The sequence below is a fragment of the Pseudoalteromonas sp. S4492 genome, from assembly GCF_005886115.1.
GTDB classification, from domain to species: domain Bacteria; phylum Pseudomonadota; class Gammaproteobacteria; order Enterobacterales; family Alteromonadaceae; genus Pseudoalteromonas; species Pseudoalteromonas gelatinilytica.
Genome location: NZ_PNCP01000007.1, coordinates 1 through 57,671, shown reverse-complemented (window position 1 = coordinate 57,671; position 57,671 = coordinate 1). Strand labels below are relative to the sequence as shown.

General features: G+C 40.9%; 55 protein-coding genes (1 of these 55 running past the window's edge). 36 read left to right on the top strand and 19 right to left on the bottom strand.

Annotated elements, in window-relative coordinates:
• Nucleotides 1-428, bottom strand: partial view of a class II 3-deoxy-7-phosphoheptulonate synthase gene (locus CWC28_RS03300; RefSeq protein ID WP_054563102.1) — the beginning only. It extends 922 nt beyond the left edge of the window; the window shows 428 of its 1,350 coding nt (coding positions 1-428); the start codon lies at nucleotides 426-428; its stop codon lies beyond the left edge, outside the window.
• Between the two features lie 435 nt (nucleotides 429-863).
• Here CWC28_RS03300 and CWC28_RS03295 point away from each other — a divergent pair, with 435 nt between their 5' ends.
• Nucleotides 864-1,739, top strand: coding sequence for a DNA replication terminus site-binding protein (locus CWC28_RS03295; RefSeq protein WP_063703762.1), 876 nt, complete (start codon nucleotides 864-866; stop codon nucleotides 1,737-1,739).
• Between the two features lie 58 nt (nucleotides 1,740-1,797).
• On the opposite strand, the gene CWC28_RS03290 is transcribed toward CWC28_RS03295, so the two are convergent.
• On the bottom strand, nucleotides 1,798-3,012 hold the full coding sequence (locus CWC28_RS03290) for a hypothetical protein (RefSeq protein ID WP_063703764.1): 1,215 nt from the start codon (nucleotides 3,010-3,012) through the stop codon (nucleotides 1,798-1,800).
• 770 nt (nucleotides 3,013-3,782) lie between these two features.
• On the opposite strand from CWC28_RS03290, the gene CWC28_RS03285 reads away from it, so the two are divergent.
• From CWC28_RS03285 to CWC28_RS03270, 4 genes are all read left to right on the top strand, one after another.
• Complete coding sequence (locus CWC28_RS03285; RefSeq protein ID WP_063703766.1) at nucleotides 3,783-5,021, top strand: AAA family ATPase; 1,239 nt, start codon at nucleotides 3,783-3,785, stop codon at nucleotides 5,019-5,021.
• Between the two features lie 14 nt (nucleotides 5,022-5,035).
• Entirely contained in the window at nucleotides 5,036-5,998 is a 963-nt protein-coding gene (locus CWC28_RS03280) for a transcriptional regulator (RefSeq protein ID WP_105173357.1), read from the top strand.
• Nucleotides 5,999-6,413: 415 nt separating this feature from the next.
• On the top strand, nucleotides 6,414-9,557 hold the full coding sequence (locus tag CWC28_RS03275) for a DEAD/DEAH box helicase (RefSeq protein ID WP_063703771.1): 3,144 nt from the start codon (nucleotides 6,414-6,416) through the stop codon (nucleotides 9,555-9,557).
• A 229-nt stretch (nucleotides 9,558-9,786) separates the two neighbouring features.
• A complete protein-coding gene (locus CWC28_RS03270; RefSeq protein ID WP_105173356.1) occupies nucleotides 9,787-11,253 on the top strand; it encodes a DNA recombination protein RmuC in 1,467 nt (488 codons plus the stop codon).
• Between the two features lie 80 nt (nucleotides 11,254-11,333).
• Here the strand turns inward: CWC28_RS03270 and CWC28_RS03265 are convergent, their stop codons facing one another.
• The gene (locus tag CWC28_RS03265; RefSeq protein ID WP_063703775.1) at nucleotides 11,334-12,038 is read right to left on the bottom strand and encodes a Clp protease/crotonase-like domain-containing protein; all 705 of its coding nucleotides are present in this window, start codon (nucleotides 12,036-12,038) and stop codon (nucleotides 11,334-11,336) included.
• A 126-nt stretch (nucleotides 12,039-12,164) separates the two neighbouring features.
• Between CWC28_RS03265 and CWC28_RS03260 the strand changes: the two genes are divergently transcribed.
• A complete protein-coding gene (locus CWC28_RS03260; protein ID WP_138624727.1) occupies nucleotides 12,165-12,740 on the top strand; it encodes a DJ-1/PfpI family protein in 576 nt (191 codons plus the stop codon).
• Here CWC28_RS03260 and CWC28_RS03255 read toward each other — a convergent pair.
• Nucleotides 12,735-13,616 (bottom strand): LysR family transcriptional regulator, encoded by an 882-nt coding sequence (locus CWC28_RS03255; RefSeq protein ID WP_063703779.1) that lies wholly within the window; start codon nucleotides 13,614-13,616, stop codon nucleotides 12,735-12,737. The genes CWC28_RS03260 and CWC28_RS03255 overlap by 6 nt on opposite strands.
• A 100-nt stretch (nucleotides 13,617-13,716) precedes the next feature.
• On the opposite strand from CWC28_RS03255, the gene CWC28_RS03250 reads away from it, so the two are divergent.
• From CWC28_RS03250 to CWC28_RS03220, 7 genes are all read left to right on the top strand, one after another.
• Nucleotides 13,717-14,205, top strand: coding sequence for a DUF2938 domain-containing protein (locus CWC28_RS03250; protein WP_063703782.1), 489 nt, complete (start codon nucleotides 13,717-13,719; stop codon nucleotides 14,203-14,205).
• A 9-nt stretch (nucleotides 14,206-14,214) separates the two neighbouring features.
• Nucleotides 14,215-14,847 (top strand): thiopurine S-methyltransferase, encoded by a 633-nt coding sequence (gene tmpT, locus CWC28_RS03245; protein WP_138624726.1) that lies wholly within the window; start codon nucleotides 14,215-14,217, stop codon nucleotides 14,845-14,847.
• 112 nt (nucleotides 14,848-14,959) lie between these two features.
• The gene (locus CWC28_RS03240; protein WP_063703787.1) at nucleotides 14,960-15,760 is read left to right on the top strand and encodes a DODA-type extradiol aromatic ring-opening family dioxygenase; all 801 of its coding nucleotides are present in this window, start codon (nucleotides 14,960-14,962) and stop codon (nucleotides 15,758-15,760) included.
• Nucleotides 15,761-15,854: 94 nt separating this feature from the next.
• The gene (locus CWC28_RS03235; RefSeq protein WP_138624725.1) at nucleotides 15,855-18,185 is read left to right on the top strand and encodes a S9 family peptidase; all 2,331 of its coding nucleotides are present in this window, start codon (nucleotides 15,855-15,857) and stop codon (nucleotides 18,183-18,185) included.
• A gap of 293 nt (nucleotides 18,186-18,478) precedes the next feature.
• Complete coding sequence (locus CWC28_RS03230; RefSeq protein ID WP_063703793.1) at nucleotides 18,479-19,702, top strand: DUF3500 domain-containing protein; 1,224 nt, start codon at nucleotides 18,479-18,481, stop codon at nucleotides 19,700-19,702.
• A 96-nt stretch (nucleotides 19,703-19,798) separates the two neighbouring features.
• On the top strand, nucleotides 19,799-20,056 hold the full coding sequence (locus CWC28_RS03225; protein ID WP_138624724.1) for a hypothetical protein: 258 nt from the start codon (nucleotides 19,799-19,801) through the stop codon (nucleotides 20,054-20,056).
• A 39-nt stretch (nucleotides 20,057-20,095) separates the two neighbouring features.
• Complete coding sequence (locus CWC28_RS03220) at nucleotides 20,096-20,851, top strand: HupE/UreJ family protein (protein WP_138624723.1); 756 nt, start codon at nucleotides 20,096-20,098, stop codon at nucleotides 20,849-20,851.
• A 41-nt stretch (nucleotides 20,852-20,892) separates the two neighbouring features.
• On the opposite strand, the gene CWC28_RS03215 is transcribed toward CWC28_RS03220, so the two are convergent.
• Complete coding sequence (locus CWC28_RS03215; protein WP_105173352.1) at nucleotides 20,893-21,903, bottom strand: alpha/beta hydrolase family protein; 1,011 nt, start codon at nucleotides 21,901-21,903, stop codon at nucleotides 20,893-20,895.
• A 133-nt stretch (nucleotides 21,904-22,036) separates the two neighbouring features.
• Between CWC28_RS03215 and CWC28_RS03210 the strand changes: the two genes are divergently transcribed.
• Nucleotides 22,037-22,543, top strand: coding sequence for a hypothetical protein (locus CWC28_RS03210; protein WP_063703800.1), 507 nt, complete (start codon nucleotides 22,037-22,039; stop codon nucleotides 22,541-22,543).
• Nucleotides 22,544-22,622: 79 nt separating this feature from the next.
• Here CWC28_RS03210 and CWC28_RS03205 read toward each other — a convergent pair whose 3' ends face one another.
• Nucleotides 22,623-23,081 (bottom strand): GyrI-like domain-containing protein, encoded by a 459-nt coding sequence (locus CWC28_RS03205; protein ID WP_063703802.1) that lies wholly within the window; start codon nucleotides 23,079-23,081, stop codon nucleotides 22,623-22,625.
• 192 nt (nucleotides 23,082-23,273) lie between these two features.
• On the opposite strand from CWC28_RS03205, the gene CWC28_RS03200 reads away from it, so the two are divergent.
• The 6 genes from CWC28_RS03200 to CWC28_RS03175 all read left to right on the top strand — a co-directional run bounded on the left by CWC28_RS03200 (nucleotide 23,274) and on the right by CWC28_RS03175 (nucleotide 27,974).
• Entirely contained in the window at nucleotides 23,274-23,900 is a 627-nt protein-coding gene (locus CWC28_RS03200) for a fused MFS/spermidine synthase (protein ID WP_063703804.1), read from the top strand.
• A complete protein-coding gene (locus CWC28_RS03195; RefSeq protein ID WP_063703807.1) occupies nucleotides 23,885-24,775 on the top strand; it encodes a spermidine synthase in 891 nt (296 codons plus the stop codon). Before CWC28_RS03200 ends, CWC28_RS03195 begins: the two co-directional genes overlap by 16 nt.
• Nucleotides 24,772-25,248, top strand: a complete 477-nt coding sequence (locus CWC28_RS03190; protein WP_138624722.1) for a TlpA disulfide reductase family protein — start codon at nucleotides 24,772-24,774, stop codon at nucleotides 25,246-25,248. Before CWC28_RS03195 ends, CWC28_RS03190 begins: the two co-directional genes overlap by 4 nt.
• A 135-nt stretch (nucleotides 25,249-25,383) precedes the next feature.
• Nucleotides 25,384-25,860 (top strand): MarR family winged helix-turn-helix transcriptional regulator, encoded by a 477-nt coding sequence (locus CWC28_RS03185; protein ID WP_058584360.1) that lies wholly within the window; start codon nucleotides 25,384-25,386, stop codon nucleotides 25,858-25,860.
• 4 nt (nucleotides 25,861-25,864) lie between these two features.
• Nucleotides 25,865-26,926 carry an HlyD family secretion protein gene (locus tag CWC28_RS03180; protein ID WP_138624721.1) on the top strand — a complete coding sequence of 354 codons (1,062 nt, stop codon included), beginning with the start codon at nucleotides 25,865-25,867 and terminating at the stop codon, nucleotides 26,924-26,926.
• A 13-nt stretch (nucleotides 26,927-26,939) separates the two neighbouring features.
• A complete protein-coding gene (locus CWC28_RS03175; protein ID WP_063703814.1) occupies nucleotides 26,940-27,974 on the top strand; it encodes a DUF2955 domain-containing protein in 1,035 nt (344 codons plus the stop codon).
• A 25-nt stretch (nucleotides 27,975-27,999) separates the two neighbouring features.
• Here the strand turns inward: CWC28_RS03175 and CWC28_RS03170 are convergent, their stop codons facing one another.
• On the bottom strand, nucleotides 28,000-28,317 hold the full coding sequence (locus tag CWC28_RS03170) for a hypothetical protein (protein ID WP_063703816.1): 318 nt from the start codon (nucleotides 28,315-28,317) through the stop codon (nucleotides 28,000-28,002).
• A gap of 135 nt (nucleotides 28,318-28,452) precedes the next feature.
• Nucleotides 28,453-28,866 (bottom strand): alternative ribosome rescue aminoacyl-tRNA hydrolase ArfB, encoded by a 414-nt coding sequence (arfB, locus tag CWC28_RS03165; protein WP_063703818.1) that lies wholly within the window; start codon nucleotides 28,864-28,866, stop codon nucleotides 28,453-28,455.
• A gap of 112 nt (nucleotides 28,867-28,978) precedes the next feature.
• Here arfB and CWC28_RS03160 point away from each other — a divergent pair, with 112 nt between their 5' ends.
• Nucleotides 28,979-29,536, top strand: a complete 558-nt coding sequence (locus tag CWC28_RS03160; RefSeq protein WP_063703820.1) for a hypothetical protein — start codon at nucleotides 28,979-28,981, stop codon at nucleotides 29,534-29,536.
• 48 nt (nucleotides 29,537-29,584) lie between these two features.
• Here the strand turns inward: CWC28_RS03160 and CWC28_RS03155 are convergent, their stop codons facing one another.
• Genes CWC28_RS03155 through CWC28_RS03140 form a run of 4 tightly spaced genes read right to left on the bottom strand, consistent with a single transcriptional unit; the run spans nucleotide 29,585 to nucleotide 31,988 of the window.
• The gene (locus CWC28_RS03155) at nucleotides 29,585-30,319 is read right to left on the bottom strand and encodes a phytanoyl-CoA dioxygenase family protein (protein ID WP_063703822.1); all 735 of its coding nucleotides are present in this window, start codon (nucleotides 30,317-30,319) and stop codon (nucleotides 29,585-29,587) included.
• A 3-nt stretch (nucleotides 30,320-30,322) separates the two neighbouring features.
• Nucleotides 30,323-30,904, bottom strand: a complete 582-nt coding sequence (locus CWC28_RS03150; RefSeq protein WP_105173350.1) for a uracil-DNA glycosylase family protein — start codon at nucleotides 30,902-30,904, stop codon at nucleotides 30,323-30,325.
• A gap of 19 nt (nucleotides 30,905-30,923) precedes the next feature.
• Nucleotides 30,924-31,286: a VOC family protein gene (locus CWC28_RS03145; RefSeq protein WP_062565443.1), complete on the bottom strand. Its 363-nt coding sequence runs from the start codon at nucleotides 31,284-31,286 to the stop codon at nucleotides 30,924-30,926.
• 9 nt (nucleotides 31,287-31,295) lie between these two features.
• The gene (locus tag CWC28_RS03140; protein WP_105173349.1) at nucleotides 31,296-31,988 is read right to left on the bottom strand and encodes an aspartate/glutamate racemase family protein; all 693 of its coding nucleotides are present in this window, start codon (nucleotides 31,986-31,988) and stop codon (nucleotides 31,296-31,298) included.
• 201 nt (nucleotides 31,989-32,189) lie between these two features.
• Between CWC28_RS03140 and CWC28_RS03135 the strand changes: the two genes are divergently transcribed.
• The 3 genes from CWC28_RS03135 to CWC28_RS03125 are packed head-to-tail and all read left to right on the top strand — an operon-like array spanning nucleotide 32,190 to nucleotide 34,464.
• Nucleotides 32,190-32,534 (top strand): hypothetical protein, encoded by a 345-nt coding sequence (locus CWC28_RS03135; protein ID WP_206769705.1) that lies wholly within the window; start codon nucleotides 32,190-32,192, stop codon nucleotides 32,532-32,534.
• Nucleotides 32,531-34,132: a PepSY-associated TM helix domain-containing protein gene (locus CWC28_RS03130; protein ID WP_138624720.1), complete on the top strand. Its 1,602-nt coding sequence runs from the start codon at nucleotides 32,531-32,533 to the stop codon at nucleotides 34,130-34,132. The genes CWC28_RS03135 and CWC28_RS03130 overlap by 4 nt, the downstream gene beginning before the upstream one ends.
• Nucleotides 34,129-34,464: a DUF3325 domain-containing protein gene (locus CWC28_RS03125; protein ID WP_063703831.1), complete on the top strand. Its 336-nt coding sequence runs from the start codon at nucleotides 34,129-34,131 to the stop codon at nucleotides 34,462-34,464. Before CWC28_RS03130 ends, CWC28_RS03125 begins: the two co-directional genes overlap by 4 nt.
• Nucleotides 34,465-34,676: 212 nt before the next feature.
• On the opposite strand, the gene CWC28_RS03120 is transcribed toward CWC28_RS03125, so the two are convergent.
• Nucleotides 34,677-35,210, bottom strand: coding sequence for a lipocalin family protein (locus tag CWC28_RS03120; protein WP_249324943.1), 534 nt, complete (start codon nucleotides 35,208-35,210; stop codon nucleotides 34,677-34,679).
• Between the two features lie 104 nt (nucleotides 35,211-35,314).
• Between CWC28_RS03120 and CWC28_RS03115 the strand changes: the two genes are divergently transcribed.
• From CWC28_RS03115 to CWC28_RS03085, 7 genes are all read left to right on the top strand, one after another.
• Nucleotides 35,315-35,764 carry a YaiI/YqxD family protein gene (locus CWC28_RS03115; protein ID WP_054563136.1) on the top strand — a complete coding sequence of 150 codons (450 nt, stop codon included), beginning with the start codon at nucleotides 35,315-35,317 and terminating at the stop codon, nucleotides 35,762-35,764.
• Entirely contained in the window at nucleotides 35,761-36,303 is a 543-nt protein-coding gene (locus tag CWC28_RS03110; protein ID WP_063703835.1) for a DUF6942 family protein, read from the top strand. The genes CWC28_RS03115 and CWC28_RS03110 overlap by 4 nt, the downstream gene beginning before the upstream one ends.
• Before the next feature lie 70 nt (nucleotides 36,304-36,373).
• A complete protein-coding gene (locus tag CWC28_RS03105) occupies nucleotides 36,374-36,742 on the top strand; it encodes a response regulator (protein ID WP_063703837.1) in 369 nt (122 codons plus the stop codon).
• Between the two features lie 26 nt (nucleotides 36,743-36,768).
• A complete protein-coding gene (locus CWC28_RS03100; RefSeq protein WP_063703839.1) occupies nucleotides 36,769-37,581 on the top strand; it encodes a substrate-binding periplasmic protein in 813 nt (270 codons plus the stop codon).
• A gap of 141 nt (nucleotides 37,582-37,722) precedes the next feature.
• Nucleotides 37,723-39,420, top strand: coding sequence for a gamma-glutamyltransferase (ggt, locus tag CWC28_RS03095; RefSeq protein WP_082874040.1), 1,698 nt, complete (start codon nucleotides 37,723-37,725; stop codon nucleotides 39,418-39,420).
• A gap of 582 nt (nucleotides 39,421-40,002) precedes the next feature.
• Nucleotides 40,003-40,347 (top strand): hypothetical protein, encoded by a 345-nt coding sequence (locus tag CWC28_RS03090; protein ID WP_105180584.1) that lies wholly within the window; start codon nucleotides 40,003-40,005, stop codon nucleotides 40,345-40,347.
• 112 nt (nucleotides 40,348-40,459) lie between these two features.
• On the top strand, nucleotides 40,460-40,801 hold the full coding sequence (locus tag CWC28_RS03085; protein WP_105180585.1) for a DUF7957 family protein: 342 nt from the start codon (nucleotides 40,460-40,462) through the stop codon (nucleotides 40,799-40,801).
• Between the two features lie 829 nt (nucleotides 40,802-41,630).
• On the opposite strand, the gene CWC28_RS03080 is transcribed toward CWC28_RS03085, so the two are convergent.
• The 5 genes from CWC28_RS03080 to CWC28_RS03060 form a co-directional block, all read right to left on the bottom strand.
• On the bottom strand, nucleotides 41,631-42,293 hold the full coding sequence (locus CWC28_RS03080; protein WP_119852767.1) for a class I SAM-dependent methyltransferase: 663 nt from the start codon (nucleotides 42,291-42,293) through the stop codon (nucleotides 41,631-41,633).
• Nucleotides 42,294-42,302: 9 nt separating this feature from the next.
• Nucleotides 42,303-45,956, bottom strand: a complete 3,654-nt coding sequence (locus CWC28_RS03075; protein WP_138624719.1) for an SbcC/MukB-like Walker B domain-containing protein — start codon at nucleotides 45,954-45,956, stop codon at nucleotides 42,303-42,305.
• Entirely contained in the window at nucleotides 45,953-47,185 is a 1,233-nt protein-coding gene (locus CWC28_RS03070) for an exonuclease SbcCD subunit D C-terminal domain-containing protein (RefSeq protein ID WP_138624718.1), read from the bottom strand. The genes CWC28_RS03075 and CWC28_RS03070 overlap by 4 nt, the downstream gene beginning before the upstream one ends.
• 69 nt (nucleotides 47,186-47,254) lie before the next feature.
• On the bottom strand, nucleotides 47,255-47,491 hold the full coding sequence (locus CWC28_RS03065) for a hypothetical protein (protein ID WP_054553375.1): 237 nt from the start codon (nucleotides 47,489-47,491) through the stop codon (nucleotides 47,255-47,257).
• A 133-nt stretch (nucleotides 47,492-47,624) separates the two neighbouring features.
• Nucleotides 47,625-47,861, bottom strand: coding sequence for a hypothetical protein (locus CWC28_RS03060; RefSeq protein ID WP_063703853.1), 237 nt, complete (start codon nucleotides 47,859-47,861; stop codon nucleotides 47,625-47,627).
• 271 nt (nucleotides 47,862-48,132) lie between these two features.
• Between CWC28_RS03060 and CWC28_RS03055 the strand changes: the two genes are divergently transcribed.
• From CWC28_RS03055 to CWC28_RS03040, 4 genes are all read left to right on the top strand, one after another.
• Nucleotides 48,133-50,571 carry a M1 family metallopeptidase gene (locus CWC28_RS03055; protein WP_063703856.1) on the top strand — a complete coding sequence of 813 codons (2,439 nt, stop codon included), beginning with the start codon at nucleotides 48,133-48,135 and terminating at the stop codon, nucleotides 50,569-50,571.
• Nucleotides 50,571-51,074 (top strand): DUF6702 family protein, encoded by a 504-nt coding sequence (locus CWC28_RS03050; protein ID WP_063703858.1) that lies wholly within the window; start codon nucleotides 50,571-50,573, stop codon nucleotides 51,072-51,074. Before CWC28_RS03055 ends, CWC28_RS03050 begins: the two co-directional genes overlap by 1 nt.
• 124 nt (nucleotides 51,075-51,198) lie before the next feature.
• Nucleotides 51,199-51,816 (top strand): HAD family hydrolase, encoded by a 618-nt coding sequence (locus tag CWC28_RS03045; protein ID WP_063703861.1) that lies wholly within the window; start codon nucleotides 51,199-51,201, stop codon nucleotides 51,814-51,816.
• Nucleotides 51,817-51,948: 132 nt separating this feature from the next.
• Nucleotides 51,949-52,674, top strand: coding sequence for a YebC/PmpR family DNA-binding transcriptional regulator (locus CWC28_RS03040; protein WP_063703863.1), 726 nt, complete (start codon nucleotides 51,949-51,951; stop codon nucleotides 52,672-52,674).
• A gap of 200 nt (nucleotides 52,675-52,874) precedes the next feature.
• Here the strand turns inward: CWC28_RS03040 and CWC28_RS03035 are convergent, their stop codons facing one another.
• Nucleotides 52,875-55,049, bottom strand: a complete 2,175-nt coding sequence (locus CWC28_RS03035) for a malate synthase G (protein ID WP_063703866.1) — start codon at nucleotides 55,047-55,049, stop codon at nucleotides 52,875-52,877.
• 230 nt (nucleotides 55,050-55,279) lie between these two features.
• Here CWC28_RS03035 and CWC28_RS03030 point away from each other — a divergent pair, with 230 nt between their 5' ends.
• Entirely contained in the window at nucleotides 55,280-56,881 is a 1,602-nt protein-coding gene (locus CWC28_RS03030) for an isocitrate lyase (protein WP_105180592.1), read from the top strand.
• Nucleotides 56,882-57,671 lie beyond the last annotated feature (790 nt).

Here is a 57,671-nt window from a genome sequence, read left to right as displayed (position 1 = left end):
TCAGTAAATTCAAAGTTATTGATGATATCACCACGGTACGAAGGCAGAGATACACCGTCAATTGTTTCATAATCTGATGAACGTGGCTTTGCATACTGACCAGCCATACGCGCAATTTTAACGACAGGGCATTTACCGCCATAAGTTAAAACAACGGCCATTTGTAAAAGCGTTTTAAATGTATCGCGGATATTTGCAGCATTAAAGTCACTGAATGACTCTGCACAATCACCACCCTGTAATAAAAAGGCTCTGCCTTCACATACAGCTTCTAATTGTTTGTATAAGCTACGCGTCTCTTCAGCAAATACTAAAGGTGGTGCGCTTTTTAATTGCCCTTCAACTGATTTTAGGGCTTCTTGATCTGGGTACTCTGGCTGCTGAAGTATCGGCAGTTTTCTCCAGCTGTCTGGGTTCCACGATTGCATGTTCTTTCCTCATTCCTAACATAGACCGTTAACGAAAACTAACTTATTGCACGTACTAAGTTCAAGGACAATATTCAGCTATTTATGATTATTTCGTTATTTGATAAACAGTTTCGATATTAACAATTAGAGCTCCAATTTTTTATTGTTTTAAACCAGTTAGTTACACCTGTTTTACGATATTTTTAGTTGATGCACTACAGAAGAACACATCTTACCTAAATCAAGCCATAGTGTAACCTCTGCTTTACATGTATAAAACATCCTTTTTTAAATCTACATTGATCAAATTAAAAAGTTGTACTAGCAAATACACTAAAGAACACATCATACTATATTGGGGTTAAGTATTAGGTCAGCAATAAAAAGAAATTAACTTTAAATAATCAAGTGATAAGATTAGAATTGAATTAAATTTAAGTAAGATGTGTTCCTATGAGTTCCAAGTTAGAAATACGTAGTCAGTTTGATTTAGTAAGTGAATTAACTCATTTATTTTGTGAAGAATTAAAGGAAGTGGGTTTTCATAAGGCATCATATTATCAACTGCCAGATATCGATATAAACGACGAAAAGAAAGTTCCTTCTTCAATTAGTGTACATAAAATTGAAGGCGATGATGCTCATAAACTAATTCTAAATTCCTTTGGTGATTTTTATAAAAAGACAGGATTAAGTAGTCGAGTTTTAAAAAGACATCCAGGCTTATTAGTTTTAAAAGATGTCGATAAGCAACATTTCATTGCACGGATAAATCAGTTGAATAAAGCCAAAGCTGATTTTAAAAATAGCGTAATAGCTATCGATAATAATGATGCGCGGTTTGAAGCGGTGCACAATGCAGTTCCTAATCTCATTACACTTGCTGCATATCGTAAGATTCATTTTGAAACTGAATCGCCCTACTCTGTTCGTTTTACTTGGATGCACAAACATGCAACTAAAACGCTAACAAAAAAAATGGCTTTAGCAATGTTGGATAAATCGGCAAGTTATTCAAATCCAAGAATGATCGACCAACACTCTTGGCAAGCGCTAGTTGCACAAGAACAAAGTCGTGTTGCAAGTTTAGGTGATAAAGAAAAATTACGAATTCGCAGGCCAACAAGAGTTAGCCCACAAGTTAATGTAAGATATACCGCTCAAAACCGATATCATGTTAGTGCTGCTTTACCTTTTATTTTGATCAATCCAGAACCTGATGTAAAACTTGGTACATTAACTGATTATCAAAAACCTGAAAGCCACCCTCGTAAAAGAGAATATGATTTCTTAGTAGATAGACTTTACTTAGAACAAGTAACAGATTGATTATGTTAAAAAGGCCACATCAGTGGCCTTTTCTATATAGTAGAGAGTATTAAAGAAATTAGTCTTCGACTATTTCTTCAATTTTGTCTTCATCGATTAATACCGCATTCTCAACGATACGTTTTCCACCTTGAATTTCGATTCGTTTGTTATGCTTATTAAGCGTAAGGATCTCATCACAAAATTGGTCAGACGGATGCATCTCGTAAGTGTAATCAATAATATTACCTGTCTTGTCATCTTTAACATTGGTAATGTTATATTCAGAGATTGCACCTTTCTCTATTAAATCTTTCATTGTTGTCGTCATATCACGACGCAAAGCTTTTAATTTATTTTCTGTAATTTCATCTGTCGAATAGATAGAACCGTATTTTTCCATGATTGATAATAGTCGGAAATGGTAGGTCTTACCCGGTGCCGCGTAACGCCATAAATGATATAAACGAAGCATCATCCAACGTGACAAACCGCGTTTTAATTCTTGCGCACTATTAAAGTAATAACCTTTATATTCAAGGTTATCGATCATGTTATGAACGAAGGCATTTAAACATGCAACACACTTTACGTTTCCGCCTTGTCCTTTTTTACCGCTAAAGTGAAGTGACGACAAAAAGTTCATATTCGATTCGTAAAATGAATCATCAATATCAGAATTGCGAGTGTCGGTTGCTGAGTATCTAAAAGAAAGTTTAGAACCTTGCAAAGCTTCTAATGATTCTTTGATTTGCGGATACGGCATTGACTGGCCAACCGCTTTCAGCTCTTGCGCTAATTCATTCATTGAAAAAACAACCGCGTATTGAATACCCGATTTAAAATTAATTTTTACAATTTTACCTTTAGAGGCTAAACGAATTAAGGCACGCTCGACCTTTTCTTCACGATCAGATGGCCAAACAAGATATTCAACATCTTCACCATCTTTTCTTGTGCTTACTACCGCTGGCGTAATTTTGATTTCGCCATCATAAAGAATGCCGTCAACTTTTTCAGAGATTCTTCGTGTTACGATGGTTTTCTTTGGTGCTTCTTCAACCGGAAGCTTCTTATGACCAGAACGGACAAAACGTCCCCATAAATCATAATGATTAAAAGTATTTGAGTAAGCTCTCAAACCATGTGCAGCATTTTCAATTGAAACGCGCACATCTTTGTTGTCTGTAAATAGTGCAAGACTTTCATTATCTATTGCACTTTCCACCCCGTGGATCTGCCCGCGTAATGTATCGGGTAAGTTATCTACCGAGATGTTGACCTTTCGGCTCATTGTTCTTATTTCCAATTTTTCTTCGACAGTTAATAACAACACATAAAACTTCAAAAGTTAAATGTTTAAGTTAGTAAAAACTTGATCCGATCTTAATTAATTTCTTAGGATCAGTTTTATACTAACTCATTCGTAAAAGCTAATTTTCAGATCAGATTTTTACTAAGTTATAGTTGATAGGTCGTGATTTTACTAACTCAGTTCAAATTATGTCCTGTGAATCGCCTTGTTAAGGCTAATTAACACGACATAAATCTCCTTTTTTGAAATTGCATGTGGATAAATCAAGTTCAAGTTAGCATAGATCTGATCTGTACCAACTATAGATCAGATCCATACTAACTAAATGCATTAGTTTACCGAGTTCTCAGTGCATAACTTTCTAATTTAGTTAGTAAAATTATGATCTACTCAGGCATATTTGTGAGTAATTTAGTGATTAAACTGTGCATAACTCAAAAGCCTGTTTTTTACTTAGTAATAAGCTGATCTGTGAGTAATAAGAGATCTGATCTTAACCAAGTAAAACTATGATCTGCTATTTTATAAAATATTCAATTAAATCAGATAGATATTATTCTATTTTAGCATCTTAACCTTATATACCTATATACTTAACCGATATTAAACTTACTTATTTATACTTAGCATCAGTAAAGTTACAAATTTTTATTAAATGTCTTATTAATAAAAGGCATGTCGTCTTAAATACTTGTTTACAGCAATTTGAATGGACATTATACTTAAAGCATAACTTTGAGGAAGAAAGTATGTCTATCAATAATAATGCGCTAGCCACTTATAGGTTACTAAAAGCGACAGCAGAAGTTGCTGAAAAATCGCTAGAAGGACGTATTCAACATTATCGTGCCCACCTTAAGTCTGAAGAAAAAGAACTTCGTACTTACACCCAAAAAGCAGCTGCTGATTTATTAGGCTGTAATAATCGTACTTTAAAAAGACGCCATGATAATGGTGATTTTGACGAACTTAATATCAAACGTGGTGCAAATGGCCACTATGCTTACACACTTGTAAATATTTTTGCTATGGCTGATATCATGGATATTAAGCCTGATCACCGTACTGCTGATGATAAATTGCAAGTAATTGTGATCAATTCACTTAAAGGTGGTTGTGGTAAAACGACTAGTATGGTGAATATTGCAGCGGCCCTAGCAACGACCAATATTAAACGTTACAGAATTGGTATTATTGATCTTGATCCACAAGGTTCTTCGTCAAGTTTCTTCCCTCCAAGTGAGCCTGATCCAATTACAGTTGGTGATTTAATGCGTGATTGCATTGAGCTTGAAGAAAATGAAACCTGGGATGAGTTAGTAAGCAACTCTTTCCTACCTACTCATATTCCAAATATTCGTATTTTACCATCTGGTATGGATGACTTTTATTTTGAACATGAAACAGCAACTTTATTAAAAGATAGCTCTAGTTACGATAAAACACGTCATTATCATAAACTGCTAGAAAAAGTTATTGAGCCGGTTAAAGACCAATTTGATATTATTTTAATTGATACAGCTCCATCTCTTAACTTTATGTTTTATAATGCATTAATGGCTTCAACATCGATGCTTATTCCTGTTCATCCAGAGGCTGTTGATTTTGATGCAAACAACAAATATTTAAAACGTTTAGGTGAGATTTACCATACAGTTGCAGCCCTTGGTCACGAAGGCTGGGATTTTATGCAATTCTTAGTGACTAACTATGTTAAAGGTAACCATTCACAGCGCGACATCGTTAAAGATGTACGTAGTGCCTTTGGACGCCAAGTTATGAGCTATCCAATTAATCATAGTTCTGCAATTACTGCCAGCTCATCATCTTTTAATACTATTTTTGATCAAAAAACGTCAGATAGCCTGGCGAGTCGTGAGTCATTACTCCGCGCTCAAGAAAATATCAAAGATGTGGTTGATGAACTTGAAATGCTGATCCGTTCGAATTGGCTATCAACTCAATCGACTCTCAATCCAGCTAAGTAAGGTAATTAATAAAAATGGCTAAAAAACGTAAAAACGATACCAGCTTAGACCCTTTTTCAACGTCTATCGAAAGCAGCAGTTTAGATGCTTTACTAGAGCAAGCTTCTGCTGGTGATGTTATCAGTATGCCTGCTCCAAGCGATCCTAATCGCCAAATCACTTTAGTGTGTAAGGTCATTCCAAGCTCAGAAATTGAAGCTAAAACAAAGGTATATGGTAAAAACCGCCGAGTACAATCATTACTAAATGAAAAGTCAGTCGCTGATATTCTACCTGCAATTGCCGAAGACGGCCGTAACCAGCACCCTGCCCTATGTTGGGATAAAGGTGATGAAATGCTTGTATTAGCAGGCTCTCGTCGTCGTAAAGCATGTATCTTAAGTAACTCTGATTATTTAGTTCTAAGCTCTGAAGATTTTACTGATCAAGATGCTAAAATTCTTGCTGTATCATCAGATCAATACATTGCGCCAAGTCTATGGGAGCTTGGTCAGGCTTATCAACAGACCCGTGATGAGCTTATTGCTGAAGGTAAAAAAGGCTCTTATCGTGAGATTGCTGCAATTGAGGGGGTATCACACACTGCCATTGCTGACGCTATCAAAGCCTACGAGAACCTACCAGCGTCGGTTTTAAGTCTCTACCCTACGGCGAACCATGTTGGCCGTGAAGTGGCTAAAAAGCTTATTAGCGCTAAAGAGCGTGATGAGCAACTGTTCACCAAGCTAGTTAATGACGTAAGTAGTGATGCCGAAATTGCGCAAATGACTAGCGATGATAAACGTGCTCTTGCAATAACTAAGCTATTAACCGCTGAACCAGCAGCCCCTAGCCGTCGTGAAGCGCTTATCGACAGTGAGTTTGTTAGCGTACAACGCAATATTAAAAGCGGTGATTTATCTGTCAAAATCGATAATAAAGTGATGACAGACAAACGCTTAGAGCAGCTAACTAAACTTTTAAATAGCTTTAACTAGTTAGTAAAATAATGATCTATCGCGCTTTTACAGTTAGTAAAAGCGTGATCTACTCTTCCTTTTTGTTAGTAAAATGATGATCTGAAAAAGCAAAATACAGCTCTTTTTGGGTTGTCAGATCAATTTTTTACTAACTTATCGCCCCTTTACAGGCTTTTTTGCACTTTACCCTGCTTGGTTAGTAAAAAAACGATCTGTAAAGCCCCCACCTTGTTATTAACCTGTTTATATCTTGTGCGATTGTTGTTTGTTAAATGCTCAGCCTATCACTTTTTAGCTTTTACTTTATCTAAATACAGTTTTTTACCAAGTTATCAGCTCCAACCAGTCTAATATTGCTCAATAGTGCTTTAGCTCTGGGCCGATCGATCATATACTGGCAGAATTATTTTTTGTTTATACTGCCAAAAGCGTTATGTCTGCTAACTTATCCAAAAATGACTTATTAGCTATCTTTGAAGAAATCAAACAAGAGCAAGAAACTCAGTTTCCTCTGTCTGAGCGCTTCATTAAACAGCTGTTTAAGCCACATGTGTTAAGTAAAGCGAAAGAGTATCACCAGAACGGCCAAATCAATTGGTTAGAACATAACAGTGATTTTAGTGTTATCGATGCATCTATGTTTGGTAACGAAGGAAATACCTTCACTCAGCATATTGAGATCAGTAAATTACCAAGTGGCTTTTCGGTCGATTCACATTGTACTTGTGGTTCTAAAACCAAGTGCCGTCATATCGCGGCTGTGCTCCTTAAGCTCAAAATAGAACATTCTGGCGATTATGGGGAAGACTACATCATTAACGACTGGTTTAGTGAGCTTAAAACCCTTAAGCAAATTGCCAACGATAATGCCAAACACGTTTTATTATTCGTCCTTGATGTAGAGAAATCTGTTGTCACCCTTACCCCTAAAATTGCTAATTATGATGCTGAGCATAATTATACTCTCGGACGAAACCTAACCGAGCAGCAGTTAAATAGTTTTGTAACCCCCACTGATTTATTAGAAACTGATTTTCGTTTATATAGCTGGATCCGTTCTCAAAATGCCCTTGGTAAATTAGAGCTTAAAGGCCAATGGGGTTTTGCAGCACTGCAGCAATTAATTGCTACCCAGCGTTTGTTTTTAGGTCGCTCTCGCCAAGCAATTAAAGCTGATAGCATGCAAGCATTAGAGTTTGATTGGAAACAAAACAAAGACTTAACATCGTTGAGCATGACGCTTGCTGGCCAAGATAATTGGTTATTGCTTAAAACAACCCCCCCTACTTATCTTGACCCTGAAAAACTAAAGGTAGGTCGTATTCGTACTCCGTTAACGGCAGATGAGATTGCTTTACTTGCCAATATGCCAGCTATTCACACAGAGAACTTTGACCGCGTTTATCAACAACTCAATGATAATTTTGGCGAAGGTGTGATCCCTCATGCATTTAAGCAAAGTAAAAAAAGCCTAGCTAGAACGGTATTCCCAGTCATCAGTATTAATAATGATGAGGGAACAATTCGTTTATCATTGCAGTTTAATTATCAAAACTCTTTGTATGATTTAAGCCAAGCGCCAGCGGATATACTAAATCAGTCATTAGAAAACACCGTTGTAAATGAGTTAACTAACCTTGGCTTTGAATTATGTAAAGGGGCTTTACAATCAGAGTTTGTCTTTAATAAACAATCAGTTATTCATGAGCACTGGTTAAAGTTCGAAATAATTCCAAACTTATTAAAACGTGGTTGGAAAATTAATGATGAGTTAGACGTCGGCAAAGTTCTAAAACAACTTTCACTGCAAGTTGAGCGTGGTAAAGGCCATCAGATAGTTGGTAAAATCGTGATCTCTGGTGTCAAAACTCAGCAACTATTTGTTACAGATAATAATACTTATCAGTCACTTAACAGACAAAGTGAACGCTTTTATTACTTTACAGTAGGGAAACGCTTTGCGGTGGTAGAAAAGGCCGCGATGATGCAACTTAATGATTATCGTGAACGTTTTGAGCATATTAAAACCCGTGACGAAATCTTAATGCCTTTATCGTTTTTGCCTAAGCTTATCGAGCAAAAAGCAATTAAGGTTAATATTGTCGACGATGCACTTGATGCGTACTTATCTGAACTAAATAGCTCACAACAACTTATTAAAAAGTCCGATATTCAAGGCTTAAACCAAGGTGTGCAATTACGTGAGTACCAACAGCACGGTGTTGATTGGCTTAACTTTTTAAAACGTCATCAACTTGGTGGTATTTTGGCAGATGACATGGGGCTAGGTAAAACCTTACAAGTTATTGCCTTTTTAGCTAATGCCAAGCAATCACCACAAGCAGGCCCTACGTTAATTGTTTGCCCAACCAGCTTGGTCGGTAATTGGCAAAGCGAAATCAATAAGTTTGCGAGCAACTTAAAAATCACCACTGTCTTCGGTGCTGCGCGCAGCGACCAATTACAACAGTTGTCGCAAGCAGATTGTATCTTAACAACTTACCCACTGTTGAAACGTGACATTGCCTTTTATTCGCCGCTGTATTTTGAAAACATCATTCTTGATGAAGCGCAATATATCAAAAACGATGCCGCGCAGGTATCGCGGTTAGTTAAGCGCCTTAATGCTGACTTTAAGCTCTGCTTAAGCGGCACGCCTATTGAAAATAACTTATTTGAGCTTAAATCTTTGCTCGACTTTGCAATGCCCTCTTTGCTTGGTTCGCAAACACATTTTAAGAGTTATTTTCAAACGCCTATTGAGCGTGATAACGATGTTGCCCGTGCAGATGAGCTTAAATCGTTGATCATGCCATTTATCTTGCGTCGAACTAAAGCTCAGGTAACGCAAGAGCTACCAGAGAAGACTGAGCTAGTTAAAGAGTTTGAATTTGAAAGCAAACAAAAAGAAATCTACACCGGTATCACTGAATCTTTAGAACAGAAATTAGTCGACCTATTTGCGCAGCAAGGTGTGCAAAAAAGTAAGCTAGCCTTTTTAGATGCATTGTTAAAGCTAAGACAAATCTGCTGTCATCCAAAATTGATCGATCCTAGTTCACAGGCTGGCAGCGCAAAGCTTGAGTGGTTATCTAAGCATTTGCCTATCATGCTTAGCGAAGGTCGAAAGGTGATTATATTTAGTCAATTCACCATGGCACTTGATGTGATAGCAGAGCGATTAAATGAATTAGGCATCAGCTTTAGTATGCTCACAGGGCAAACACGACACCGCGACCGTGTTATCGAAGAGTTTACTCAAGGTGATACATCCGTGTTTTTAATTAGCCTTAAAGCCGGCGGTACAGGGCTAAACCTAACTCAAGCTGATACTGTGATTCATTTTGATCCTTGGTGGAACCCTGCTGTTGAGAAACAAGCGACAGATCGTGCCTATCGAATTGGCCAAACGAACCCAGTGTTTGTTTATAAATTGATTATGGCTAACTCAATTGAACAAAAAGTATTTAAAATGCAGCAGCATAAGCAAGCCCTTGTTGATGCTTTATTTACCGAAAAATCAATGAGTTTCACTCAGTTTGATGAAAAGCAAATGCTCGCACTGATAAAAAATTAAATTTTTTTAAAGTTTTTTTGAACTAATCAAATTTTGGGGCGTCTATTATTATGCTTGTTGTTAAATTGCAGTTTACATAAGCATTATGTTGATTTCCCATTTGGTTACTAAATTTTAGTAATGTTAGAGCCAGCTCACCTTGAGCTGGCTTTTTTTATGCCTAAACCCCCTACTCTGCTGTGCGCTAATTCGTTATGATGATGTGTCTTTAAGTTATTGAGTTTTCGTTATGATTACAGAGCTAATTACACAGATTAATTGGCAAAGTGGAGTACTTGGTGCTGCTGTAGGTGCTGTTACTAGTGGTGTCATTTTTGCACTACAAAAAAGTCGCTTAAAAAATCAGTTAACTGATCTGCAAAATAGCCAGCAAATCCTGCAAAATCACTTAGAACAAAAGCAGCTGCAATTGCAAGAAACCCAGCATACCCTTTCGCAGCTACAGCAAGATTACGCTGAACAACGTGATGAGTCTCAACACTTTAAAACCCGTTTCGTAGAACAAGAAAAACAAGCACAACAATACAACCAATTTTGGCGTCAAGTTGAAGCTGAGCTTGCTGATACAAAAGCTGCACTTAATCAGCGGGATGTTGATTTAAGTACCTTACGAAGCACAGTAGAGCAAAAAGAACTGCATTTTAAAGAGCAGCTTAGTCATATCAAAGAAAGCAAAGAGCAACTCAAAAAAGAGTTTGAAAATCTCGCTAATCAAATCCTTGAAGAAAAATCGCAGCGTTTTAAAACCTTAAACCAAGAAAGTATTGAGCAATTATTAAAACCGGTTCAGGGTGAACTAAAAGGCTTTCGCGATAAAATGGAATTGATCCACGTTGAAGATCTAAAGCAACGTGCAGCACTAAAAACTGAGTTATTGCATTTACAGGCTAAAAGCCAAGCCATCACCGAACAAGCTGATAGGCTGAGCACCGCATTACAAGGGCAAAAGAAAACCCAAGGTAATTGGGGAGAGTTAATGCTTGAAAATGTACTAGACAGCGCAGGGCTGCGTGCTGGAGTAGATTATCAGCGTGAAGTGTCGTTTAACACCGAAGATGGCCGCTTACGCCCAGATGTTGTAGTGTATTTACCTCAACAACGTCATTTAGTTATTGATGCTAAAACCTCTTTAAACGCGTATACACGCTATGTAAATGCCGATACAGAGCTTGAGGCTCAGCAAGCGCTTAAAGAGCATGTTATGGCGGTGCAATCGCGTATAAACGAGTTAGCAAGCAAAGCCTACGACAGACTACCGGGTATTAACTCACCAGAAGTGGTGATCATGTTTGTACCTATAGAGTCGGCTTTTGTTGAAGCGCTTAAGTACCAAAGTGATATTTATCAGCAAGCAATCGAAAAGAACATTTTAGTTGCTACTCCAACGACCTTATTGACTAGTTTGAATATCGTAAAACAACTGTGGCGTTTTGAAGAGCAAACTAAATACTCAAAAGAGCTTGCCGCTCGTGCAGAGCGTTTTTACAACAAACTCAATGGTTTCCTAACCAGTATGGAAGGGGTTGGTAAGCAATTAGACCGCGCCAAAGAAAGCTATGATAAAGCATTTTCTCAGCTGTATCGTGGTAAAGGAAACTTGATTAAGCAGGCCTCTGAGTTCAAAGAATTGGGGGTTTCTGTTCAAAAAGAGTTACCCGTGGAAAGTGTTGAAAAAGCCCAATTAGAGTTAGATTAAATGCGATACAAAAAAGCCAACGTAATGTTGGCTTTTTTGTTATACCAATTCGCTTAATTAAGTATTATTGCGGATTGGTATTAGTTAACAAGTTCAGCTGACACGATATCGTTGAGCATCAAAAAGTGGTTAAGTACAGACTCTTCAAGCTCGAATACTTGCGCGATTTTTTCACCACTTGCTGACATCCCCGTTTGCGCACCTGCAAACTCGATATGTAACCCTAAACGTTTCAGGGTTTGGGTATCGTAACTATAAATAGCAGCATCACGTTTCTCGGTAATACCTGGCATCATCCCTATGATAGTAACCGCTTGTTCAACATTGATGATATCGAAAAATTGTCGCTCTGCGGTTTGCCATTTTGCTATATAGCTAGCGACCTCGGGCGGCTGCTCCATTGGCACGTATAGTGGCTGTAATGAGCCGCCATGCCAGCCTATAACGGCTTGCTCTTCAACGAAGACATGTGGACTTGCGGTAACGACATAATTGGCGCAAGACGATGCACAAAGCTCGCGTACCACAACATTGAGTTGATATTCATGAACTAAGCCTCCGAAATGGAGACCTGCCATCACATCACCACCTTCGCTATTAATAATTAAGGTGTTGATTTGCTGATCGCTATTTACTAATAATTGTTCAAACTTTTCAACATTTTGCTTTGATGTTTCGCCCTGAAAATAAATAGTGCCCGGCGATACCTCACTAATTTCAGCAACGCTTTGCTGTGTTGTTTTACAACCAACCAGCAGCACGCTCAATAATAATAAAAAACGCATTAACAATGCCTTGAAGTTTTGTTTGTATACAGTGCGCAATTTAATAATATGTCATTAACGAACTGCAAAAATGGCATAGTACGTTTTTTTACTTGAGAAATAAATCCACATAATAGGAACAATTGTATGAATATTGGAATTTACATCTATGATGATGCCGAAGTGCTCGATTTCTCAGGTCCGTTTGAGGTGTTTAGTACTGCCAAGCGCCTAGCGAATAATGACTGGCAAGTGAGTTTAATTGCCGAAAATGATAGGCCTGTACTTGCCCGTGGTGGTTATAGTGTAAACCCCCATTACAGCTTTGCTGATTGCCCTTTGCTTGATCTCCTTGTTGTGGTTGGTGGCGACCATACACTAGAGCTCGAAAAAGCAGAGGTTATTACTTGGTTAAAACACACAGCCACTAACACCAAGCGTGTTGCGAGTGTTTGTACGGGGGCGTTTTTGCTTGCTAAAACTGGGCTTTTAAACGGTAAAAATGTCACGACTCATTGGCAAGATCAACCTGAGCTGGCTGCTATGTTTTCTGATCTTAACGTGATTGCAGATACTCGTTGGGTCACCGACGGTAAGTTTACCAGCTCAGGGGGGATTTCTGCTGGCATTGATATGAGCCTAGCGTTAGTCGCTGAGTTTATTAGTTACGAACACGCCCTACTGACTGCCAAACAGATGGAATATCAATGGCAGACTTTATAATTGTTCAGCAATATAGTCGGTTATAAACTGCTTTAGACAGGCAGCCTTTTTACTCAGTAAACGTGCGCTTGGCCAGATTGCATAAATGTCGCGGTTTTCTCCTCGCCAGTGTGGCAGTACTTGAACTAGCTGCTGAGATTTTAATTCATCTATAACCTCAAACCGAGGTAACAAAGCGATACCTTGCTCATCACAAACTAAGTATTTTACAAATCCAGTATCGTTAAAAGTACTAGCAAATCGGCACATGTGAGTATAAGTTGCATTCGTTTGAGTATTGGTTAGCTGCCACTTATTTCTCAACGTGGTACCAATTAACCTATGTTGTTTTAAATCACTAGGCTCTTCTATGGCAGATGCCGAATTAAGGTATGCTTTAGTGCTTACAAATAAGGTATCAACACTGCCTAACTTTTTCTGATGGAGCATAGAATCAGCCTGCGGCCCTACTCTTATTGCTATATCAGCTTGGCTTTTACTGAGATCTTCAAGTTGGTTATTAAGCAGTAGCTCAAGTTGAATATCAGGGTACTGTTTAGTGAATGCGAGCCACATCGGCTTTAAGAAACCATGACTAATATTCAGAGGTGCTAAAACTTTAAGCTTTCCTGACAATTGTGCTTTTTGCTCATTAAGCTGGCGGTGAGTTTGTTCAAATTGCTCAATTAATTCAACATAACTTTGAAAATACACCTCCCCTGCTTGCGTTAACGTGCATTGCCTTGCTGAGCGATTTAATAGCTGCTCACCTAAGCGTTGCTCAAGTCGTTGTAAGCGTCTCGACACTGTTGCGGTAGGCAGAGACAAGTTCTTAGCCGCATTACTTAGGCCGCCTTGCTTAACAATCTGTATGAATAGAGCGATATCGTCAATCATGATCTCATTTATGCAATCATAGTTTGTTTATCTTACTATTTTTAGCACTTTTGCAATTAGATATCATGCCTTTTATTAAATCATTTAAGAGCATCTAATAATGAGTGTTAATGATATTTATGTGATAACTTTTGTAGGCATAGCGGCGACTTTGTTCATTGATCTTTATGCTTTTTTGCTGGCTAAAGTGTTTAAGATCCCTTCATTAAACTTTTGTTTAGTTGGCCGTTGGGGCTTGGGGTTATTAGATGGAAAGTTTATGCACCAGAATATAGCAGCTAGCCCTGTTAAGCATTTTGAGTGCGTGTTTGGCTGGTTCGTCCACTACTTTATTGGTGTTTTATTTTCGTTTTTATTTATATTACTGGTCGGTATTGCTTGGCTTGAACAGCCCACCTTAATCGCTGCATGTATATTTGGATTAGCTAGCGTATCTATGCCATTTTTTGTTATGCAGCCCGCTTTAGGGATGGGGATAATGGCTACGAAAACAGCAAACCCACTTCAAGCCCGCTTAAAAAGTGCTGTAACTCACCTACTTTTTGGTGTCGGATTAAATTTATCAGCTCAATTCATTCAATTTATTTAGGAGTAAGTAATGGACGCAAAGCATTGGCATCAACGTTGGGAAAATAACGAAATAGGTTTTCATGAAGGAGACGTTAACCGTTACCTAGATCACTGTTTTACTAACTTAAATTTACAGCAAGGCGATACTGTTTTTGTGCCACTGTGTGGCAAAACTCACGACATTCATTATTTGCTCGCGCAAGGTATGCGTGTTGTTGGGGCTGAGCTTAGTGAGATTGCCATTAAGCAATTATTTGATGAGTTAAAACTAGAACCCGAAATCAGCCAACACGGCGAGCTATTACGTTACCAAGGCGCAAATCTAACCGTTTGGGTAGGTGATATCTTTGCACTGACCGCGAATGAACTTGGCACTATCAACGCGGTTTATGACCGTGCTGCCTTAGTTGCGCTGCCAAAGCCCATGCGCATTCGCTATACCCAGCATTTACTAGAGTTGACCAATAGAGCTAAACAATTAGTGGTGGTCTTTGAGTATCAGCAAAATGAATTTTCGGGTCCGCCGTTTAGTGTAGTCGCCGATGAGCTACATCAGCACTACGATGCTTTTTATCAGCTAACATTACTGTGCAAAGAGCCTCTCGAAGGTGGCTTAAGAGGGCAAATCCCCGCCATGAACGTTGCTTGGTATTTAAGTTAGTACTTACAAACTAGTGGTGTGTAAATTCACACCCTAATTGTGCGTTTTTGTGGCTGGTTATTGTATCTCTGTGCGTGCACTATAGTGATAAGCGTATTTAAGGAGCACATTTATGCAAAAGCCACGCGTTTTCTTTGTTTCACATGGCGGCGGTCCTATGCCTTTACTTGGCGATCCAAGTCATGCTGATATGGTTACTTGTTTGCAGTCTATTGCTGCAAAAATTCAAAAGCCGTCAGCTATTTTGATGGTGAGTGCACACTGGGAAGCGAACCCAATTAGCATCACTTCGAGCGCTGCTCCTGAGCTAATTTATGATTACTATGGTTTTCCTGAGCCTGCTTACAGTATTGAGTACCCAAGCCCTGGCGAACCAGCCCTTGCCGAAAAAGTACATCAAGCATTGGCAAAGGCTAATATCGATAGCACTTTAAACCCATCTCGTGGCTTTGATCACGGTATGTATGTGCCTTTGAAGATTATGTATCCAGAGGCAGATATACCTTGTGTGCAATTGTCGTTACATCCAAGCCTTGAGCCAAGCTTACACCTAGCGATAGGTGAGGCTTTACAACAGCTTGATTACGATAATTTATTGATCATTGGTTCTGGCTTTACTTTTCATAATATGCGCGCATTTTTTACGCCTGAAACAGCTGAAATTAAAGCGCAAAATATCGCTTTTGAGCAATGGTTAGTCGATGTATGTGGCAATACTGAGCTGAGTGAGCAGCAGCGACAAGCTAAGTTATTAGAGTGGAAAATGGCCCCTGCTGCGCGTTTTAGTCACCCTCGTGAAGAGCACTTATTGCCGTTACATGTTTGCTATGGTGCGGCGATGCGCCCTTGTAGTGATATCTACGAACTACGTATTGCCAACAAGCAAGCCAGTATGTTCTTGTGGGACGATTGAGTTTAAGTTCAACCCCCCTGATAACACGATAAAAGCTCAGATTTTATAAGTTTATTTTGGTACGCTAGGTAAGTTAAAACCTAGGAACAACAAAATGAACTTAATAAAAACATCAACCCTTGCGTTTGCTGTGGTTGCGGGTTTAGGTTTGCAAGCATGCTCAAGTACAGAGCAAGCGAGCACGCCATCAGCAAAAGTGAACGCAACGGCTAATCCGCTCTCGCTTGAACAAATTTATAAAGAAAAAGACTTTAAAGCTGAGCGTAGCACCTATTTTACGTGGCTCGATGATGGTACTGGTTATACGGTACTTGAAGAGCGCGAAAGCGATAAAAGCAACCAAGACGACAAAGCTAAAGACGATGAGCACGGCGTAAAAGGCAATGATATTGTGTTTTATAACGCCGATGGCACGGGTCGTAAGGTACTTGTTAGCTACGAAAAATTAATTCCCAAAGGTGAGAAAGAGCCACTCACTGTTGAAAGCTATCAATGGTCTAAAGATGGTAAATGGCTGATGGTTTTTACCAATGGCGAGCAAGTGTGGCGCTCACGTAGCCGTGGTGATTTTTGGCTTTTAAACCTCGAAACTGATTCGCTGTATCAGTTAGGTGGCGAAAACATCGAAGCGAAAAAGCTGATGTTTGCTAAGTTCTCACCTGATAGCTCAAAAGTAGCTTACGTGCGTGATAACAACATCTACATGGAAAAAGTCGGCAGCAAGGCTGTGACTGCTTTAACCACTGACGGTAACGACACCATTGTTAATGGTAATTTTGACTGGGTATACGAAGAAGAATTTACCATTCGTGATGGTTTCCGCTGGAGTCCAGACAACAAATCAATTGCCTATTGGCAGCTTGATACCAGTGGCGTTAAATACTTCACCATGATCAATAACACCGATGATCTCTACCCTACCCTTAAAGAATTTCCGTATCCAAAAGCCGGCGAGATGAACTCTGCGGTTAAAGTGGGTGTGGTCAGTCTTAGCGACAAGAAAACCCGTTGGGCTGAACTAGGTGGCGATAATCGCGATCGTTATATCCCACGTATTAGCTGGGCAGGTACTGGTGAATCTTTGATGATCCAAGATCTTAACCGCCCGCAAAGCCACAACAAGGTTTGGTTATTCGACTGGCAAAAACAACAGCTGACTAAAATTCTTGAAGATAAAGACGATGCCTTTATTGAGTGGTTTTATAAAGCAAACTGGTCAAAAGACGGTAAGTTCTTTATTTGGCACAGTGAGCGTGATGGTTGGCGTCATCTATACCGTGTATCTCGCGATGGTAAAACGGTTGTTGATTTAACACCGGGCGAGTACGACATCATTGATATGCTAGCGCTCAACGAAGATAAAAACGTTATGTACTTTACTGCATCACCGGATGATCCTGGCCAACGTTATTTATTCCGTACCTCGCTTGATGGCAGCTCTAAACCGGTGCGCGTAACGCCTGAGTCATTTGATGGTTCAAACAGCTATTACATGTCTAAAGATACCTCTTGGGCGATGCATACCTTCTCTAAGTTTGGCACGCCACCAATGAAAGAGATTATCAAAGTAAGCGATCACAGCAATGTGAAAACCTTAGTTGAGAACACAGCATTAAAAGAGAAATTAGCGACTGAGCAATTACCGACTCACGAGTTCTTTACGGTTAATGCGCGCGATGGTGTTGAGCTTGATGGCTACATCATGTTCCCTGCGAATATGGATAAAAGCAAAAAATACCCAATCGTTTTCTATGTCTATGGTGAGCCATGGGGATCAACAGTACAAGACCGTTGGGAAGGCGACAGTTACTTATACAAGTCGTATCTAACTCAGCAAGGCTTTATTGTTGCCTCAGTTGATAACCGCGGCACACGCGCACCAAAAGGCAGAGATTGGCGTAAATCTATCTACAAAAAAATAGGCTCTATTACCGTACGAGACCAAGTTGACGCCCTTGATGCAATGGCAAAACGTTGGGATGTCATTGATACCGACCGTGTGGGTGTATGGGGTCACTCAGGTGGCGGTAGTTCAACGCTTAATTTGTTATTCCGCCATGGTGATAAATATAAAGTGGGTATTGCCTCAGCCCCTGTGCCAGATATTCGCTTGTACGATACTATCTACCAAGAGCGCTATGCAGGTAACCCAAATACCGATCCTGAAAGTTACGACAACACGTCTCCGATCACCTTTGCAAAAGACCTGCAAGGTAAGTTACTACTGATCCACGGTACCGGAGATGATAATGTACACTACCAAGGTTCAGAGCGTTTAATTAACGAATTAGTTAAGCACAATAAACAGTTCGAGTTTTTCTCTTACCCGAACCGTTCTCACAGCCTCCGTGAAGGTGAAGGCACTACCCTACACTATCACACTATGATGGCTAACTTCTTCGAAAAGCATCTACTAAACAAGTAAATATGCTTTATTAAAAAATACCGCAGCTTAGATGTTAAGCTGCGGTTTTTTTATGCAAACTGTAAACCCCCGTTACAGATAATAAGCGATTCGTTTTGAGCTTTCCGCATTAGGCTGCACAAAATAACCCGCACCAATTTAAAAGTATTAAGCTACCTCTTAAGCCTCATTAGATGGGCTTGTTTCGTGAATAAAATTCCATAATTCATTTGGTGATCTACATATTTTCTACACTTTTCAACCTTGCCTCTGTGGTAATTTTTTAAGCAATAATTCATGTAGGGAATTTGGTTATGAAATTAGGTAAAAAGGTGTGGCAATCACTGGCAGTAGTTGCCTTATTGGCAAACTTAGCGGCTTGTGGTGGCAGTGACTCATCGTCGTCATCAGATACAGATACATCGACTAGCGATAGCAGTGGTACTGATAACAGCGGTACTGACAACAGTGGTAGTGACAACAGTGGCTCTTCAAGTAGCTCAGGTTCAATTAGTGTCAGTGACTTCAGCGATATCAGTCTAGGTGACTGTGAGCTCGATACCAGCCTAGAGTCACTCGTGTGTGCTGCAAATGCATTAATCGACACGTTAGATGAAGATGAACTTGCTGATTTACAACTTGATTATTCAGACTCTGAAGCAAGAACTGTGTGGTCAAACTTACCGACGGGCAATGTAAGTCGTAATGGTATTGAACTTGGGGCATTAGACGATGAATCACTTGAAGCGGCGATGATGGTTGCGAAAGCGGCGCTGAGTGATGATGGCTATCAAGATTTCTTAGGTGTTATTGCTGCGGATGATTATTTAAATGAGCTAGGTGGTGGTTCTGCTTACTCATCTGGTAAATATTATCTGGCGTTTTTTGGCGACCCAGATGTGAGCGGCGACTGGATGTTGCAGTTAGGTGGTCACCACTTAGCTTATAACATTACTTACTTAAATGGCGATGGTTACCCTGTGCCAAACCATATTGGTACTGAACCTAAAGTCAGCTTTGAACTAGACTCGGCAAGCTATGCCCCGCTTGCGGATGAAGGTGATGCCCTCGTTGCTATGTTTGACTCGTTAAGTGAGTCTGAGCTTGCTGAGGCTTACTTAAGCGGTGAAAGCTATTCAGATGTATTAATGGGCCCAGATAACGGAAGTGGTACGTTACCAACTGATTACCCTACAGGTGATAATCGCAAAGGGATCCTTGTTTCAAGTTTAACGCAGGATCAACAAGCACTGGTTACAGCAGCAATCGAGCAGTGGATCAACGACTACCCTGAAGAAGTGGTTGAAAACTTAACGCTAAGCTATGTAACGAGTTCTGCTTATGCAGATACCTACATTGCCTGGGCTGGCACTGAATCGGCTGGTGTTGATGTGGATGTTGCCGGGACTTATATGCGTATTGATGGCCCTAACCTTTGGATTGAGGTGGCGTGTCAAAATGGGGTGATTATCAGTGATGAAACTCACTACCATACAATGTTCAGGGATAAGAGCTGGGATTATGGTAATAATTTATAAGCCATGAAAGCAGTAATTAATCTCCTATTTGGGCTGACCTTTTTGGTCAGCCTCTTTTGTACCAAAGCCTTTGCCCATTCTGCTTCAACGAGTTCTGTGTTTATTGATACGCATAAACCACAGATTGAACTCGAAATTTATATACCCCTCGATCAATTACGTTTAGCTGATGAAAGTTTATTTCCTTCACAAAGTGATGATCTAAAGCAGGTTAATTTCTCGGCTTTACAAGACTACATGCAAACACATGTAAGTATCACAACACAAAATTCTCAGTCGTTAACAGCACAAAAGGTTGATGATTTTGCTATCCATGAATTTGATAACGTACTGTTTATGGTAATGAAGATGTAATTTATCAAACCAGATAATTTTGATACCAGTGGTTTTTCTTTGCATTACAATGCCATTTTACACCGAGTTGTTACTCACAAAATTTATGTTTCGTATCGCAACGATATGCATGAAGTACTTAAAGCAAGTCAAGACATAGCAACCATAGGGTTGATCCGCTATCAGCGCGAAACCTTATTTATAGAGCCTGAAAAAATCACTGCATGGTCTCAGTTTAAGCTGATGTTTGTAAATGGTATGAGCCATATTGCAGCGGGTATAGATCATTTGCTATTTTTACTTTGTTTAATTTTGCCCGCCCCTCTAGTTAGTGCCAATAAGCGCTGGCAATCAGTGGCACCTGTGCGCCAATGTGTTATGTCGGTAGCTAAAATTGTCACCTTCTTTACACTCGGACACTCATTAACGCTAGCCCTGACGACGCTTGGTTATATTTCATTTCCTGCAAAGCCAATTGAGATTTTGGTTGCGGCCTCTATTTTAGTTTCGGCGTTGAATGCAATCAGGCCGATCTTTTCGCAGTCAGCTATGTGGATAGCATTTATTTTTGGGCTTATCCATGGTCAAGCATTCGCGATAGAAATGAGCCATATGGGGTTTGATAGTCAGGCTATTATCGTTGCATTGGTTGCATTTAATCTGGGTATTGAAACTGTGCAGTTGTTAATCGTTATTTGCGTTGTACCCGTGCTAGCAATGCTTGCCAGAACTTATTTTTATAATGCTATTCGAATTACATTATCAGTGCTGGCAATGGCGGCTGCGAGCTATTGGATTATTGAGCGAAGTGTGTAATGAAAGGGCCTTATTTGGCCCTTCTTACTTTTAAAACAAAGTTACAAATAGGTGTTAAACCAATTAACTAGTTCTGATTCTAGTTGTTCTTTATGGTTCATTAAAAAGTGATTGTCACCGTCATACACCACAAGTTTATGGGGTATATGATGCTTATCTAGTGCTTTGGCAAATTGAATTGAGTTCTCGACCGATACTCGTTTATCGTCACTGCCATGAATAAGTAATATGGGCACTTTAGGCGATAGCTTATCAACCCAGTTCATAACAGAGCGTGCTTCAAGCTCTGCTTGTTTGTTCTCTTTATAATTGGGAATACGACGCACATACACGTTTTTTTCCATGTTAGGTCTAAACGTAAGCTCTTTAACTAAATCGGTCGCCCCAGCAATGGTTACAATGGCTTTTATCTTGTTTGTGTGTTGCATGGCAAGGTGGGTTTGCATGCCGCCTCGGCTCGCTCCTAACATGCCAATACGGTTTTCATCTGCATTTGCTATGTGCGGAATAAAATCAATAAGCGCAAGTACGTCGTTAACATCTTTGCCACCAAACTCATCTAAGTCATCATTTTTAGTTAATGTACCGCGGTATTGGCTGCCGATAACCACAAAGCCTTGCTCTGCTAAAGGAAATAAATTACGCATCATTGCTGCAAAATTAACATTGCCAAAATTACCATTGCCGCCGCGGTTATAAATTAATACTGGAAGCTTATTCTTGATGACTTTAGGTTTGATGATATAACCAAGCACCTCAACATTATCGACCTGATATTTAAAATTATGGCAGGTTAAATTAGCTTTAAAGTTATCGAACATTTCTTGTGGAAAGGTTTCTTCAAAGGCTTTAATACGCTTTAAGTATGCTTCTTCGTTTTTAGCTTTGCGTTTATTCTTTTGCGCAATAAATTGGTGCCACGAATCATAGTCAGCAAAGATGCCTGTGAAGCAGTCTGTTTCTTTTGTGACATGTTCATCATCGATAATTTTCGCTGCGCTGGTAGAAAAAACAGCGAGAAATAGGCTGGCAAAGAGTAGTAATTTATACACAACAACATCCTTATTGGTGACTAAAAGTTACGAATCCACAGTAACTTAAATGATGGTTATTTGTATATAACTACTTTTTTACGTATCAAAACTTTTATATTATGAAAGTTAACTTATTGAATTGGAAGTCATAATGAGCAATAAACCGCCGCATATATTAGAGTTACTACCTAAGCGTTACACCTTGTGGGGGTTATTATGTTTATCCTTGGGGTTCGCTATATTTGTAATTATATGGTCTCGAGCTCCTGAATACCGGCCTTTGGTACAAGATATGCGCTTAGTCAATGCCGTCAAGATAGTCGATGTACTGGACGTTGAAGAGATCCCTTACAAGGCTGATATTAAAAATCATATTTTGTACGTCGATGTTCTTCATTCAGACCAAGCAAGGCTAGCACTTGCTAAAGTAGGTTTCGTCTTTGATTATCCAAATAAAGATACATTTAGTTCAATACCACAAGCATGTGCCTTACTTGAATCACAAGAAGCAAAGGAAAATAGGCCTATTCATCAAACTGAATGGTTTCTCCGATTAGTTCGCATAATAATGGCCGCGATAGTACTTATTACTTTAATCTTGGTCGTTGTACGACCCATTTTAAAGAATCTTATTCTTGAAGATAACAACAAGGATTAATATACCTTTTAGCAAATAAAAAGCCGCAATAAGCGGCTTTATCTGTAATGGGGCTTTACACTAAAATTAGGGTTTGGCGTTATTCAACCGAAATGAATACTTCAACTTCTTCACTGCTTTTATAAAACTCAAAGTCAGTTTTATATGCTCGAATATGCGGGCACTGTTCATTACTAAAGTACTGCCAAACTTGACCCCAAACATCGATAACGGTTTGTGGCATTGCACCTTTGCCACTAAAGCGAAGGTAGTTACCTGTGGCGAGTGTCGTTTGTTCTATCTCTGATGATGTGACTTGCAGATCAGTACACGCAAAGACATCAAACTCCCCTGTGACATCAGATTCATAATGAGTGTACACGCCATAAACTTGGCTAGATGGGGTTAATTTTGGCGCTATGTCTGTGTAAAACTGCTGCCATAAGCCAGCTATTTTGGCACCTTCGCCACTCATTTCATTCATATTGCAGGTGCGAACTTTGAGGCCAAATAAAGTTGTCGGGTTGTCGATATTGATGTGTGTTACTTGCTGATCCATTGCATTTATCCTTGCTTAATTTGTTCCCAGTAAAATACCAGAGCACATGTACTTTAACCTAGCCTTTTTAATTATTTATTTTAAAAAGACTATATTTTGTCAACGGCCTTTACAGCTTAAAAAACAGTCATGGCATCCTTATCTGCATCAGGTTAAGATGGGTAAAATAACAACAAAATCAGCGGGTGTTTAATGAATAAAATCAATGCGCTTATCTACTTTCTAGCCTTTAGTAGCGGTTTTTGTATTATGGGAATTGAGCTTTTAGGCGGGCGAATTTTAGCGCCGTATTTTGGTAGCAGTGTGCATATTTGGGGCAGTATTATCACTGTATTTATGTTGAGCTTATCTATCGGCTATTTACTTGGCGGCAAGCTCTCAACCCGCAATCCTTCGTTAACTAAATATGGACTCATTTTCTTTGTGGCAAGCATTATGGTGGTGCCAATTGTATTGTTTGCAGAGCCAATTATGACCTTTATTTTCACCCATATTGAAGACAGTCGTTACGGCTCGTTGCTGGCATCAACGGCGTTGTTTTTTATCCCTACAACAATACTCGGCATGATCTCACCTTACTCAGTGCGATTATTGGTTACCGATCATGAAAAAAGTGGTCAGGTTGCCGGTGGTTTGTATTTTGTGAGCACCCTAGGTAGTGCGCTTGGTACGATTATTACCTCTTTTTATATGGTGTTAGCGTTTGATGTTAACGACATCATTAAAACCTTTGCAGCGGTATTAGGCGCGCTTGGTTTGCTTGCAATTGCTGTTAGTCAATTAAAAACGAAGGAGCGTGCTGTATGTTTAGAATCTTAATGCTTTGTTTGATCATGACATTGCCTTTTAGCAGCTTAGCCGAAGTAATACATAAAGAGCGCTCGCTTTATCGCAATATTTTAGTGGAGAAGACTGGCGATTTACTGTGTTTAAAATTTAACGAAAAAACCCGTAAAAGTACGCAAAGCTGTATGTATAAAAGTAAGCCTAAAAAGCTGGTGTTTAATTACACCAAAATGACGTTTGCAAGCTTACTATTTATTGATGATCCTAAAAATGTACTGATCATAGGTTTAGGAGGAGGTTCACTCTCTAATACCATTCATGAGCTTTACCCTAGCGCTCATATCGAAAATGTCGAAATTGACCCTGCGGTAATAAAAGTTGCCCGTGATTATTTTAGCTTTGTAGAAACCGATAACGTGACGTCAAAAGTGCAAGATGGCCGTATTTTCATTAAACGCGCCGCACTTAAAAAACAAAAGTACGATTGGATTATTCTTGATGCCTTTAATGGCGATTATATCCCTGAGCACCTTCTCACTAAGGAATTTTTTGCAGAAGTAAAAAGTATACTGGCTGATGGCGGCATTGTTGCAGCAAATACTTTTTCATCGAGTAAATTGTACCAGCATGAGTCGGCAACTTACTTTGATGTGTTTGGTGACTTTGTTAATGTTGTGACCTATGAAAACTCTAATCGCATTATTTTGGCAGGATTCGAGACTATGCCTAGCCAGCAACAATTAGCAGAACGCGCCAATAAACTCGCAAATAAGTTAACCCCTTACGATGTTGATTTGCAGTTACTGCGTGAACATTTGTTTTATACTAAGGGTAATCAAGATTGGCCCGCGGATACCAAGGTACTCACTGACCAATATTCACCTGCGAACTTGTTAAATTATCAATGATCAAACACATCTTAATTGCATGTCTTTTATTAACGAGCTCTGCTGCTATGGCAGAGCAATCTTCTACTGCTCCTTTAACTGCAAGTCAGCAGCAATTGTCTAAACTACTGAGCCAATATAAAGGGAAAGTTGTGTTACTCGATTTTTGGGCATCTTGGTGCAGCCCGTGCCGACGCTCGTTTCCTTGGTTTATTGCCATGCAGAGCAAGTATCAACAGCAAGGCCTTAAAGTAGTTGCTGTAAACATTGATGTTGAGCGCGGTGATGCCGATGCATTTTTAGCTGAGTTTGCAGTGAACTTTAATATTATTTACGACCCAGATGCTGTTATTGGCAGGCAATACCAACTTAAAGGGATGCCGAGCAGCTTTTTAATTGATAAAGAAGGCATAGTACGATTCCAACACACAGGATTTGTTGCTGATAAATTAGACCTCTATGAAAGCCATATCAAAGAGTTAATTGCTAAATAGTGTGATTAGGTAGATAACTTTTGCTGTTGTTCGCTTTTATCGAACACAGCTATCTATTTTATTAATTGCACTAATATTTACTTAGCATGCTAACTACATTAAAATAGTTAGCATGCTAAGTAAATGGAGCGCATCATGTCTTCCACTCCCCCTTTTCACGAAACTCTTGATTTAACATTATGCGGCAGTATGGGCCGTGTGCATCGTTTATGTCGCGATGCTGTCACTTTGGCGGTTGAGCCTTTGGGCCTTACTCAATCTCGCTGGACTGCGATGATGCACCTGTTTCATTTAAACCAAGGTTGTACGCAACAAGAGTTGGCAAATAGCTTAGGCATTGAAATGCCTTCACTAACTCGCACTATTAAGCAGCTTGAGCAACAAGAGATTATTGCTCGTAAAGCTGACGCTGAAGATAAACGTAGTAAACGTCTGTACTTCACTGAGCAAGGTCTACAATTGTTAGACACATTGCAGGTGATTATTGCCGATGTGAAAGAGCACCTTTATGCCGATTTAACCACTGAGCAACTCGATACCATGGCGCATGGCTTAATTCAGATGGAACAGAATGCCCGTCAGTGTATCCGTCATTATTCAGGAGATAAGTAACGTTATGACACCAGATCAAAAGTTTGCCCGTTACGTAAAAATCTCTTTAGCGGGTTTTATTGTTTTATTTTTATATTTTGTGATTGCCGATTTGTATATGCCTGTTACACCGCAGGCCCGTGTGTATCATCCGGTTGTGCAAGTGACCCCACAGGTAAGTGGTCGTGTGACTGACGTGTTAGTGACTAATAATCAAGCCGTCGAAAAACAGCAAGCCTTGTTTAAGATTAACGATGAGCCTTTTGAGCTTGCCGTGCAACAAGCTGAACTTGCATATGATGATGCAAAACTACAAAACCAACGTTTAGATAGCAGTGTGAAGGCAATAGAAGCACAGTTAGCGGCTGCTCAAGCTAAGCTACATGAGCAAACGTTGCTGTTTGAACGCGCTGAGTCGCTATTGAAAAAGCGTTCTATTTCAGAGCAAGAGTACGAAACTATCAATGCGAACTATCAATCAAGCAAAGCCAATGTGGCTGCAATTGAAGCCCAGCTTAGCGAGGCTAAATTAGCGCGCGGTAAAATAGGGGATGACAATTTAGCGCTTCGCCATGCTCAAAACCAGCTTGAGCAAGCAAAACTAAACCTGTCGTACACCACAGTGACAGCTGATACCGACGGTAAAACAGCAAACTTACAGGTAACACCGGGTACCTATGCTAATAAGGGTCAGCCGTTAATGGCGATTGTTGCTAATAAAGCTGATTTAGTGGCTGATTTTCGTGAAAAGTCTTTAGTTCACGTGCAAATTGGTAGTACTGCAAAAGTCAGCTTTGATGCGCTACCGGGCAAAGTGTTTACAGGCAAAATTGTTAGTTTTGAAGCGGGTGTGAGTGATGGCCAGCTTAATGCCAACGGTTTACTCAGTGCCACTGAAAGCAGCAACCGTTGGGTACGAGATGCACAGCGTCAACGTATTCATATTAAGCTAGATGAACATCAGATGCTGGCAAAATTTCCAAGTGGTGCGCGTGCAACCGTACAGCTTTTGCCTGACTCTAGCATTGGCAGTTGGTTTGCAAGCATGCAAATTCGCTTCATTAGTGTTCTGCACTTCATTTACTAAGGCTGGGTGAGTTATGTCAGTATTGCAACTCGATGGTAATGGCTTACGCCAAGCACTACGCATTGCTACGGGCTCAGCATTAGGGTTTTCACTGGCAAAATTGATGAACTGGCCGAATGGTATCTTTTTTACTGTTTATCCTATGCTATTGCTTGGTTTAGTGCCTGTGCTTAACATGCATATTATTCGTCAGTTTTACGCAGGCGCGGTGTTCAGTGCGCTGTTTGTGCTGGTTGTGCAAGGGTTGTTTGCACACCTGCCTGTGGTAATGACGATGATGAGCTTTATCGCTTTTGCCTTTTTGTTCTATCAAATGAGCCGTGGTGCTAACTTTTTATTTGGCGCCACAACGGTGGTGAGTTTGTCGATTCAATTACATTTTTCGACCTACACCGGCGGTGGTGTCAGTATTTATCCGCTGATCATTAGTAACGCTGTTGCAGTTGTCGTAACTGTGCTGTTTTCGATGCTAATGCATGGTTTATTCCCTGATGTTGCACCACGGCAAGGTCGGGTAATGCCAGAGAAAGCAAAAGAAAGTATACGCCATGAAGTATTACTTTGTTCAACCGTAGCGACTTTATCATTTGTTGTATTTCAGGTCTTTGATTTACAGGATTCAATTTCAGCTCAAGCAGCCTCGGTACTGATATTGTTTTCGTTGTGCTGGAAAGCAGCTGGTATGGCCGCGTGGCAACGTGCAATAGGCACCCTAATTGGGTGTAACTTAGCGTTAGTGGCACAGTTATTTTTGTATAACCACACCGATATTTTGATATTTCCGGCGTTAATTCTGTGGATTTTGACTTTTATCTTTAGTCGTTATCACATAATTGGTGGCGGTATTCCGGGTGTAGGCTTTGGTATTATCACCACATTTGGTATTTTGTTTGGTCAGTCATTAGGGCCGGGACAAGATCTCGTATACAGCGCGCTGTATCGTTTTTCGTCAGTGTCTGTGGCGATACTATTGAGCTTATGTGCGGTGTATATAATGCATCACATCTTAAATCGCTTTGAAATAACAAGGCATCATACGTTTGATTAAAAATCAAAATGCACAAAAAAGGGAGTTAATCAGAACTCCCTTTTTTATTATTTGGTTCGAAAATGGTGGGTAAAGACTTAAGTAAATCGTCTTGTTTTTTTACAACACTCTGTACGCAGGTTTTTGAGGCGACATCTGCAACCCAAGCGCCCCATTGTGAACTACCAGGTTCTTCACCTGGAGTTGCCCACCATCTGGCTTTATAAAGAATTTCGTTATAACAGGTTTCACTACCTTGCGGATACGCGTTTCCGGCTTGCCATGAATCTACAGCAAAGCCCGACATAGGCAAAGCTGACAGCGTTATCATTGCAGCGGCAACAATGCGTGATTTCTGGCCCATACGCGGCTCCTTCATTAGTGGTGAGTTTGTATGACTATTATAGACGCGGCAGGATTAACCATCAATTAACTTTGTTAACAAGTTACACTTCTTTACAGTTCTGCTTATTTTTGACACGATCTTCTGATGTGAAAGTTAGAATTTTACATTTTTTCTTAATACTTTTGTTTGTCCCCTTTTGGTTTTGCTGTCCATGCGTTTTCTCTGAGAACTTTTGCTTGGTTTTGTCGCTCTGCGCGCCTTTTGTACTTGTGTGGCATTAACGATTAATTCTTTCAAACGATTAAGCGCGTCTTCTTTGTTCATCTCTTGCGTGCGATGACTTTGCGATTTAATGACAATAACGCCCTCTTTGGTAATTCGAGAATCATTTAAATTAAGTAAACGCTGTTTGTAAAAGTCAGGTAGTTTTGAGCGCTTAATATCAAAACGAAGATGAATTGCAGTGGCTACTTTATTGACGTTTTGGCCGCCTGCACCTTGCGAGCGGATCGCACTAAAGTCGAGCTCCCATTCATCAATTGTGACGGTATTAGAAATAATTAACATCAGGTTCAGTTAACTGTGGTAAAAAAGGTATTGTAACATTTGTAATTGGCCAAACATAATCGCTCTATCATGTGAGCCAATTGCTAACCATTTTGAAAGAAAGGAGATCACGATGAAAGCACTACTTATTTCTATTAGTCTACTGGCGATGAGCTTTTCTAGTTTCGCAGAAGATATTACTGAAAGCCAGCTACAGCGTTATATAAAAGCCTTACCTGCTGTGGTCAATTGGTCACAAAATCAGTCTGAATTAGATACTGTAAATCTCGGTGGTATGCTAGGTAGTTCTGATGGTGTTGACAGTTCGTCAGTAATGGATGCATTAGGCCACATTAAAGATCACGAGCTATACACAGAGTTTGAAGCCCTGACCAAGCAATATGGTTTCACACCTGAGCAGTTAGTTACTGTTGGCTCAGAGGTATCAATGGCGTATTTAGAAAACCTTAAAGCGGGTATGTCAGAAGAGAACAAGCAACGTGTAAATCAAGCAATGAGTGGTTTACAAAGCCTTACGGCATCATCATCTGATGCGGGGACTCGCTCAATGGCAGGTGCTTTAGAAGGTGTTAAAGCAAGTACTGCAACAGCAGATGTTAGCGAAAGTAACGTTAACTTAGTTAAGCAGTATATGCCGCAGTTAAAAGAATTGTTCGCAATGTTGCAGTAACAGCACAATAAAATAAAGAAAGCGGCTAAGAAGCCGCTTTTTTTGTGCTTACTCAAATACCATCGCGTTTTTTAGCTGCTGCTTTTGTTCTGCAGTTGGTAAAAATCCAGTTTGTACAAACTCATTAAGGCTTGAGTGACGTTCAAAGTAAAGAATATCAAGGGCAAAACGATTCATGCCGTACAAGCCCCGATGGATCATATTTGCCGAAAATATGAGTAAGTCACCTTTTTTGAGTGCCACACTTTTACCGCGAGTCAGTGAGTCACTATTGCTAGCGCCCTGTTGTTCTAATCTAACAGTTAACTCTTCATCAGAATCCCAGTTTTTATGACTACCCGGTATTAGTTCTATTCCCGGTTCATCTTCAAAAGCAACGCGGCAATGTAATACTTCAGGGCCGCTAAGAGCGGCCTTTTGCGCATCAAGCTCTAAGTGATACTGCATATCGCGATGCCAATAATTTGCTTGTTTAGAGTTGTAAGGGTTAAAGAATAGTTGAGTATTCATAAACTGAGGATCAGCAACAATACCTTTAACCTGTTTCAATAGAGTGTTAGCGCTGACAAACTCAAAAAGAGCAAACTTTTCCTCAACACTTAAACATGCAGCGCCAGTCAAACCTGAGCTATTAATCCCTCTGGATTGGTAAAAAGGTTGGTTTTCTTGCAACCAGTGATGATGAAATTTATCGAGAATTGGCCTTACCTTGCTAAGCTCACTCTCTGTGTAAAGGCCCTTTACATGGTAGTAGCCATTTTCAGCAAAAAAGTTATTTTCCATTTTTTACCTTGCTAAAATTGCACGTATTTTACTACTAAGCTCAGGCAATACTTGTTGCTCAAACCACGGATTTTTCTTTAGCCAGATATTATTGCGAGGGCTTGGGTGAGGCAGTGGCAAGTAATTTGGCCAATATTCACGCCACGATTTTACTAACTCAGTTAAGGGCAGCTGCTTAGTGTGGGGTAAATGATATGCCTGCGCATACTTTCCTAAGATAATGGTGAGCTCAATATTATTTAGTTGCGCTAAGAGCTTTTCACGCCATGCAATCGCGCACTCTTTTCTTGGCGGTAAATCACCTGATTTTCCTTTGCCAGGGTAACAAAAACCCATCGGCAAGATAGCAAAATTGTGCTCATCGTAAAATTCATCGCTTGTTACACCAAGCCAAGAGCGAAGCCTTTGCCCGCTTGCATCATTAAAAGGTTTGCCACTTTCATGTACTTTAGTTCCTGGCGCTTGACCGGCAATTAAAATACGAGCTCGAGGATTAAATTGAATAACGGGCCGCGCCCCAAGAGCTAAATGAGGCTCGCAGATCACGCATTTACTAACTTGTTCTATTAGTGTTTGAGTACTCATGAGTTAGTAAAAATATGATCTATGCTTGTTTTGACCAAACTGCTAACTCGTTACCACTTGGCTCTGTGAAGTGAAAACGACAGCCTCCAGGAAAATCAAACAAAGGCTTAATAATTGTGCCACCGTGTTTTTCTACCTGCGCTTGTGTCTCTTTAATATTATTTGAATAAAGCACCAGTAGCGCGCCGCCATTATTGGTTAAGCTAGTTAATGGGGCTTGATAAAAACCGCCATCAAGGCCCGCTGATTCAGCGCTAAAGGCCGTGTATTCAGGGCCATAATCGGTAAATTGCCATTTAAAAACCTGATGAAAAAATGCTTTTGTTGCGGCTAAATCTTTAGCAGCAAATTCAACATAATTTAGGCTATGGTGGTTCGACATGGTGTGCTCCTAATTTAAACTATTCTCAAGCGCCATAGCGCAATGAAGTGCTGTACTATCAAGTAGTGGAATCGATGTATCTGCTTGTTGAACTAACAAGGCTATTTCGGTGCAACCAAGAATAATGGCTTCAGCACCTTGCTGAGTTAGATTATCAATAATGGTTAAATACTCGGCTTTAGATTCTGGGCTGATGATGCCTTTACATAGTTCATCATAAATCACTCGATGCACTGTTTCACGCCCCTGTGCATCAGGAATTAACACCTCTATGGCGAATTTATCTGCTAGGCGTTGCTTGTAAAAGTCTTGTTCCATAGTGAACTGGGTACCCAACAAAGCCACTTTTTTGAAGTTATGTTGGATCAGGTTTTCACCAACTGCATCTGCAATGTGTAACAAAGGAATTGCAACCGCATCTTGTACTTGCTTAGCTAGTTTATGCATGGTGTTGGTACAAATTAATAAATAATCCGCGCCCGCAGCTTCAACTTGCTTAGCGGCTTTAATGAGTATCTCGGCCATCTGTGGCCAATCTTGTTGCTGTTGTAGCACTGCTATTTCTGCAAAATCGAGACTGACGAGTACTATCTTGGCACTGTGCAGACCCCCAAGTTTGTTTTTAACACCTTGATTTAAAAGCTGGTAGTAACTTTGTGTAGACTCCCAACTCATGCCACCGATTAAGCCTATTGTTTTCATTACAACTCCCTTTTTATTTACTTAACACCATATGATATTGCACAAAACAAAGCTAGCAGATCATTATTTTACTAACAGTTCGACCTAGTTGGTTCTGTTTCATTATTTAATACGTGCATGCAAATGATAACTACTATCTTTTCTGTTTGTCGGCGATATAATACGGGGTTTTCTTCTCGTGTTATTTTTTAAGGGATTATCATGCATTCTCAATCATTAGATGCAGTGACAACCAATCGCCCTAAAAATACAGCTAAAAAGCGCTCTGTGAGCCTATCTTATCGTGTTGCTGTGTTTTTGCGTTTCGTTGCGGCCATTATTGGTGGTTACGCCTTTACCAGTGTGCTTATTTCATTACTCGCTGTGTTATTACCACTTAATAAACTCGACAGCGTGCTGCTAACCACGACTCTATCGGTATTTTTTTACTGTTGTGTGTTTATTTGGGTATTTGCGGTTAAGTCTTTAAAGACCGTTTGGATCACTATTTTACTAACAACTGGTGGGCAATTGCTGGCCCTTTCATTGATTAAGGGATGGTTATGAAAGAGAGCTTTTTCCGCTCAATGACCTGGCTTCATACCTGGGTTGGCCTACTGGTGTGCTGGTTACTGTTCTTAATCTTTTTTGCTGGCACCATCAGTTTTTTTAAGGATGAAATCACTATTTGGGCCAAGCCCGAAACACACCATGTGCAGCATCAGGCGCAACGGGTTCAGTCTCAAGCCGATCAAATTAATTATGTGTTTGCGCAATTACAGCAACAGGCACCTAATTCATTATCTTGGCGAATAAACTTACCTGAGCCGCGTAACTCTGTTTTAAGCTATGGGTTTGCTGAGCCTAAACAGCCTGGTCAGCGCCGTGCACCTTTCAACTATACGTATCTAGACCCTAATACTTTAGAACAATTGCCCGAGCCTCGAGAAACTAAAGGGGGGAATTTTTTCTATCGTTTGCACTTTGATTTACATTACATAGATGTATTTACTGCGCGGATAATTGTTTGTTTAGCTTCATTATTTATGTTGGTTGCGCTTATAACTGGCATCGTGATTCACAAACGTATTTTTAAAGATATGTTTAGCTTTAGAGCAAACAAAGGTAGCCGAAGTTGGCTTGATGCACACAATGTTTCGTCGGTGCTGGCATTACCATTTCATATCATGATCACCTACACGGGAATTATCACGTTGATATTTATGCTGTTCCCCTACCCTGCCGAAACCGTATATGAAAATGGCTTAAGGCAAATGTTTGATGAGGCATTGCCTATTAACAAACGTGCCAAACCTAGTGAAGAGCAGCGCCCTATGGTGGCAATCAAAGATGTATTAGATCAGATTTATACTAAGTCACCGAATGCTGACATTAGCTATGTGTTTGTAAGAAATGCCAATACAGCGACCTCACAAATTGTGGTTTATTTGGCAACCGGCAAAGAGGTTGTAGATAACGGACCACGCTACTTATTCAATGGTGTAACAGGTGAGCTTGAAGCGAGTTCAGGCGAAGATTGGAGCGCTTCGGCGCAGTTTTATGACTCAATGACAGCATTACATAGCGGTCGCTTAGCGGAGCCTTTACTGCGTTGGTTGTATTTTTTCTGTGGTGTTGCAGGCTGTGCCATGATAGCTACAGGCTGCATCATGTGGGCTAAGCGCTTACGCGAGAGACTCAAAGCAGGCCAAAAACCAAGCTTTGGACTTAAGCTCGTTGAGACACTAAATTTAGCCACACTGATGGGCTTACCTCTTGCAACCGCAGCGTTCTTCATTGCCAATCGTTTATTACCTTTAGAGTTAGCTGGGCGTGCCGATAAAGAAATACTCGTGTTTTTCTTAGCGTGGCTGGCGATGTTAGTTGTTGCTGTGACTGGCCGAGAAAAACGCCACTGGCGCTATAGTGCTTGGCTTAACGCGGCTGCTTGCTTATTAGTACCTGTGGTAAATGCGTTGACAACAGATGGTAATTGGATCACGTATTTACTAACTCAGCAGTGGGCCTTATTCGGTATTGATAGTGCGTTTATTTTTGCTGGGCTGCTGTTTTTACTACAAAGCAAAAAAATACCTAGCCATAAAACCGCTACAAATAAGATTAAATTAAATAAAAACAGGCTGTTAAAGGAGCAACAAGGATGATGGAGTTACTGCAATTTAGTCTCTGCTTTTTAGGGTTTAATTGTTTTGCACTTGCAAAATTCAATCATTTTCGTGATGTATTCAAAAAGAAATTAACCGAAAAACAGCGAAATAGCTTTTTATTAAGCGGCTGGATCAGTATTTTACTAAGTTTAGTGCTTTGCGTGCTGTCAGATGCTGGGTACGGCGCATTGCTGTTTTGCGGTTATATGGCTTTAAGTGTACTTATGCTCATGATTTTATACAGTTTTACTGTTTCATGGGTAAAGCATGTTAGCGTATTAACTATGTCTGTTTTGCTATTGTGTGGCTTTTCGGTGATGATTTTCTAGCTTAGTTAGTAAAAAACTGATCTCATGCCAATTTGCAATAATGCTTAATGGAGCAAATTGTTTAAAAAAAATGGGTAGGCAATGCCTACCCAAGCAGGGGATTAAATTGGGGGATCACATGTTGCTTCAATTTAACGATGCATAGTTTGCCTAGCATCCATTACAGTTGTGTTGCACATTAGTGATAGTTTAAAGACAGTTGTAAAGCCCCTTTACAAGCGACTATGGTCAACATAAATAAGCTCGTCTGTTTTAAAACCATATTCTTTTGCTGTGTTTATAAAGTCCTGCATTTGCTGTTTTGTCACGGTCGGTGTGCGCGACAAAAACCATAAATACTCTTTGTTATAACCTGTGATATAAGCGTATTGATAGTCTTGCTTATCTAATTCAAATACTACATATGAGCTATAGAATGGCCCAAAGAATGAGACTTCTAAGTGGCCTATGTCTTGTTGCTCTGCAAACTTCGCTTTACCTTCAGCTTGCTGCCATTCTTGCTCTTCAGCGCTGTAACCTTTATTGATAACTTTTACACTGCCATCAGGGTTAATTGAGTATTCGGCGGTAATGCCCTCAAGGCCGCGTTCAAATGAATGATCTAAACGTGCAATTTCGTACCAAGTCCCTGTGTATTTGTTTAACTCAAAATTATCGACGGGTTTGATGTTGTCTGGCACGCCTGTACACGCAGTTAAAAAGGCTGTGATACATAAAACCCCGATTAACTTTAATGATGTTTGCACGTTTTTACTCCCTTTAAAAATTAAACAAATTAATACGTTAATAGCACTAATTTAGTTCAATTACGGTAAACTATTAATGTCTAAAATTAAAGATTGAGAACAGCATGAAGATTTGGGTTGATGCAGACGCCTGCCCCGTCGTTATTAAAGAAATATTGTTTCGTGCCGCAGAGCGCACACAAACCTTTACCACATTAGTGGCGAACCATGCGATGCGAGTACCCCCTTCAAAGTATATTAGCCGTTTGCAGGTATCTTCTGGGTTTGATATTGCCGATAACGAAATTGTTAAGCGCATCGAGCCAAATGATTTGGTGATCACCGGTGATATTCCTTTAGCTGCTGAAGTTATCGAAAAAGGCGCACAAGCGCTTAATCCACGCGGTGAGTTGTATACGACTGAAAACATTCGCTCACGTTTAAATGTTCGTGATTTTATGGAAACAATGCGCTCAAGTGGCGTTGAAATGGCCGGTGGCCCACCGCCGTTAAGCCAAGCTGACCGCCAAAACTTTGCAAATAATCTTGATCGAATCCTCGCTAAAAAGTCATGAGTGTCGTTAATAGTGCGCCATTGCAAGGTTTTGGTGATGAGGCGTTTAAAGTCGCTGTTTATATAGAAAAGCGCCCGCCGATGCCTGCTTGGCAACAGCTTAAGCATTTGCATGTAATGCAACCCGGCCAAATAAACGAAATAAACCAAGCATGTGGCAATGGTTGGCGCAAAGTTTTTAATGTGTATGGCAAAGTACTTTTTGCACTACCAAGTGAATATTATGATTTTGCTAAAAGAGCACCTGATTGGCAGAGCTTTCGCGATGAACAACTACTGCAAGCACATAGCCAAACTGCATTACTGTTTAGCCCACCGATATTAGGCAAACCAGAGCAATTACATATAATTGCAGGGCGAACTCATGCTAAACAGCTTATAAATGACGGGCTTTTGCATTGCCAATTAACTTGGCTTGATGATGAATTTGCCATTAGTAAATCAGATAAAGTGATTGTCTGCCCCTATTTTGACTACCGCCAGCTAAGCAATATTAAAATTGCACGACTTAGCCAGCTTGTTGCCGATATTTTTTCTTAGTTTCTGGTTTATTGCGTTATTGAGTTAGCAAACTAAGCTTTAAATACTGTAAAACTTAATAGTACTCTAGATGAAAATACTGGTCGTTGACGATATGCCACTTATGCGCCACGTGTTGATAAACATGTTGCGTAGGCTTGAATATAAGGATATAACGGAGGCGACAGATGGCGCTCAAGCGTTTGATTTACTAGAAAAACATAAATTTGATCTCGTTATCACTGATTTGCACATGCCGAAAATGGATGGCAAATGTTTGCTTAATCATATTCGCGAAACTCCTGAACTAAGCGATTTACCCGTACTAATGGTGACCTGCGAAGACAGCAAGCAAACAGTCAATGAGATGATTACAGCAAAAGTGAACGGCTTTATTATCAAACCATTTTGTTTAAATACACTGCAAAAACAGTTAAGTCGAATTGTTAAACCAGAATAACCTGTTAAAAACTGGAGTTAAGAGCGATGTTTAAGCATTTAACAATAGTAAGTTTATTCACTGCCAGCACTGCAATGGCGAGTGCTGAACAATTGACTTTATATACTGAAGTGTTCCCTCCCTATAACTTTGTGGAGCACAATCAGCTCACTGGTATTAACACCAAAATCATGGAATCTTTGTGCGAAAGAGCCAAGTTGAGCTGTTCGTTTAGTGTATTGCCTTGGAAGCGCGCAATGTCACTAACCCTCGCCCAACCGAATGCAGGAATTTACTCTACTTCACGGACCGCAAAGCGAGAAACTCAATTTTACTGGGTTGGCCCTTTGGTATCTGGGCATTCATGTTTATACCGTTTAAATAATCGCAACGACATTAAAGTAACGAGTACACAGTCGTTGCAAAACTACACCATTGGCGTATCTCGTGGTGATGTTTATCAAACCGTTCTTGCTGATTTTAACCTTACTGAAGGCCAGCAATTTTTAACTTACTCAAAAAAGTTCGAAGAGCTTAAAATGTTTAAGCAAGGCAAGCATGATTTGCTTATTGGCTCCTCTCTCACTCTGTCATCACAATTGATGAATGTAGGTATGAGCCCAGACCAAGTAACGCCGGTATTTGAGTTAAAGCACCCTGCTTTAGTGGGTAATTACTTGGCACTTAACAAAAACACATCGCCAGAGGTGGTCACTAAGCTGCAACACGCCCTCGATACCATAAAGCAAGAAAACCTGATTGATCCTCTTGTTGATCAGTTTGTAGAAGAGGATAGGCACTCTCACGGCGAAGCATCGACAGTTGCACAGCAGTGCTTAAATGGTTCTGCTATTTATTAAATTGGAGAGATTTTAGGTAAGTTAGCCGCTATTTTTCTTATTTTTGAAGTCAATCGTGATTTTTCGCGCTCGAACGCAAAGCCATTGCCTCATCTTTAATTGCTTTTTATAGTGATTAAAACAATAAAAAGGGCAAGAACTATGAAACCAACTCCACTCTTTAAAAGCTTAGTGCTAGCAGTATGCTTAGGCGCAACAGGCGCCTCTCAAGCTTACGATCGCATCACTGGCCATAACTTTGCTAGTCGTTCTGAAGTCATCGCACAATCAGGTATGGTTGCAACATCACAGCCGTTAGCTACGCAAGTGGGCTTACAAGTATTAAAAGACGGTGGTAATGCCATTGATGCAGCTATTGCGGCAAATGCAGTGCTTGGTCTGGTTGAACCGACCGGGTGTGGAATTGGTGGCGATTTATTTGCCATTGTTTGGGATAACAAAAGCAAGCAACTTTACGGTTTAAATGCCTCTGGCCGTTCACCACTAAGCTTGTCTTTTGATACTTTAAAAGCACAAGGTGACTACATTCCTGCTTATGGGCCATTGCCTGTGTCGGTACCTGGTGCGGTAGATGGTTGGTTTGAGTTACATAAAAAGTTTGGCAAAACACCAATGAAAGCCTTACTCCAACCTGCTATCGACTACGCTGAAAATGGTTTCCCTGTGTCTGAACTGATTGCCTATTACATGCAAAAAAGTGTGGCTGCTCGTGGTAAATACCCAGGCTTCAAAGATGTATATATGCCTGATGGGGCAATGCCAGAAAAAGGGGAAATATTTAAGAACCCAGCCCTTGCAAACACCTATCGTAAAATTGCCAAAGGCGGCCGAGATGCCTTTTACAAAGGCGATATTGCTAAAGAAATTGGTCGTTACATGAAGGAAAACGGCGGCTACTTATCCTATGAAGATTTAGCTGCCCACCATAGTGAATGGGTTAAACCTGTGAGCGCCGATTATAGAGGGTATACGCTTTGGGAATTACCACCAAATGGCCAAGGTATTGCTGCACAGCAAATTCTCAATATTCTTGAAGGTTACGATATCAAAGCAATGGGCTTTGATAGCCCAGAATACGTACATACCTTTGTTGAAGCGAAAAAGCTCGCGTTTGCAGATCGTGCTAAGTACTACGCCGATCCAGCATTTAACACCATTCCCGTACAAACACTCATTTCGCAGCAATATGCTGATGAAAGACGCAAACTGATAGACCCTAATAAAGCCGCAAAACGCGACCATGCAGGCCCAGTAGAAGGCGATACCATTTATATGACGACCGCCGATAAAGACGGCAACATGGTTTCACTTATTCAAAGTAATTACCGTGGCATGGGCTCAGGTATGACACCGGCAAAATTAGGATTTGTATTGCAAAACCGTGGCGAAATGTTCGCGCTTAAAAAAGGCCACATGAACCAATATGAGCCAGGCAAACGACCATTTCATACAATCATTCCTGCGTTTGTCACCAAAGATGGCAAGCCATATATGAGTTATGGTGTAATGGGCGGTGCCACACAGCCACAAATGCATGCTCAAATACTGATCAACATGATTGATTTTGGTATGAACCTGCAAGAAGCCGGTGATGCACCGCGTATTCTGCACACAGGTTCATCGCAGCCAACCGGTGAGATTATGGAAGACGGTGGTTTTGTTAGCTTAGAGTCAGGTTTTTCGATGGAAACCCGCCGCGAGTTAATGAAAAAAGGCCACACCTTACAAGACGCGGTTGGCCCATACGGTGGTTATCAAGCAATATTGAAAGACCCAAAAACCGGCGTTTATTACGGCGCATCTGAAACTCGCAAAGACGGACAGGCCGCGGGGTATTAGGCTATTGTTGGGTAGAGCGGAGCGAAACCCAACAAACTTAGGTAAAGTTAGCGAGTTACAAGGGGAAAGAGTAAAGGCGCTTTAAGCTGTAAGTCATAAGCTTTAAGTCGTTGATGCCTACTCGCTGCTGAGATGGATTAGTTACCGTAGGCATGAAATTTATTTCGCGCGATGGTTTATGGCTCATAGGTTGGGTAGAGCGGAGCGAAACCCAACAAGCTAGCGAGTTTCAAGAGTAAAGTTAGCGAGTTAAAAGAGCTGTCAGCTATCAGCCGTCAGCTCTCAGACTCAAAACCATCAACTAGCGAGCCTTGATGTAGCAGCGATTTTACATCGCGTAGGCGTGAAATTTATTTCGCGCGATGCTTCATGGCTCGCTAACTCCCAACCATATACCCTGCAAATATGATCAGAATCAGCGTAGAGCCATTTTTCTTTCTGAATATCTTTAGTACCGATAAAAAATTTATAGTTAGCAATGCATTACGTTATTTGTTAATAATAGAATTATTAAATATATGAGCGTGATACCGGAAGAAAGATGTGCGATGCGCGCGCTATTAAAGTCACATAGGAATCGCAGTGAAGTCTGAAATTGAAGCATGGATTAAGCATATAAGTGATCGTCCCGAGGTTAAGGCAATAAACATAGGATTGTTTCAAGCTGGAAGTGTTTATCAAGCATATTTGATCGGTTCTTTTGAATACGATCCAGAAGATGATGATTGGGCATGTAGTGAAGATTATGTACCAGAATATAGGTATCTTGAGCTACCCGGTACAAGTGAACTTGGTTGGGAAACTTTATTAGATTTAGTTTCAAAGTCCATTTCTGAAATTATTGCTGACAACGCTGATAACATTCTTAATCATGTTCCTGTTGTTACTGTCGGGTTTGATGATGGAAATCTGATCAGGATTAAGTGACTTATAACAAACGTATGAATTCGTTACCTTCGGCCACTCGGACAAAAACACGGCGCTGCCTCGCAATTATAGCGCAGCACCTTCTCCCTTTATGGGGGAGTAGACATACTCTATGATGCAGGTTAATAAAAATAGAATCGAGATAAATGGAAATATTATTGAATTGCCATACTCAATTTTGGAAGCCAAGGAATTAGACCAGAGCATTTTAGTTATTTTCGACTACATGGAGTTTTCTCAAAATTCCGTAGCACGAAATTTCCAATGTATAAATCTAGATGGCTCTGTTTTATGGGTAGCAGAAAACCCTACAACTCAGAGTTCAGATGCTTATGTTAACTTCACAAGTATAGATCTAAACGGTAATCAGGTTGTCGTAAATAATTTTGCAGGCTATACATGCACAATAGATCTAGCTGATGGTAAGTTACTAAAAGGTGTGTTTTCAAAGTAGCGCCTAACAAGAAGCTTGAAATGGGTACGAGCGCTTGGCTTGCGCTCCTTCACCGCTAATTTTAGCCAAGGATTTTGTGCCGCTTAATACGGCGTTATATGTCATGAAGAATAGTTTCCCAATTTTACTTTTGCTGTTTATGTGTCAGGAGTTGTTGATTGTTAGAGTTTATTTCTGAAATTGGGAGCAGTTTTAAGTGGGTCTACCGTGGCTGGCTATATTTTCTATCGTCTTCATATCAGCAAAGAGTTCTCATTGAGTATTCAAAGCGTGGCGCAGTATGGAAGGTTTTTGACATTATTATGAGTGTCGTGTTTATGGGCTTAGAAATACTTCTAGTTTTTTATTTAACTAGGCAGCTTTAGGCATAGTCATATAGCAAACTACTTAAACCGCTTGCGGGTTCGTTGGGGCAGTAACATATGGGGAGTGCCACTTCTCTCCGCATTTTAGCCAAGCATAATCTGCCCGCTATGCTGCGTTATCTCGAAATAAACTTGACTCGAAACTCACCTAATACAACCGACTTCTTAAAACGTACATATTCAGAATTGAGTTGCTTGAATCAAGGCAAGATAAAGTTTGTAAATTCAAAGAGTAAAGTTAGAGCCATCGCGCGAAATAAATTTCACGCCTACGTGTTGTAGCTTTACTCTTTCCCCTTGAGACTCGCTAACTTGTTGGGTTTCGCTGCGCTCTACCCAACCTACAAGCCATCGCGCGAAATAAATTTCACGCCTACGTGATGTAACTTTACTCTTTCCCCTTGAAACTCGCTTACTTGTTGGGTTTCGCTGCGCTCTACCCAACCTACGGCTCCGTAAAGTAGCTAACTCCCAACCACATACCCAGCAAAACCAAGCACTTTAAAATACTGTTTTGGGGTGCTGAAACGAGTTTCATTCATTAACTCTGAAAAACGAATGCGGTCTAATGGATAAAACTCGTGCTCTAGGTTGTGGCGCATGCGTTCTACGCCGACTTCGGTTAAACCTAACTGCGTACACAGCTGAAGTTGAGATTCGCGCTCAAAAGCGGTTTCTGGGCGCATTAAATCGGCAATATATAAGTTGCTCGATTTTTTAAGCTTGCTGTGAATCGCTTTTAACAGCGTTTTTTTATCGCCGTTATCTTCAACAAAGTGCATTACTAGTAAACACAGTGCGGCGTCACATTGAGTGTCGATGTCGTTGATATCACCGCAGTGAACTGTCACGCGATCGCTGATGTTATGCTGGCCAAACTGTTGCTCGGCAATATCGAGCATGTCTTGTGAAATATCTTGAGCAATAAATTGCCAGCTTGGTTTTAGCGCCGCTAATTCGATGATTTCTTTACCAGTTCCGGCACCAACCACTAAAATGCACGCATCATCGCTCAGCGTGGTTGCTAATTGGGCTGCGGTTGCTTGATGTAATAGCTCATAACCTGGAACTAGGCGCAAAATGCGTTCGTCGTAGTGATTTGCTTCTTCGTGATTAAAAGTTGGCATGCTAATCCTTTAAATAACTGAGATGGTCGAATAACCACCTGGTTTTTTCGCTACATGCACTTGCGTGGCAACGCGTTCGGTCATTTCTGATACGTGAGAAATAACTCCTACTTTGCGGCCTTGTGCTTGTAGAGAATCAAGAGCATCCATCGCGATGCTTAACGTTTCACTGTCCAACGTACCAAACCCTTCGTCGATAAACAAAGAGTTTATTTGCACTTTATTCGACGACAACGAGGCAAGCCCTAGCGCCAGTGCTAACGACACTAAAAATGACTCACCGCCAGATAATGTATTAACAGAGCGCTGCTCATCGGCCATGTCTTTATCGATAATAGCGATATCGAGCGTTTGCCCTATGGCTGTTAATTTATAGCGTTTATTTAGTGTCTGTAAGTGACTATTCGCGTAGTGCAGCAGTATTTTTAAGGTTTGCGTTTGCGCTAAATTACGCATGGTTTTGCCGCTGGCATCCCCGAGCACCTTATTGAGTAAATGCCAGTGCTCATAGCTTTTTTGCTGCTCAACTAATAGCTTTTGTTTATCTTCAAGTGCTTGGCTATTTTGTTGATGGGTTTTAAGCTCCGTTGCAACTTGCAATAATGCGTTATTTGTTTGCACTTGTTGCTCTGTGGCTCGATTAAGCTGTGTTCGCAGCTCATCTTCACCGAGAGCTGGCTTATCTTTTTGATGCTGAGCCAAAGCCTGCTGTCGTTGTTTTAAAAGAGCCTCAGCATCTTTTAAACTACTCTCGGCGGTGTGGTAATCTGCCAGAGTTTGTTTGATTTCAGCGGGGTTTATCGTTAATAGCTGACTAACGGCTTGCTCATCTAAGCTTGGGTGCTGCGCTTTAAAATCGTTAAACCACAGACTAAAGCGCTCATTAAGTGCCGATTGTTCAGCGGTGAGCTCTTTTTCACGCTCGTCAATATTGGCGATTTGAATGGCTTGTTCGTCACGCGCCTTCACCGCATTATTATGGGTTGTCTGGGCAAGTTGTAGTGCTTGCTGCGCTGAATCTATCGCCTTTTCAAGCTCAGCAATAAACTCATCTACCGAAATCGCTGCGTTACTCAATAAGCCCTCGCGCTTTGATTGTATCTGCGTTAATTCGTTTTGAGTTTGGCTTAGTTGCTCGTTGTACTGAGTTAAAGAGGTATGTGCTTCGTTAAGCTGTGGCGTTACATGCGCAAGATGCTGCTCAATGGCTTTTAAGTTCGTTTTAAGTTCATCCGCCGTTTGCAGCGAAGCTTGATAAGCCTCAACGTGCTCAGCAATGTTCTCTAAAGAAGTGTTTTGTGTATTGAGTGCCTGCCACCAAGGTGCACTGGTGAACTGTTGATTCAGTGTCGTATAAAGCTGCTGATGCTCATCATTGAGCTCATTTAAACGTGTTTGCTGATTATTCAGCTGTTGCTGTAATTCGTTTAACTGCTGCTCTTTGCTATGTAGCGCTTGCCCTTGCTGATTATACTCAGCTTGCTTAGCCGAAAGCGTGTTTTGCAGCTGTTGTTGTTGTTCAAGGGTTTTGTAGTACTGCTGTTTTTGCAAGCTTAGCTGTTGCTGACGCTCGTTTAACTGATCTTCGGTTAAATCATTTAGCTCAGTACGATTAGCTGCCATGGTTTCTTTGAGGCTCTGCTGTTGAGCGCTCAGTTCTGAGATTTGCCCAGTTAACGAGCTTATCTGTTGGCTGCATGCCGCCAGCTCATTACTTTTAGCTTGCTGTAATGCTTGCTGAGCTTTTAAGTGCTGTTTGGCGTTAGTTAATTGGTTGGTAAAGTCGTTAATAAGTTGACTAAATTGCTCGTTAACCATTTCTTCATGCATAAAGGGGTGCTCTTTTGAGCCACAAACCGCGCACGGCTCCCCTGCTTTTAAAGTGGCACGTAACTGGCTGACCCCTTCACTGGCTCTTAACTGCACTTGCTGTAAGTTTTGCTCACAAAACGAAACCTGCTGCTGTGCTTGCTCTGCCCCTTGCTGCGCATCTTTTAATGCTGTTTGTAGTTGCTGCTCAGTTTGGCTTAATGTGTTTAGCTGGGTTTGCCAATTTTTTAACTGCTGATGATTAGTTTGCCATACTTGGCGCTTTTCAATCAGGTGTTTAATCGCCTCAAGCCCCGCATCAATATCCGCCATTGATTGGGTGTTTAAACTCGATTTAAAGGCAGTATCTTGCTTATTTAGGCGCTTAATTTCTTGCTCAAGGGCTTGGTATTGAGTTTTACACTGCTGCGCAGCTGCTTGCTGCTCATCAATCTTAGGCTGAAGAGACTTTACGTTTTGCTGTGATTTGCTAATTGTGTGCTGTTGCTGGCTAAAGCGGCTTAACTCACTTTTATAGAATGACCAATCTTTCGCTAATGGTTGCCATTGTGCGTGTGTTTCTAAATAGCCATTGATTTGCGCTTGTTGCTCTAGCTGTTTTTGCTGCTCGGCTTTATGGCTATTTAGTGTATTAGTCAGCTCTTGATGATGGTGTTTCGCTTTACCAGCTTGTACTTTTTGCGCCGCTGCTTGCTGGTTTAATACGGCAAGTTGCTTATCTAACTCACGGGCTTGGTTAATAATAGGTTGCGCGTCTTTTTGTGCTTGCTTTGCTTGGTTTAGTTGCGCGGTTTGCTTTTCAAGCGTTTGCTCAGCGTCTTTGATTAGTGTTTTATGGTCAACGTTTAAAAGCTGCTCACGGTTTTTGATAAGTTGCCCATGTTGAGCAGTAATCGTAGTGACGCGTTCACGGTTATCTTTTATTTCTAGGCATTGCTGAGCTTGTTTCGCTTCAGTGGCTTTTTCAGCAAGCGCGTGCATTTGCTGCTGTAACTCTTGCTTTGCTTGCTCAGCTTGGTTCAGCTGTTGCTGCTGCTGAGATGCTTGCTTGTACCACGCTTGGTACTGTTCAAATTGTTTTATTTGTTTTTGTAAGTCAGCAAGTTTAGCCTCAAGCGCTTTTTGTTCTGTTTGTTTCGTTTCGACCTGTTCAGGACTTAAAACCTGATAGTTACTTAAACTTAACTTTAACTGCTCTAATGCTTGCAGCTGTTCACGATGGCGTTCAAAAATTCGCTGACCAATACGGCTAAATTTATCGGTGCCTGTTAAACACTCAAGTAATTGCGCACGCTCATCTCCGGTTGCTTTTAAAAACGCAGCAAATTCATGTTGCGCAAGCAGCACAGCGCGTGAGAACTGCTCAAAGCTTAAACCGATAATACGCTCGATTTCTTTCCCTGCCGCGCTTCGATCGGCGATTAGGGTTTCATCAGGTAATGAATACAGGCTATGTTGTGCGGGTTGTAATTTTCCGTCAGCGCGATTTCGCGCTCGGCTAAAGCTTAACCTTGCTCGGTACTGTTGTTTATCTTGGCCAACAAAGTCGACTTCAGCAAAGCCCTGCCCTGCTCCGCGGCGTAATAAATTACGCGAGTCATTGAGTTTGATATTGTCGCCGTTAAAGTCAATTTTATTGCCAGTATCGCCGCGTAATCTTGCTGTTTTGTTATAAAGCGCTAAGCAAATGGCATCGAGTAATGTGCTTTTACCCGCGCCGGTATCACCGGTGATGGCAAACAACCCTGCTTCTTTTAAAGGCGAAGCGCTAAAGTCGACTTCGGCGTCTAAGATAGAGGCGAGTTGATGAACACGAATCGCTAAAATTTTCATAGTAGGTCCTCTGCATTCAATTCATCGATCACTTGGCTTAGTATACCTTCTAGCTCTTTTGGCACCGCCTGCCCTGCCATATCTTTATTGTTTGCAAATGCTTGCTCTAAAAGTGAGTGTGGGTTTAGCGCTTCAATTTGCGAGACATCTTCAAATAGGGTTTGTTCATCGTCTTGCTGGCTGCTCTGCTGACGCACCCTTTCAATACCACAAAACTTAACCTGCTTACCTTCAAGGGCTTGTTCTATTTGCTCTCTGAAAGTGGTGTCAGTGTCATGGGCGCTCAATTTAACCCGCAGGTATGGCGCTAAATCTTCATCTGTTAAATCGAGCTGTTTTATAAGCTCACAGAGTTCGTTCAGTGGTACGCAGTCTTTTTCTGGTAGCAACATAACTTTACAAAAGCTAGGAATGTAAAGGGGGTTTACAGAAGTACCTGAGTCACTAAGCTCGACTAGCACAACTTGATGCTGATAGCGTCTTTCAGAAAATGACATCGGCATTGGCGTGCCACTGTAGCGAATGGTCTCTTTCTTCGCGACGGTTTGAGCCTTATGAAGATGCCCTAGCGCGACATAATCAGGTTGATCAGTAAATATGCTTGCCGATATCGCATCTTCACCACCAATAACTAAGTTACGTTCAGAATCAGATGAGATGTCTCCGCCTTTTGCATGCAGGTGGCCCATAGCAATTAATGGCGCGTTAGGTAATTCGTTTGCTGCTTGTAATGCATCTTTGTAAGCAAGGGCAACGGCTTGGTTGTAACTTAACGGTTGCTCTTGTTGGCGGTTATAGCTGCTTAAATCGCTGCTACGTAAAAATGGCATGGCAACAACATTCGCATCGCCGTTTTTTGTGCTGATTGGCAGTACCACTTCATGAGGAGCATTGCTATCAAAGCGGCCAACAACATAGGTATCAAACTGAGCCAATAAAGGCTTTGCCGCCATAATACGATTTGCTGAATCATGGTTGCCAGCAATAATCACTATGTGTAAGTCAGGGCAATGCTGCTTAGTGGTTTTAATAAATTGGTAGAGTTGGTTTTCTGCGCTGGCAGGAGGTGTTGCCGTATGATAAATGTCACCCGCAACCAGTAGTAAGTCAATCTTCTCTGACACAAGCGTATCGGTTAACCAAGCTAGAAATGCTTGATGCTCATCGAATCGGGAATGCTCGTAGAATTGTTGGCCTAAATGCCAATCAGATGTATGAAGGACTTTCATTAAACGCTCTTATTATTTATTAAGAGCGTCAATATACCTAAGCTGAGCCAAGATGCCCAGCCTGGTTTGTTAACTTAAGCTATACCAAGCAAAAACCACCATTGGCAAAGCTAACAATGCCATTATCATAGGTACTTTAAGCGCTTTAGTTTGCTTAGCTTGTAAAATCTTAAGGGCATTTGTTTCATTACATGCCGCTACTTTGTCGATATAAAAATACCCTGAATCTAGGTACTGTTTACAATTTTGTTCGTCCGCTGGAATTGCAATTAGTTCTTGTTGTTTTTTTAGGATATAGAAATCCATACGCTCACCGAATTCTATGCTGATTACCAAACATTTTGGGGTTTAAATTCATGCTTCGCAGACCCCAAAATCAAAAAAGTGGGCGATTTTAAATACAAATGGCAGTAAATTTCAATAGCAAATGTCGCAAAATTTAATTTATTGCAAAAATAATGGCAATTAAGGATAAAATTACCAGTGTAGTCGGGTAAATTAGCCATTTTTTAGACCCATTTACACCAGGAGATGTACGAGATAATGCATCTGACTCATCGCAGGCTGCAATGACCTCGACAAATTCAAATCCGCGTTCTTTGTACTCGTTTAGAATTGATTCTTGAGCAGGAATGGCTGCTAAACGAGAGTCTTTTTTTACAATATAAAACTTCATCTAATCACCCTTTCATCATTAACTAGAATTTAAGCAGAGTATCTACTTATTAACTGTAATACTTTGGGATGAATTAGTGCTGAACTAAAATTAACCAGTGTTTTGTAAACCCCCTTTACAGGACTTTATTTAAGGCGAATTCACTGAAAAAAATTGGCTCGCTTAGATGTGCTGAATACTACCTGAAAAATCCCGCACTTTATCGTTATTTTATTGCAACTTTGTTAGCAGTTTGCGATGGTACGCTGGCAAATTAATTACAGGATTAACAATGAAAAAAGCAGTTCTTAAGTTGAGTGCTTTGGTATTGCCTTTAGCAGTATCTTCAGCTGTCATGGCGTCATCTGTTGAGCAAACTAAAGGCTCATTCGTTGACAAGTTCCGTCAGCTAGATGAAGCACTTCCAACTCCAAACGTATATCGTAGTGCAGCCGGTGAGCCCGCTGAACATTACTGGCAACAGCAAGTAAACTACGACATTGATGCAAAGCTTGATGAAAAGAAACGCCGCTTAACAGCAAGCCAAACTATCGAATACAAAAATAACTCGCCGCACACGTTAAAGTATCTTTGGTTACAACTAGACCAAAATATCTTTAAATCTGACTCAATTGCTGAAATGACATCTACTTTCAATGGTAAAACATTGCAAGGTGACCCTCAGCCTAAAGAAACTAAATTGAGCTTAGGTCAGTTACGTCGTCAGCAATTCATGGCCGACAACGAGCTGGGATATCAAATCGCCAATGTTAAAGACGAAGACGGAAAAGAGCTTAAAGTTACTGTCGTCGATACCTTAATGCGTATTGACCTTAACAAGCCACTTAAACCGGGTAAAGACGTTGAGTTCAGCATGGACTTCGCCTTTAACATTGTTGAAGAAGATGCCGTTGGTGCACGTTCAGGTTATGAACACTTTGAAGAAGATGGCAACGATATCTTCTTATTAGCACAGTGGTTCCCTCGTCTTGCTGCATACACAGATTATGAAGCATGGACGAACAAAGCCTTCTTAGGCAGTGGTGAGTTTACGCTTGAATTTGGTAACTATGATGTTGAGTTAACCGTACCTGCTGACCACATCGTATCGGCAACGGGTAAACTTGATAACCCAAGCAGCGTTCTGACGAGCACACAGCGTAAGCGCCTTGAGCAAGCTGAAGATGCTAAACGTCCTGTTTTCATCGTGACTGAAGAAGAAGCGTTAGAAAACGAGAAAGAAGGCACAGACAAAACAAAAACATGGCACTTTAAAGCTGAAAACGTACGTGACTTTGCGTGGGCGTCTTCACGTAAATTTATGTGGGATGCAAAAGGCTATCATCAAGGTGGTAAAGATCAGCCGTTAGTAATGGCGATGTCTTTCTACCCGAAAGAAGGTGGCGACCTTTGGAAGAAATATTCTACCGAAGCTGTTGTTCATACAATGCAAGTGTATTCGCGCTTCTCGTTTGACTACCCTTACCCTGTGGCCCAGTCTGTAAATGGCCCTGTAGGTGGTATGGAATACCCAATGATCACCTTCAATGGTCCGCGTACTGACCTACAAGACGATGGTACTCGAACTTATTCTCAAGCAGAAAAACGCTTCTTAATCGGCGTTGTTATCCACGAAGTAGGTCACATTTACTTCCCTATGGTGGTTAACTCTGATGAACGTCAATGGACGTGGATGGATGAAGGTCTAAACAGCTTCTTAGATGGTGTTGCTGGTCGTGAATGGGACCACACAATTCCTTGGGGTGTTGAGCCTCGCGATGTTGTTGATTACATGAAGTCTGAAAACCAAGTGCCAGTTATGACACAGTCAGACAGCGTATTACGTTTAGGTCCGAATGCTTATACTAAGCCAGCTGCTGCACTTAACATTTTACGTGAAGTGATCCTTGGCCGTGAATTATTCGACTTTGCATTCAAAGAATATGCACAGCGTTGGAAGTATAAACGCCCTACTCCTGCAGATTTCTTCCGTACTATGGAAGAAGCGTCAGGTGTTGACCTAGATTGGTTCTGGCGTGGTTGGTTCTACACCACAGATCACGTTGATATCTCGCTAGACAAGGTTTACCAACTGCGTTTAGATACTAAAAACCCTGATATCGACTTTAATCGTTTACGTGATATCGAAGCTGACAAGCCAATGCCGTTATTCGTAAAACGTAATAAAGAAGAAGGTAAAAAACTGTGGGTTGAAGAAAACCCAGATGTAACTGACTTCTATGACGAAAACGACCGCTTTACGGTAACTAATAAAGAGCGCAACGCGTATAACAAATTCCTTAAAGGTTTAGAGCCTTGGGAGCGTAAAACGTTTGAGCGTGCAATTAAAGAAGATAAAAACTACTACGTACTTGAGTTCTCAAACTTAGGTGGCTTAGTCATGCCTATCTTACTTGAGCTTACTTATGAAGATGGTACGAAAGAAGAGCAGTACATTCCTGCTGAAATCTGGCGTCGTAATCACAAGCATGTACAAAAGCTCATTGTTACAGAAAAAGGTAAAAACTTGGTGTCTGTAACAGTCGATCCACGCTGGGAAACAGCGGATGTTGATGTCGAAAACAACAATTACCCGCGTCGTATTATTCCATCGCGTATCGAAGTGTACAAACGTGAGAAGAGTAAAGCGAAAGTCAGCCGCGATATCATGCAAGATATTAAAACTGAACTGAAAAATGACGACGATAAAGATGCCCAGGAGCAAAAATAATGCGCTTTGCAGCGATTATTTTTGCTTTGTTACTGAGTGCGCCAACCATGGCGCACCAGTTAAAAGCATCTGTGACAACGGTGCTGTTTAATAAACGCACCAACAACATAGAGCTGATGCATCGTTTTTATTTACACGATACAGAGCACGCCGTCGACCATTTGTTTGACGGCAACGCTGATATCTTAAGTAATAAAGAAGACCAAAAGCGTTTTGCTGATTATGTTGAGTCACATATTGCTCTACAAACTTTAGATGGCAAGCCTCTTGAGTTGAAAGAAGTCGGTGCACAAGTTGATGGTAAATTCTTTTGGGTTTATCAAGAAGTCACGATCCCTGAGGGAATTCATGGCATTCGGATGAGCAACGGAGCACTACGCGACCTTTGGCCAACACAAGTGAATATGGTTAATATTGAAGGTAAAGGTAAGGTAAAAACACTGACCTTTAGCCAAGATGATACCTGGCTTGAAGCTAGATTTGAGTCGGTAAATCCAGAGTAATACCAATCCAAAAGGATTAAAAAAGTCGCTTTTTTAATCCTTTGATCCTTTAATTAACCCATTTCGTAAACTATCTTATTAATGGGCATCAACATTTTCCCAATTCTCATATACAGGGATTTATATGACTATCCATGACAACAATATTCGTGGCGTAATCTTTGACTTAGATGGTACTTTGGTTTCATCGGAGTTAGATTTTTCACTCATCAAAGCGCAGGTCGGCTGTCCTCTTGACAGCGATTTACTGGCGCATATTGCTTCGTTACCTTCGCCTTACATGCGCGAAGAAGCGATGAATATCGTTCATCAGCATGAGCTAATTGATGCACAGCACGCTCATTTATTGCCAGGCGTTGCAGAGGCGATTACCAGACTGAAAGAAAATAACATTCCGATGGCGATTGTTACTCGCAACTACGACCGTGCAGCAGCAATTAAATTAAAAAATAACCCCTTACCAATAGAAACTGTACTGACTCGCTCTGATGCGCCAGCTAAGCCTGATCCAAGTGCCCTGAATGCAATTGCAACATTATGGGAACTTGACCAATCAGAGTTACTTTATGTCGGCGATTACCTATTTGATATTCAGGCTGCGCATAATGCCAATATGCGAGCTTGCTTATATGCACCAGATCAAATTCCTGAATATGCGAATCAAGCTGATTATGTGTTGCACCATTTTTCAGAACTGCCTACTTTAGTTGGCTCTTTTCAAGAAAATAAGGCGTTATGTTAAATAGCTTTGTTTTTTATTTTTCCTGAGATTTATTGTTAGTTTTTTATTTTTCAAAATGTCCTAGTACTAGCCCAAGCGGTCATGAGTTGCTAAAATATCGGCAATTATCAAATGTATTCATAGAGGCATAAGATGGGCAGAGCATTTGAAGTCCGCAAAAACGCCATGGCTAAAACAGCCAATGCAAAAACTAAAGTAAATTCTAAGTACGGTAAAGAAATCTACGTTGTTGCTAAAAATGGCGAACCAGATCCAGAAGTAAACCAAGCGCTAAAGCGTATTATTGAGCGTGCGAAAAGAGACCAAGTTCCAGCACACGTAATCGACAATGCGATTAAAAAAGCGGCCGGTGGAGCAGGGGAAGATTATTCTCCAGCACGTTACGAAGGCTACGGCCCAGGTAACTGTATGGTTATTGTTGACTGTTTAACTGATAACCCTAACCGTACTATCAAAGATGTACGTTTACCGTTTACTAAAACAGATTCAAAAATTGGTACACCGGGTTGTGTAGCGCATATGTTCGACCACTTAGCTGTTTTAGGTTTTGCTGGCGAAGACGACGAAGTGGTACTAGAAGCGCTAATGATGGCTGATGTAGACGTAACAGATGTAGAAGTAGAAGACGGCAAAGTGTCAGTATTCGCTCCTCACACAGAGTACTACAAAGCAAAAACAGCCCTTGAAGAAGCATTTGAAGGTATTAACTTTGAAGTAGACGAAATCACGTTTGTTCCACAAGTTCATACAGACATCACTGATCCAGATGATATCGCAAACTTTGAAAAGTTTATTTCTATGCTTGATGACTGTGATGACGTGCAAAATGTTTATCACAATGCGATTGTCAAAAACTAATTTTTAAAAAATTAGTACATATTAGTACGTAAAAAGGGGCATTTGGTAACAAATGCCCCTTTTTTAATAGATTTTTATTATGTCATGAATGGTGAGTATTCACTGTCGTTATGAGTTCAATTGATATTAGTCAAAAAAAAGCAGCCCTTAGGCTGCTATGAACGACACATGAAACTCGAAGGGGAGTTCAAACCGAGTGGCTAATTAAGCGATTTATACTTTATACGGAACGCATGCAATAATGGTTCAGTATAGCCACTAGGTTGTTTAGCTCCCTCTAATACAAGGGCTAATGCAGCTTGATAAGCAACACTTTGTGCTAAAGTTTCGGCTGAATCAGCCATATTTTTGTAAGCCGGATCACCTTCATTTTGTCCATCAACAACTTTCGCCATGCGTGCCATGGTTTTTCTAATTTGCTCTTCAGAGCAAACGCCATGATACAGCCAATTGGCCATGTGTTGGCTTGAAATACGCAGTGTGGCGCGGTCTTCCATTAAACCGACATGGTTAATGTCTGGTACTTTTGAGCAGCCAATACCTTGGTCAATCCAACGCACAACATAACCTAAAATACCCTGTGCGTTGTTATCAAGTTCGGCTTGAATATCTTCTTTGCTTAAGCTGCTGGCATCTTTCATAAGCGGTGGAGTGAGTAAGCTGGTAAGGCTTGCTTCTTTACGGTCCATAAGCGCTTTTTGGCAAGCAAATACATCAATATCGTGATAATGCATTGCATGCAGCGTTGCAGCAGTAGGAGAGGGCACCCATGCGGTATTTGCACCACTTTTCGGGTGACCACTTTTTTGTTCCATCATTAACGCCATTTTATCTGGCATTGGCCACATACCTTTACCAATTTGTGCTTTACCACTGAGGCCTGTAGCTAAGCCAATATCAACGTTGCGGTCTTCGTATGCGCTGATCCAAGGCTCAAGTTTAATAGCGCCTTTTGGCAATACCACACCTGCTTGCATTGAAGTATGAATTTCGTCACCAGTACGGTCTAAGAAACCGGTATTGATGAATACAACACGGTTTTTAGCCTCGAAAATACAGGCTTTTAAGTTAGCTGAAGTGCGGCGTTCTTCATCCATAATACCCATTTTAATGGTGTTTGCAGGCAAGCCTAGCAGCTGCTCAACGCGGGTAAATAGGGTATTAGTGAATGCCACTTCTTCTGGGCCATGCATTTTGGGCTTAACAATATTAATGCTATTGGCCGTTGAATTTTTAAGGCTGCCTGTGCCTTTTAAGTCATGAAGTGCTGCGGTGCTAGTGATAATGGCGTCCATAATGCCTTCAAACACGTCATTGCCTTCACTATCTTGGATTGCAGGGTTAGTCATTAAGTGGCCAACATTACGCACAAACATCATGCTGCGGCCTTTTAGTGTGATTGTTTCGCCATTTACACCTTGATATTGGCGATCTTCTGCTAAACGACGCTCAATGGTTTTACCTTCTTTGTTAAATGCTTCTACAAGGTTTCCTTGCATTAAACCAAGCCAGTTTTGATAGACGTTTACTTTGTCTTCGGCATCAACGGCAGCAACGGAATCTTCACAGTCCATAATCGTTGTCAGGGCTGCTTCTAGTAGTACATCTTTAAGACCTGCTTTATCTGCTTGGCCTATTGGGTGGTGATGGTCTATTTGCAGCTCAATATGTAAGCCATTATTTTTCAATAAGATAGCGCTTGGATTTTGCGCTTCACCTTGGTAACCAATCAGTTGTTCAGGGTCTGCTAGGCGAACCTGACTACTATCTCGTAATGTGATTAAAAGCTCATTATTAACCACTGCATAGCTGGTGCTTTCGATGTGTGAGCCATTTGCTAAAGGCAGGGCTTTATCAAGGAACTGGCGAGCATAAGCCATAACTTTAAAGCCACGCACAGGGTTGTACGTCGAGCCTTTCTCAGCGCCGTCATCATCGCTTAATACGTCTGTGCCGTATAGCGCATCATACAGTGAGCCCCAGCGAGCATTTGCTGCATTTAAGGCAAAGCGAGCATTGCTTACTGGCACCACGAGCTGCGGCCCTGCAGTGCTTGCGATTTCAGGCTCTACTTGCTCTGTTTCTATACTGAAGCTAGCGGGTTCAGGAACGAGGTAGCCAATCTCTTCAAGGAATGCTTGATAGTTAGTTGCATCCCATACCGGCTGCTGCTTGTGATAGTCATCAATCTTAGCTTGTAGTTGTTCGCGTTTTTCTAAAAGTGCACGATTGATTGGCGTTAGTTCATTGACGATATCAGCAAAACCTTGCCAAAAGGTGTCTGTGCTAATGCCTGTTCCAGGTAAAAGTTGCTGTTCAACAAACTGTGCAAGTTGTTGATCAACGCTTAAACCGTTAAGTGAGAGAGTGGTCATAATAATGTCCTTTAAACGAGCTTAATTTGATCATTCATGGTTCAACCATATCGTAAAAAAGGCTAATAAGCAGGCTATTTACCATTCACTAAAAATATAGTGGCAATAACAACTATAAATTTACTAAATCCAAAAAATCCGCCTAATGTTGAATTAAGCGCTACGAAGCAAACGCCAAGTAGCCACTCTCACTAACAAAAAATAGATAACCCGTTCGAAGGATTTTTATTATGACAACATATCAACGCGAAACAGATAACCTAGCTACTTTATGTCAAACACAAGGCAAAACGTGGCAGTCAATCAACCCAGAATACGCAAGCCGTATGCGCTTACAAAACCGTTTTCGTACGGGTCTAGACATTGCTCAATACACTGCAGACATTATGCGTGCAGACATGGCAGCTTACGATGCTGACCACAGCCAATACACACAATCATTAGGTTGTTGGCATGGTTTCACTGCACAGCAAATGATGATGGCAATTAAACGTCATAACAAAACAACCAAACGCAGCTATGTATACCTAAGTGGCTGGATGGTTGCGGCACTTCGCTCTGAGTTTGGTCCATTACCTGACCAAAGTATGCATGAAAAAACATCTGTTCCAGCGCTAATCGAAGAAATCTACACTTTCTTAAAGCAAGCTGATGCACGTGAACTTGACCACCTTTACAAAGACCTAGACGAAGCGAAAGCAAACGGCGGTGATGTTCAAGCAGTACTAAATAAAATCGATAACTTCGAAAGCCATGTTGTGCCAATTATTGCTGATATCGATGCGGGTTTCGGTAACGAAGAAGCAACTTACCTACTGGCTAAAAAGATGATTGAAGCAGGTGCATGTGCTATCCAAATCGAGAACCAAGTATCTGACGCAAAACAATGTGGTCACCAAGCTGGTAAAGTAACTGTACCGCATGAAGATTTCCTAGCAAAAATTAACGCTGTTCGTTACGCATTCTTAGAGCTTGGTATTGATAACGGTATTATCGTTGCTCGTACTGACTCATTAGGTGCAAGCCTAACTCAAAAAGTGCCTGTATCTAAAACACCTGGCGACCTTGCTAGCCAATACACGTCGTTCCTTGAAACAACACCAGTAAACAGTGTGGATGACTTAAACGAAGGCGACACAGCAATGAAGCTGAATGGTCAGCTGTGCAAACCAACACGTTTAGATAATGGTTTATACCAGTTCCGTGAAGGCACAGAGAAAGACCGCGTAGTTCTAGACTGTGTAACTAGCTTACAATCAGGTGCAGACTTACTGTGGATTGAAACAGAAAAACCAAACGTTAAACAAATCGCTGAGCTTGTTAACCGCGTTAAAGAGCAAGTACCCAATGCTAAGCTGGTATACAACAACTCACCGTCATTCAACTGGACACTTAAATTCCGTCAGCAAGTATTTGCTGAGTGGCAAGAGCAAGGTAAAGACCTATCAGCTTACCCAAGCATCGATGACAATAAGGCATTAATGGCGCCAGAAATGGATGACACAGAGCTTGCAGCGGCAGCAGACGTACTTGTACAAAACTTCCAAAGAGATGGTGCACGTGAAGCGGGTATCTTCCACCACCTAATCACGCTACCAACTTACCATACAGCGGCCCTAAGCACTGATATTCTATCAGAAGGCTATTTCGGCGACCTAGGCATGCTAGCGTATGTTCGCGACGTACAACGTCAAGAAATCCGCCGTGAGCAAGCATCAGTGAAACACCAAGACCTAGCAGGTTCAAACATTGGTGATACTCATAAAGAGTACTTCTCTGGTGAAAATGCGCTTAAAGCCGGTGGTGAAGCAAATACCATGAACCAGTTCTAACCAAGTTGTAATTTCCTTTATAGCTATTCAATAATGTTGTTAGGGGCCTTCGGGCCCTTTTTCATTTGTAGCCATCAGCTTTCAGCCGTCAGCCATCAGACTCGTTTCACACCTATTTGTAGCAGCGGGTTTACCCCGCGTCATCAGGCGCTAGGCTCTAGATTCTAGGACGTGATGTATAATCTGCTACCTCGTATCTCGTATCTCACTTCTCGTATTTCGCATCTCGCACCTTGTATCTCGCACCTCGCATCTCGCATCTCGCGTCTCGCATCTCGGATCACTCTTTAACCAAGTCTTGGATCAGCCATTTACTAGCTTTATAAAAATACAGATCACACATTTACCAGCCTAAGAATTTTAGATCAGGATTTAACTACCTCTGCCTTATAAGCCTTAATTTGGGGCTTATTGCCCGATTACAGCCTCTAGAATGGTTAAAATTGGCTCATATAAACGGCAATTTAATGCTGTTTTGTAGAATCTAGCGATTTATAAACCGATTTTTTATTAACTCACTCAAGCCATAAACCGATTTTTTACCAACTCAACACCCTTACAAACCAAAATTTTACTAACTGAAGCTAGGTTTTTAGCGGCACAAACCGATTTTTTACTAACTCAAGTTACTGATTTTGGCTATAAACCGATTTTTTACTAACTGCTTTTGGATTAATGTCCGATATTTGAAAAGTGTATGTAAGGAGTTACTCACATTTTGACTGTAAAGGGGGTTTACAGGGGAGGAGTTAGCGAGAGTAAAGTTAGCGAGGGGAAAGTTAGAAAGGGG

Bases quoted from the DNA above. Each gene is read 5' to 3' on its own strand.
- CWC28_RS03060 (WP_063703853.1), bottom strand. From the start codon at position 47,861: ATGAAGTTTTATATTGTAAAAAAAGACTCTCGTTTAGCAGCCATTCCT.
- CWC28_RS03175 (WP_063703814.1), top strand. From the start codon at position 26,940: ATGTCAGTATTGCAACTCGATGGTAATGGCTTACGCCAAGCACTACGC.
- CWC28_RS03160 (WP_063703820.1), top strand. From the start codon at position 28,979: ATGAAAGCACTACTTATTTCTATTAGTCTACTGGCGATGAGCTTTTCT.
- arfB (WP_063703818.1), bottom strand. From the start codon at position 28,866: ATGTTAATTATTTCTAATACCGTCACAATTGATGAATGGGAGCTCGAC.
- CWC28_RS03140 (WP_105173349.1), bottom strand. From the start codon at position 31,988: ATGAAAACAATAGGCTTAATCGGTGGCATGAGTTGGGAGTCTACACAA.
- CWC28_RS03105 (WP_063703837.1), top strand. From the start codon at position 36,374: ATGAAAATACTGGTCGTTGACGATATGCCACTTATGCGCCACGTGTTG.
- CWC28_RS03055 (WP_063703856.1), top strand. From the start codon at position 48,133: ATGAAAAAAGCAGTTCTTAAGTTGAGTGCTTTGGTATTGCCTTTAGCA.
- CWC28_RS03085 (WP_105180585.1), top strand. From the start codon at position 40,460: ATGATGCAGGTTAATAAAAATAGAATCGAGATAAATGGAAATATTATT.
- CWC28_RS03265 (WP_063703775.1), bottom strand. From the start codon at position 12,038: ATGCGTTTTTTATTATTATTGAGCGTGCTGCTGGTTGGTTGTAAAACA.
- CWC28_RS03280 (WP_105173357.1), top strand. From the start codon at position 5,036: ATGGCTAAAAAACGTAAAAACGATACCAGCTTAGACCCTTTTTCAACG.
- CWC28_RS03205 (WP_063703802.1), bottom strand. From the start codon at position 23,081: ATGGATCAGCAAGTAACACACATCAATATCGACAACCCGACAACTTTA.
- CWC28_RS03155 (WP_063703822.1), bottom strand. From the start codon at position 30,319: ATGGAAAATAACTTTTTTGCTGAAAATGGCTACTACCATGTAAAGGGC.
- CWC28_RS03130 (WP_138624720.1), top strand. From the start codon at position 32,531: ATGAAAGAGAGCTTTTTCCGCTCAATGACCTGGCTTCATACCTGGGTT.
- CWC28_RS03235 (WP_138624725.1), top strand. From the start codon at position 15,855: ATGAACTTAATAAAAACATCAACCCTTGCGTTTGCTGTGGTTGCGGGT.
- CWC28_RS03260 (WP_138624727.1), top strand. From the start codon at position 12,165: ATGAATATTGGAATTTACATCTATGATGATGCCGAAGTGCTCGATTTC.
- CWC28_RS03240 (WP_063703787.1), top strand. From the start codon at position 14,960: ATGCAAAAGCCACGCGTTTTCTTTGTTTCACATGGCGGCGGTCCTATG.
- CWC28_RS03135 (WP_206769705.1), top strand. From the start codon at position 32,190: ATGCATTCTCAATCATTAGATGCAGTGACAACCAATCGCCCTAAAAAT.
- CWC28_RS03270 (WP_105173356.1), top strand. From the start codon at position 9,787: ATGATTACAGAGCTAATTACACAGATTAATTGGCAAAGTGGAGTACTT.
- CWC28_RS03035 (WP_063703866.1), bottom strand. From the start codon at position 55,049: ATGACCACTCTCTCACTTAACGGTTTAAGCGTTGATCAACAACTTGCA.
- CWC28_RS03145 (WP_062565443.1), bottom strand. From the start codon at position 31,286: ATGTCGAACCACCATAGCCTAAATTATGTTGAATTTGCTGCTAAAGAT.
- CWC28_RS03275 (WP_063703771.1), top strand. From the start codon at position 6,414: ATGTCTGCTAACTTATCCAAAAATGACTTATTAGCTATCTTTGAAGAA.
- CWC28_RS03040 (WP_063703863.1), top strand. From the start codon at position 51,949: ATGGGCAGAGCATTTGAAGTCCGCAAAAACGCCATGGCTAAAACAGCC.
- ggt (WP_082874040.1), top strand. From the start codon at position 37,723: ATGAAACCAACTCCACTCTTTAAAAGCTTAGTGCTAGCAGTATGCTTA.
- CWC28_RS03200 (WP_063703804.1), top strand. From the start codon at position 23,274: ATGAATAAAATCAATGCGCTTATCTACTTTCTAGCCTTTAGTAGCGGT.
- CWC28_RS03230 (WP_063703793.1), top strand. From the start codon at position 18,479: ATGAAATTAGGTAAAAAGGTGTGGCAATCACTGGCAGTAGTTGCCTTA.
- CWC28_RS03150 (WP_105173350.1), bottom strand. From the start codon at position 30,904: ATGAGTACTCAAACACTAATAGAACAAGTTAGTAAATGCGTGATCTGC.
- CWC28_RS03070 (WP_138624718.1), bottom strand. From the start codon at position 47,185: ATGAAAGTCCTTCATACATCTGATTGGCATTTAGGCCAACAATTCTAC.
- CWC28_RS03030 (WP_105180592.1), top strand. From the start codon at position 55,280: ATGACAACATATCAACGCGAAACAGATAACCTAGCTACTTTATGTCAA.
- CWC28_RS03170 (WP_063703816.1), bottom strand. From the start codon at position 28,317: ATGGGCCAGAAATCACGCATTGTTGCCGCTGCAATGATAACGCTGTCA.
- CWC28_RS03195 (WP_063703807.1), top strand. From the start codon at position 23,885: ATGTTTAGAATCTTAATGCTTTGTTTGATCATGACATTGCCTTTTAGC.
- CWC28_RS03250 (WP_063703782.1), top strand. From the start codon at position 13,717: ATGAGTGTTAATGATATTTATGTGATAACTTTTGTAGGCATAGCGGCG.
- CWC28_RS03065 (WP_054553375.1), bottom strand. From the start codon at position 47,491: ATGGATTTCTATATCCTAAAAAAACAACAAGAACTAATTGCAATTCCA.
- CWC28_RS03285 (WP_063703766.1), top strand. From the start codon at position 3,783: ATGTCTATCAATAATAATGCGCTAGCCACTTATAGGTTACTAAAAGCG.
- tmpT (WP_138624726.1), top strand. From the start codon at position 14,215: ATGGACGCAAAGCATTGGCATCAACGTTGGGAAAATAACGAAATAGGT.
- CWC28_RS03255 (WP_063703779.1), bottom strand. From the start codon at position 13,616: ATGATTGACGATATCGCTCTATTCATACAGATTGTTAAGCAAGGCGGC.
- CWC28_RS03100 (WP_063703839.1), top strand. From the start codon at position 36,769: ATGTTTAAGCATTTAACAATAGTAAGTTTATTCACTGCCAGCACTGCA.
- CWC28_RS03190 (WP_138624722.1), top strand. From the start codon at position 24,772: ATGATCAAACACATCTTAATTGCATGTCTTTTATTAACGAGCTCTGCT.
- CWC28_RS03210 (WP_063703800.1), top strand. From the start codon at position 22,037: ATGAGCAATAAACCGCCGCATATATTAGAGTTACTACCTAAGCGTTAC.
- CWC28_RS03115 (WP_054563136.1), top strand. From the start codon at position 35,315: ATGAAGATTTGGGTTGATGCAGACGCCTGCCCCGTCGTTATTAAAGAA.
- CWC28_RS03295 (WP_063703762.1), top strand. From the start codon at position 864: ATGAGTTCCAAGTTAGAAATACGTAGTCAGTTTGATTTAGTAAGTGAA.
- CWC28_RS03110 (WP_063703835.1), top strand. From the start codon at position 35,761: ATGAGTGTCGTTAATAGTGCGCCATTGCAAGGTTTTGGTGATGAGGCG.
- CWC28_RS03125 (WP_063703831.1), top strand. From the start codon at position 34,129: ATGATGGAGTTACTGCAATTTAGTCTCTGCTTTTTAGGGTTTAATTGT.
- CWC28_RS03180 (WP_138624721.1), top strand. From the start codon at position 25,865: ATGACACCAGATCAAAAGTTTGCCCGTTACGTAAAAATCTCTTTAGCG.
- CWC28_RS03080 (WP_119852767.1), bottom strand. From the start codon at position 42,293: ATGCCAACTTTTAATCACGAAGAAGCAAATCACTACGACGAACGCATT.
- CWC28_RS03075 (WP_138624719.1), bottom strand. From the start codon at position 45,956: ATGAAAATTTTAGCGATTCGTGTTCATCAACTCGCCTCTATCTTAGAC.
- CWC28_RS03045 (WP_063703861.1), top strand. From the start codon at position 51,199: ATGACTATCCATGACAACAATATTCGTGGCGTAATCTTTGACTTAGAT.
- CWC28_RS03185 (WP_058584360.1), top strand. From the start codon at position 25,384: ATGTCTTCCACTCCCCCTTTTCACGAAACTCTTGATTTAACATTATGC.
- CWC28_RS03050 (WP_063703858.1), top strand. From the start codon at position 50,571: ATGCGCTTTGCAGCGATTATTTTTGCTTTGTTACTGAGTGCGCCAACC.
- CWC28_RS03290 (WP_063703764.1), bottom strand. From the start codon at position 3,012: ATGAGCCGAAAGGTCAACATCTCGGTAGATAACTTACCCGATACATTA.